Source organism: Acinetobacter sp. BWR-L5, from assembly GCF_039655985.1.
Taxonomy (GTDB): Bacteria; Pseudomonadota; Gammaproteobacteria; order Pseudomonadales; family Moraxellaceae; genus Acinetobacter; species Acinetobacter johnsonii.
In genome coordinates this window covers 1-57,671 of the sequence record NZ_JAGFEV010000009.1, presented here as the reverse complement: position 1 = coordinate 57,671, position 57,671 = coordinate 1, and the positions used below count along the sequence as shown (strand labels likewise).

60 protein-coding genes (1 of these 60 running past the window's edge) are annotated in these 57,671 nt (G+C 42.2%); 29 read left to right on the top strand and 31 right to left on the bottom strand.

Annotated features, from left to right (window positions below):
- The 5 genes from JZ787_RS15040 to secF form a co-directional block, all read left to right on the top strand.
- Window positions 1-62: the final stretch of a LemA family protein gene (locus JZ787_RS15040; RefSeq protein WP_168159464.1), read on the top strand. It extends 508 nt beyond the left edge of the window; 62 of the gene's 570 nt are visible here — the last part of the coding sequence; its start codon lies beyond the left edge, outside the window; the stop codon is at window positions 60-62.
- A gap of 296 nt (window positions 63-358) precedes the next feature.
- Complete coding sequence (tgt, locus tag JZ787_RS15035) at window positions 359-1,489, top strand: tRNA guanosine(34) transglycosylase Tgt (protein ID WP_126035309.1); 1,131 nt, start codon at window positions 359-361, stop codon at window positions 1,487-1,489.
- Window positions 1,490-1,593: 104 nt separating this feature from the next.
- On the top strand, window positions 1,594-1,923 hold the full coding sequence (yajC, locus tag JZ787_RS15030) for a preprotein translocase subunit YajC (protein WP_004697692.1): 330 nt from the start codon (window positions 1,594-1,596) through the stop codon (window positions 1,921-1,923).
- Window positions 1,924-1,978: 55 nt separating this feature from the next.
- Window positions 1,979-3,880 carry a protein translocase subunit SecD gene (secD, locus tag JZ787_RS15025; RefSeq protein WP_005401699.1) on the top strand — a complete coding sequence of 634 codons (1,902 nt, stop codon included), beginning with the start codon at window positions 1,979-1,981 and terminating at the stop codon, window positions 3,878-3,880.
- Window positions 3,881-3,888: 8 nt separating this feature from the next.
- Window positions 3,889-4,863, top strand: a complete 975-nt coding sequence (secF, locus tag JZ787_RS15020; protein WP_005401700.1) for a protein translocase subunit SecF — start codon at window positions 3,889-3,891, stop codon at window positions 4,861-4,863.
- A gap of 31 nt (window positions 4,864-4,894) precedes the next feature.
- Here the strand turns inward: secF and JZ787_RS15015 are convergent, their stop codons facing one another.
- The 20 genes from JZ787_RS15015 to JZ787_RS14920 form a co-directional block, all read right to left on the bottom strand.
- Window positions 4,895-5,569 carry a 4'-phosphopantetheinyl transferase superfamily protein gene (locus JZ787_RS15015; RefSeq protein WP_346312728.1) on the bottom strand — a complete coding sequence of 225 codons (675 nt, stop codon included), beginning with the start codon at window positions 5,567-5,569 and terminating at the stop codon, window positions 4,895-4,897.
- A 90-nt stretch (window positions 5,570-5,659) separates the two neighbouring features.
- A complete protein-coding gene (der, locus tag JZ787_RS15010; RefSeq protein WP_004697684.1) occupies window positions 5,660-7,069 on the bottom strand; it encodes a ribosome biogenesis GTPase Der in 1,410 nt (469 codons plus the stop codon).
- Window positions 7,070-7,238: 169 nt separating this feature from the next.
- Window positions 7,239-8,384 (bottom strand): outer membrane protein assembly factor BamB, encoded by a 1,146-nt coding sequence (bamB, locus tag JZ787_RS15005; RefSeq protein WP_078388498.1) that lies wholly within the window; start codon window positions 8,382-8,384, stop codon window positions 7,239-7,241.
- Window positions 8,381-9,079, bottom strand: a complete 699-nt coding sequence (locus JZ787_RS15000; protein ID WP_004983519.1) for a tetratricopeptide repeat protein — start codon at window positions 9,077-9,079, stop codon at window positions 8,381-8,383. Before JZ787_RS15000 ends, bamB begins: the two co-directional genes overlap by 4 nt.
- Window positions 9,080-9,106: 27 nt before the next feature.
- Window positions 9,107-10,402, bottom strand: coding sequence for a histidine--tRNA ligase (gene hisS / locus JZ787_RS14995; protein ID WP_062031308.1), 1,296 nt, complete (start codon window positions 10,400-10,402; stop codon window positions 9,107-9,109).
- Window positions 10,399-11,514 carry a flavodoxin-dependent (E)-4-hydroxy-3-methylbut-2-enyl-diphosphate synthase gene (gene ispG, locus JZ787_RS14990; protein WP_004697677.1) on the bottom strand — a complete coding sequence of 372 codons (1,116 nt, stop codon included), beginning with the start codon at window positions 11,512-11,514 and terminating at the stop codon, window positions 10,399-10,401. The genes hisS and ispG overlap by 4 nt, the downstream gene beginning before the upstream one ends.
- Before the next feature lie 18 nt (window positions 11,515-11,532).
- A complete protein-coding gene (locus JZ787_RS14985) occupies window positions 11,533-12,309 on the bottom strand; it encodes a RodZ domain-containing protein (RefSeq protein ID WP_346312727.1) in 777 nt (258 codons plus the stop codon).
- A complete protein-coding gene (gene pilW, locus JZ787_RS14980) occupies window positions 12,300-13,100 on the bottom strand; it encodes a type IV pilus biogenesis/stability protein PilW (protein ID WP_234951134.1) in 801 nt (266 codons plus the stop codon). The genes JZ787_RS14985 and pilW overlap by 10 nt, the downstream gene beginning before the upstream one ends.
- Before the next feature lie 16 nt (window positions 13,101-13,116).
- On the bottom strand, window positions 13,117-14,352 hold the full coding sequence (rlmN, locus tag JZ787_RS14975) for a 23S rRNA (adenine(2503)-C(2))-methyltransferase RlmN (RefSeq protein WP_004697671.1): 1,236 nt from the start codon (window positions 14,350-14,352) through the stop codon (window positions 13,117-13,119).
- 122 nt (window positions 14,353-14,474) lie between these two features.
- Complete coding sequence (gene ndk / locus JZ787_RS14970; RefSeq protein ID WP_004983508.1) at window positions 14,475-14,906, bottom strand: nucleoside-diphosphate kinase; 432 nt, start codon at window positions 14,904-14,906, stop codon at window positions 14,475-14,477.
- A gap of 110 nt (window positions 14,907-15,016) precedes the next feature.
- Window positions 15,017-15,217 carry a Fe-S cluster assembly protein IscX gene (gene iscX, locus JZ787_RS14965; RefSeq protein ID WP_004697668.1) on the bottom strand — a complete coding sequence of 67 codons (201 nt, stop codon included), beginning with the start codon at window positions 15,215-15,217 and terminating at the stop codon, window positions 15,017-15,019.
- Window positions 15,218-15,307: 90 nt separating this feature from the next.
- On the bottom strand, window positions 15,308-15,859 hold the full coding sequence (locus JZ787_RS14960; protein ID WP_346312726.1) for a phosphatase PAP2 family protein: 552 nt from the start codon (window positions 15,857-15,859) through the stop codon (window positions 15,308-15,310).
- A 192-nt stretch (window positions 15,860-16,051) separates the two neighbouring features.
- Window positions 16,052-17,332 carry a glycosyltransferase family 1 protein gene (locus JZ787_RS14955; RefSeq protein WP_178904923.1) on the bottom strand — a complete coding sequence of 427 codons (1,281 nt, stop codon included), beginning with the start codon at window positions 17,330-17,332 and terminating at the stop codon, window positions 16,052-16,054.
- A 140-nt stretch (window positions 17,333-17,472) separates the two neighbouring features.
- Complete coding sequence (locus tag JZ787_RS14950; RefSeq protein WP_218289244.1) at window positions 17,473-17,889, bottom strand: hypothetical protein; 417 nt, start codon at window positions 17,887-17,889, stop codon at window positions 17,473-17,475.
- Between the two features lie 13 nt (window positions 17,890-17,902).
- Entirely contained in the window at window positions 17,903-20,209 is a 2,307-nt protein-coding gene (locus JZ787_RS14945) for a fimbria/pilus outer membrane usher protein (protein WP_346312725.1), read from the bottom strand.
- Window positions 20,210-20,224: 15 nt separating this feature from the next.
- Entirely contained in the window at window positions 20,225-20,929 is a 705-nt protein-coding gene (locus JZ787_RS14940) for a fimbria/pilus periplasmic chaperone (protein WP_346312724.1), read from the bottom strand.
- Between the two features lie 90 nt (window positions 20,930-21,019).
- The gene (locus tag JZ787_RS14935) at window positions 21,020-21,532 is read right to left on the bottom strand and encodes a hypothetical protein (RefSeq protein ID WP_218289247.1); all 513 of its coding nucleotides are present in this window, start codon (window positions 21,530-21,532) and stop codon (window positions 21,020-21,022) included.
- 1,008 nt (window positions 21,533-22,540) lie between these two features.
- Window positions 22,541-23,557, bottom strand: coding sequence for a ketol-acid reductoisomerase (gene ilvC / locus JZ787_RS14930; protein ID WP_004983494.1), 1,017 nt, complete (start codon window positions 23,555-23,557; stop codon window positions 22,541-22,543).
- A gap of 105 nt (window positions 23,558-23,662) precedes the next feature.
- Window positions 23,663-24,154, bottom strand: a complete 492-nt coding sequence (gene ilvN / locus JZ787_RS14925) for an acetolactate synthase small subunit (RefSeq protein ID WP_004697653.1) — start codon at window positions 24,152-24,154, stop codon at window positions 23,663-23,665.
- Window positions 24,151-25,878: an acetolactate synthase 3 large subunit gene (locus JZ787_RS14920; RefSeq protein ID WP_035327125.1), complete on the bottom strand. Its 1,728-nt coding sequence runs from the start codon at window positions 25,876-25,878 to the stop codon at window positions 24,151-24,153. Before JZ787_RS14920 ends, ilvN begins: the two co-directional genes overlap by 4 nt.
- A gap of 768 nt (window positions 25,879-26,646) precedes the next feature.
- On the opposite strand from JZ787_RS14920, the gene JZ787_RS14915 reads away from it, so the two are divergent.
- From JZ787_RS14915 to JZ787_RS14885, 7 genes are all read left to right on the top strand, one after another.
- On the top strand, window positions 26,647-27,012 hold the full coding sequence (locus JZ787_RS14915; protein WP_148825478.1) for a DUF4124 domain-containing protein: 366 nt from the start codon (window positions 26,647-26,649) through the stop codon (window positions 27,010-27,012).
- Between the two features lie 134 nt (window positions 27,013-27,146).
- Window positions 27,147-29,768 (top strand): leucine--tRNA ligase, encoded by a 2,622-nt coding sequence (gene leuS, locus JZ787_RS14910; protein WP_346312723.1) that lies wholly within the window; start codon window positions 27,147-27,149, stop codon window positions 29,766-29,768.
- A 216-nt stretch (window positions 29,769-29,984) separates the two neighbouring features.
- Window positions 29,985-30,494 (top strand): LPS assembly lipoprotein LptE, encoded by a 510-nt coding sequence (lptE, locus tag JZ787_RS14905; protein ID WP_010327541.1) that lies wholly within the window; start codon window positions 29,985-29,987, stop codon window positions 30,492-30,494.
- A 9-nt stretch (window positions 30,495-30,503) separates the two neighbouring features.
- A complete protein-coding gene (holA, locus tag JZ787_RS14900; protein WP_010327542.1) occupies window positions 30,504-31,493 on the top strand; it encodes a DNA polymerase III subunit delta in 990 nt (329 codons plus the stop codon).
- 115 nt (window positions 31,494-31,608) lie between these two features.
- The gene (locus JZ787_RS14895; RefSeq protein ID WP_346312722.1) at window positions 31,609-32,943 is read left to right on the top strand and encodes a MacA family efflux pump subunit; all 1,335 of its coding nucleotides are present in this window, start codon (window positions 31,609-31,611) and stop codon (window positions 32,941-32,943) included.
- Window positions 32,944-32,945: 2 nt separating this feature from the next.
- Window positions 32,946-34,937 (top strand): MacB family efflux pump subunit, encoded by a 1,992-nt coding sequence (locus tag JZ787_RS14890; RefSeq protein WP_346312721.1) that lies wholly within the window; start codon window positions 32,946-32,948, stop codon window positions 34,935-34,937.
- Between the two features lie 9 nt (window positions 34,938-34,946).
- Window positions 34,947-36,356: an efflux transporter outer membrane subunit gene (locus JZ787_RS14885; protein WP_346312720.1), complete on the top strand. Its 1,410-nt coding sequence runs from the start codon at window positions 34,947-34,949 to the stop codon at window positions 36,354-36,356.
- 24 nt (window positions 36,357-36,380) lie between these two features.
- On the opposite strand, the gene JZ787_RS14880 is transcribed toward JZ787_RS14885, so the two are convergent.
- Window positions 36,381-36,797: a hypothetical protein gene (locus JZ787_RS14880; RefSeq protein ID WP_238953214.1), complete on the bottom strand. Its 417-nt coding sequence runs from the start codon at window positions 36,795-36,797 to the stop codon at window positions 36,381-36,383.
- Window positions 36,798-37,010: 213 nt separating this feature from the next.
- Between JZ787_RS14880 and JZ787_RS14875 the strand changes: the two genes are divergently transcribed.
- Window positions 37,011-37,604, top strand: coding sequence for a hypothetical protein (locus JZ787_RS14875; protein WP_346312719.1), 594 nt, complete (start codon window positions 37,011-37,013; stop codon window positions 37,602-37,604).
- Window positions 37,605-37,706: 102 nt separating this feature from the next.
- Here JZ787_RS14875 and JZ787_RS14870 read toward each other — a convergent pair whose 3' ends face one another.
- From JZ787_RS14870 to orn, 3 genes are all read right to left on the bottom strand, one after another.
- A complete protein-coding gene (locus JZ787_RS14870) occupies window positions 37,707-38,510 on the bottom strand; it encodes an enoyl-ACP reductase (protein ID WP_004697637.1) in 804 nt (267 codons plus the stop codon).
- A gap of 144 nt (window positions 38,511-38,654) precedes the next feature.
- Window positions 38,655-39,389 (bottom strand): Bax inhibitor-1/YccA family protein, encoded by a 735-nt coding sequence (locus tag JZ787_RS14865; RefSeq protein ID WP_004697636.1) that lies wholly within the window; start codon window positions 39,387-39,389, stop codon window positions 38,655-38,657.
- 158 nt (window positions 39,390-39,547) lie between these two features.
- A complete protein-coding gene (gene orn / locus JZ787_RS14860; protein ID WP_004697635.1) occupies window positions 39,548-40,102 on the bottom strand; it encodes an oligoribonuclease in 555 nt (184 codons plus the stop codon).
- A 124-nt stretch (window positions 40,103-40,226) separates the two neighbouring features.
- On the opposite strand from orn, the gene rsgA reads away from it, so the two are divergent.
- From rsgA to secB, 4 genes are all read left to right on the top strand, one after another.
- Window positions 40,227-41,285, top strand: coding sequence for a ribosome small subunit-dependent GTPase A (rsgA, locus tag JZ787_RS14855; RefSeq protein WP_004983468.1), 1,059 nt, complete (start codon window positions 40,227-40,229; stop codon window positions 41,283-41,285).
- A 97-nt stretch (window positions 41,286-41,382) separates the two neighbouring features.
- Window positions 41,383-41,790 (top strand): rhodanese-like domain-containing protein, encoded by a 408-nt coding sequence (locus JZ787_RS14850; RefSeq protein WP_004697633.1) that lies wholly within the window; start codon window positions 41,383-41,385, stop codon window positions 41,788-41,790.
- Window positions 41,791-41,809: 19 nt separating this feature from the next.
- Window positions 41,810-42,064, top strand: coding sequence for a glutaredoxin 3 (grxC, locus tag JZ787_RS14845; RefSeq protein WP_004697632.1), 255 nt, complete (start codon window positions 41,810-41,812; stop codon window positions 42,062-42,064).
- 27 nt (window positions 42,065-42,091) lie between these two features.
- Complete coding sequence (gene secB, locus JZ787_RS14840; protein ID WP_004697631.1) at window positions 42,092-42,541, top strand: protein-export chaperone SecB; 450 nt, start codon at window positions 42,092-42,094, stop codon at window positions 42,539-42,541.
- Window positions 42,542-42,601: 60 nt separating this feature from the next.
- Here secB and JZ787_RS14835 read toward each other — a convergent pair whose 3' ends face one another.
- Together JZ787_RS14835 and coaBC are read right to left on the bottom strand one after the other, a co-directional pair.
- On the bottom strand, window positions 42,602-42,991 hold the full coding sequence (locus JZ787_RS14835; protein ID WP_346312718.1) for a cytochrome b562: 390 nt from the start codon (window positions 42,989-42,991) through the stop codon (window positions 42,602-42,604).
- 77 nt (window positions 42,992-43,068) lie between these two features.
- Window positions 43,069-44,343 (bottom strand): bifunctional phosphopantothenoylcysteine decarboxylase/phosphopantothenate--cysteine ligase CoaBC, encoded by a 1,275-nt coding sequence (gene coaBC, locus JZ787_RS14830; RefSeq protein ID WP_346312717.1) that lies wholly within the window; start codon window positions 44,341-44,343, stop codon window positions 43,069-43,071.
- A 111-nt stretch (window positions 44,344-44,454) separates the two neighbouring features.
- On the opposite strand from coaBC, the gene radC reads away from it, so the two are divergent.
- Complete coding sequence (gene radC / locus JZ787_RS14825) at window positions 44,455-45,147, top strand: DNA repair protein RadC (protein ID WP_178928809.1); 693 nt, start codon at window positions 44,455-44,457, stop codon at window positions 45,145-45,147.
- 75 nt (window positions 45,148-45,222) lie between these two features.
- Entirely contained in the window at window positions 45,223-46,134 is a 912-nt protein-coding gene (locus JZ787_RS14820; RefSeq protein ID WP_004697627.1) for a bestrophin family protein, read from the top strand.
- Between the two features lie 67 nt (window positions 46,135-46,201).
- On the opposite strand, the gene JZ787_RS14815 is transcribed toward JZ787_RS14820, so the two are convergent.
- Window positions 46,202-47,053: a PHP domain-containing protein gene (locus JZ787_RS14815; protein WP_126035264.1), complete on the bottom strand. Its 852-nt coding sequence runs from the start codon at window positions 47,051-47,053 to the stop codon at window positions 46,202-46,204.
- A 44-nt stretch (window positions 47,054-47,097) separates the two neighbouring features.
- Between JZ787_RS14815 and JZ787_RS14810 the strand changes: the two genes are divergently transcribed.
- From JZ787_RS14810 to mnmC, 4 genes are read left to right on the top strand one after another with little or no spacing between them, the layout of a single operon-like run.
- Window positions 47,098-47,712 carry an inner membrane-spanning protein YciB gene (locus JZ787_RS14810; RefSeq protein ID WP_004983445.1) on the top strand — a complete coding sequence of 205 codons (615 nt, stop codon included), beginning with the start codon at window positions 47,098-47,100 and terminating at the stop codon, window positions 47,710-47,712.
- Between the two features lie 29 nt (window positions 47,713-47,741).
- The gene (locus JZ787_RS14805; RefSeq protein WP_094148281.1) at window positions 47,742-48,044 is read left to right on the top strand and encodes a YciI family protein; all 303 of its coding nucleotides are present in this window, start codon (window positions 47,742-47,744) and stop codon (window positions 48,042-48,044) included.
- 4 nt (window positions 48,045-48,048) lie between these two features.
- Window positions 48,049-48,552 carry a hypothetical protein gene (locus tag JZ787_RS14800; protein ID WP_346312716.1) on the top strand — a complete coding sequence of 168 codons (504 nt, stop codon included), beginning with the start codon at window positions 48,049-48,051 and terminating at the stop codon, window positions 48,550-48,552.
- A 36-nt stretch (window positions 48,553-48,588) separates the two neighbouring features.
- A complete protein-coding gene (gene mnmC, locus JZ787_RS14795; protein ID WP_346312715.1) occupies window positions 48,589-50,496 on the top strand; it encodes an FAD-dependent 5-carboxymethylaminomethyl-2-thiouridine(34) oxidoreductase MnmC in 1,908 nt (635 codons plus the stop codon).
- Window positions 50,497-50,597: 101 nt separating this feature from the next.
- Here the strand turns inward: mnmC and JZ787_RS14790 are convergent, their stop codons facing one another.
- Window positions 50,598-50,912, bottom strand: a complete 315-nt coding sequence (locus JZ787_RS14790) for a rhodanese-like domain-containing protein (protein WP_218289260.1) — start codon at window positions 50,910-50,912, stop codon at window positions 50,598-50,600.
- A 91-nt stretch (window positions 50,913-51,003) separates the two neighbouring features.
- Between JZ787_RS14790 and JZ787_RS14785 the strand changes: the two genes are divergently transcribed.
- From JZ787_RS14785 to JZ787_RS14775, 3 genes are all read left to right on the top strand, one after another.
- Complete coding sequence (locus JZ787_RS14785; protein ID WP_004697619.1) at window positions 51,004-51,492, top strand: YajQ family cyclic di-GMP-binding protein; 489 nt, start codon at window positions 51,004-51,006, stop codon at window positions 51,490-51,492.
- 28 nt (window positions 51,493-51,520) lie between these two features.
- Window positions 51,521-52,021, top strand: coding sequence for a DUF4442 domain-containing protein (locus JZ787_RS14780; protein WP_125274949.1), 501 nt, complete (start codon window positions 51,521-51,523; stop codon window positions 52,019-52,021).
- A gap of 137 nt (window positions 52,022-52,158) precedes the next feature.
- Window positions 52,159-52,656: an ester cyclase gene (locus JZ787_RS14775; RefSeq protein ID WP_346312714.1), complete on the top strand. Its 498-nt coding sequence runs from the start codon at window positions 52,159-52,161 to the stop codon at window positions 52,654-52,656.
- A 72-nt stretch (window positions 52,657-52,728) separates the two neighbouring features.
- Here the strand turns inward: JZ787_RS14775 and JZ787_RS14770 are convergent, their stop codons facing one another.
- The 3 genes from JZ787_RS14770 to JZ787_RS14760 are packed head-to-tail and all read right to left on the bottom strand — an operon-like array spanning window position 52,729 to window position 54,497.
- On the bottom strand, window positions 52,729-53,151 hold the full coding sequence (locus JZ787_RS14770) for an acyl-CoA thioesterase (protein ID WP_346312713.1): 423 nt from the start codon (window positions 53,149-53,151) through the stop codon (window positions 52,729-52,731).
- A gap of 17 nt (window positions 53,152-53,168) precedes the next feature.
- Entirely contained in the window at window positions 53,169-53,600 is a 432-nt protein-coding gene (gene trxC, locus JZ787_RS14765) for a thioredoxin TrxC (RefSeq protein WP_346312712.1), read from the bottom strand.
- Window positions 53,601-54,497, bottom strand: a complete 897-nt coding sequence (locus JZ787_RS14760) for an alpha/beta fold hydrolase (RefSeq protein ID WP_234951116.1) — start codon at window positions 54,495-54,497, stop codon at window positions 53,601-53,603.
- A gap of 124 nt (window positions 54,498-54,621) precedes the next feature.
- On the opposite strand from JZ787_RS14760, the gene JZ787_RS14755 reads away from it, so the two are divergent.
- The 3 genes from JZ787_RS14755 to JZ787_RS14745 all read left to right on the top strand — a co-directional run bounded on the left by JZ787_RS14755 (window position 54,622) and on the right by JZ787_RS14745 (window position 56,960).
- Window positions 54,622-54,957: a TIGR01244 family sulfur transferase gene (locus JZ787_RS14755; RefSeq protein WP_087014709.1), complete on the top strand. Its 336-nt coding sequence runs from the start codon at window positions 54,622-54,624 to the stop codon at window positions 54,955-54,957.
- A complete protein-coding gene (locus tag JZ787_RS14750) occupies window positions 54,950-55,375 on the top strand; it encodes a sulfur transferase domain-containing protein (RefSeq protein WP_062031268.1) in 426 nt (141 codons plus the stop codon). Before JZ787_RS14755 ends, JZ787_RS14750 begins: the two co-directional genes overlap by 8 nt.
- Window positions 55,376-55,583: 208 nt before the next feature.
- Window positions 55,584-56,960 carry a dihydrolipoyl dehydrogenase gene (locus JZ787_RS14745; RefSeq protein WP_346312760.1) on the top strand — a complete coding sequence of 459 codons (1,377 nt, stop codon included), beginning with the start codon at window positions 55,584-55,586 and terminating at the stop codon, window positions 56,958-56,960.
- The last annotated feature ends 711 nt before the right edge of the window (window positions 56,961-57,671 follow it).

Here is a 57,671-nt window from a genome sequence, read left to right as displayed (position 1 = left end):
TACGTCCTTTCCGCGACGCGACTGCACTACAAAATTTTGATTACCGTCCAAATTTCAATTAAAGCCGTAATGAGCCAAAGGTATATTTAAAGGCACTCCGATGAGTGCCTTTTTCATCTCCTGTGTTATTTTTTCCAGCAAAGCCTCCCATCACATCTAACACCACTCCACAGCATCAACACAACTTTAAACAACCGTAACCAGCTACGATTCAACTTAAAAAGCTTTGCGTTAAAAGTGTTACAACACTGGTGTTTATTTGCATAATCAAGGAAAATAGCCTCCTTTTAGCGGCGAACTGTTTTTTCGCTCTTGCACTGCAAGCAGAGCAGTGCTTTGCTCTTGTTCAGGATATTTTATGAAGTTTGAAAAATTAGGTCAGTCGGGTCGCGCCCGTCGTGGTCGTTTAACTTTAGAGCATGGTGTGGTTGAAACCCCTGTGTTCATGCCTGTCGGTACTTATGGTACGGTGAAAGGCATGCTCCCGCGTGACATTGAAGACATCAAAGCGCAAATTATTTTAGGTAACACCTTCCATCTTTACCTACGCCCTGGACTTGAAGTGATTAAAGAGCACGGCGGTCTGCATAAATTCATGAAGTGGGATAAGCCCATTCTGACCGATTCAGGCGGCTTCCAAGTCTTCAGTTTGGGCGCGATGCGTAAAATTAAAGAAGATGGCGTAACGTTCCGCTCTCCAATTGACGGTTCTAAAGTATTTTTGTCTCCTGAAATCTCAATGGACATCCAACATACATTGAACTCAGACGTCGTGATGATTTTTGACGAATGTACCCCTTACCCTGCAACGCATGAAGAAGCGCAAAAGTCGCTACAATTGTCATTGCGGTGGGCAAAGCGTTGTAAGACTCAGCATCATGATGTGCTTGAAAATAAAAATGCGCTATTCGGCATTATTCAAGGCGGTATGTATGAAGACTTACGTGATGAGTCTTTAAAAGGCTTGCTTGAAGTGGGTTTTGACGGTTATGCCATTGGTGGGCTGTCCGTCGGTGAACCGAAAGAAGAAATGATTAAAGTTCTGGATTATCTTCCAGAAAAAATGCCAGCAGACAAACCGCGCTACCTGATGGGCGTGGGTAAACCTGAAGACATCGTGGAAGGCATCCGCCGTGGCGTCGATATGTTTGACTGTGTCATGCCTACACGTAATGCCCGAAATGGACATTATTTTGTAACCGACGGTTTAGTACGTATCCGTAACAGTAAATACCGTCATGATCAAAGTCCGCTGGATCCACACTGCGACTGTTATACCTGTACCAACTTTACTCGCGCGTACTTATTCCATTTGGAAAAATGTGGTGAGATGCTGGGTTCAATGCTCGGTACTATTCACAACTTACGTTACTACCAACGCTTCACTCAAGACATTCGTGATGCATTGGATAATGATCGCTTTGATGCCTTTGTTGAAGATTTTTATGCACGTCGTGGTTTAGAAGTTCCACCTTGTCCCCAAGATTAATTGTTGTGAGCATTTGCGCTTGGTAAAAAGACAAGGTAAATTGCAGAACAAGTCTATTTATGATCAATTCGTTGGTCACCGTTTTTTTAGTTTAGGAATTTGAAATGAGCCTTTTTATTTCTACAGCTCACGCAGCGGGTGAAGCTGCACAACAACCAAGTATGGTCGCAAACTTATTGATGATTGCTGTTTTTATTGCAATCTTCTACTTCTTAATTTGGCGCCCTCAAGCAAAACGTGCCAAAGAGCACCGCTCTTTGGTTGAAAGTCTTGGCGTAGGCAGCGAAGTGGTATTTGCTGGTGGCTTAATGGGTAAAATCACTAAACTCGAAGGTGACTTTGCAGTGGTTGAACTGAGCCGCGGTGTAGACGTAAAAATTCAACGCGCAAGTGTGATTTCAGTTCTTCCTGAAGGCACATTAAATAACCTTTAATCAAAAAAATTAGTCGTGCATCCGCACGACTTTTTTCATTTTAAGAAGAAAACAAATGCGTTACCCAGCATGGAAATATCTACTGATTCTCGTGGTTTTGACGATCAGTACATTATATGCCCTGCCTAGTTTGTATCCGGATGAGCCTGCGGTTCAAATTTCTGGTGCCAAAGCTGGTACCCAAATTGACCAAAGCATCGTACAAAAAGCAGAGCAGATTTTAAAATCTGAAAGTATTTCAAGCCATGACAACAGTTTTAGCAATAATGCTGCACTGTTACGTCTTGACTCTAGCGAAGCACAATTAAAAGCCAAAGAAGCGTTACGTCGTGGCCTTGGTGATGACTATGTTGTCGCGTTGAACTTGGCGCCAACCACGCCAGAGTGGCTACAAAAAATTGGTGCAAAACCAATGAAGCTCGGTCTGGACTTACGTGGTGGTGTTCACTTCTTATTAGAAGTGGATATGGATAAAGCGATTGCTCAGCGCATGGAAACCTCTGCGACGGATTTACGTCGTCAGTTCCGTGACAACAAAATTAAATTTAACAGCCTTGCATTAAACAACAACACCATTACCGTTCAGTTCGCCAACAATGATGATCGTACTGCGGCTCAAGACTACTTACGTAGTAATGGTAATGAGTTTAATCAGCAAGCGGTCGCAACTGCGACAGGTTCAACCTTACGTTTAACCTATACCGATGTTCGCCGCCAAGAAATTCAATCTTATGCCGTGAACCAAAACTTAACCACTTTACGTAACCGTATTAACGAGTTAGGTGTGGCAGAAGCCTTGGTACAAACACAAGGTAGTAACCGCATCGTGGTTGAGCTCCCAGGTGTTCAGGACACTGCTGAAGCAAAACGTGTCTTGGGTCGTACAGCAAACCTAGAGTTCCGTTTGGTCTCTGACCAAAATGACCAAGTGATTGACCCTTATACGGGCAAGAGCAATGGTCAACCGCTTCCACCAGGAACCGAGCTTTTTGCATATCAGTCTTTAGACAGCGGACGTGAATTACTTTTAAACCGTAACCGTATTTTAACGGGTGAACGTGTTCAAAACGCATCAAGTGGCTTTAGCCAAGACACTGGTGGCGCTGAGGTAAACATTACCTTAGACACCGCAGGCGGCAAACTAATGTCAGACGCAACCCGTAATGCGGTGGGTAAGCGTATGGCTGTGTTGTTCATTGAAAATAAGCAGCGTATTAGCTATATCACCGATCCTGCGACTGGTGCGCAAACTGAAGTCCGTACACCTTATGCAGAGTCTGTAGTGATTAACGCTGCAACTATTCAAGCAGTCCTCGGCTCTCAATTCCGTATCACGGGTCTAGACTCGCCTCAAGAAGCGTCTGAACTCGCACTAATGCTACGTGCTGGTGCACTTGCTGCGCCAATGTACTTTGTTGAAGAGCGTGTTGTTGGCCCAAGCCTCGGTCAAGAAAACATTGATAAAGGTGTGCTATCGACTCAAATCGGTTTCTTACTGGTAGCAATCTGGATGGTAGTCTTCTTCCGTCTCTTTGGTTTAATTGCTAACTTTGCCTTGGTCTTCAACTTAGCCATGATTCTAACGGTCATGTCTTGGATTGGTGCTTCCCTCACCCTGCCGGGTATTGCGGGTATCGTGATTACCATTGGTATGGCGGTCGATGCCAACGTCTTGATCTGTGAGCGAATACGTGAAGAAATGAAGTGGGGAGCATCGCCCAAACAAGCCATTGTGGCGGGTTATGACCGTGCTTATAACACCATTTTCGACTCAAACTTAACCACGTTCTTGGTTGCGTTTATCCTATTTGCTATCGGTACAGGCCCAATTAAAGGCTTCGCTGTGACCTTAATGATCGGTATTATCTGCTCTATGTTTACTGCTATTACAGTAACACGTGCGATTGTACAGCTCATTTATGGCAAAAAACGTAACTTGAAAAAGTTGAGCATATAAGGAGATCGATGATGACTGATGTGACTCAACAAGATTCAAAAAAATACGGCCGTCCAGATGATGAACGTGTAATTGATTTTATGAAGATTGCGCTGCCTGCAGCCATTCTTTCTATTGTCTTAACCATTGGCAGCCTATTCTTTATTTTCACCAAGGGTCTTAACTTAGGTTTGGACTTTACTGGTGGTATTTCTGCCGAATTGAACTATAGCAAACCAGTGAAGTCGGCCGATGTCTCTGCTGCACTGACCAAAGCTGGCTTTCATGACCCTGTGGTACAAACCATTGGTTCAGATCGTGATTTGATTGTGCGTATGCCTGTACAAGAAGACACAGCCGCAGAAGACTTAACCAAAACCATTACCCAAGCTGTACAGCTACCGGGTAACTCTGCTTCAGTTAACAAAGTTGATGTGGTGGGTGGACAAGTCGGGAATGAACTCTACATTCGCTCAGCGGGTGCTGTGGCTTTAGCGTTACTGCTGATGTTGGTCTACGTAACGATTCGCTTTGAATTCAAACTGGCGATGGGTGCTGTACTGTCTTTGTTCCATGACGTGGTGGTCACCATCGGTATTTTTGCCATGATGCAGTGGCCATTTGACTTAACTGTATTGGCTGCAATTCTGGCTCTGATTGGTTTCTCATTGAATGACAACATTGTCGTTTCGGATCGTATTCGTGAAAACTTCCGTAAGATTCGTGGCGCTTCGCCTTTAGAGATCGTCAACATCGCTTTAACTGAGACCCTACGTCGTACCATTCACACCTCAATGACTTTATTGTTGGTGGTGATCTCGATGATGATCCTCGGTGGCGATGGCCTTAAATGGTTCTCCGTTGCAATGTTTGTGGGCGTCTTTGTGGGTACCTACTCTTCAATCTACATCGGTACAGCTTTTGCTTTATGGCGTGGCTTAAACCGTCAAGACTTCATTGTTCAAGTGAAGCCTGAGTTTGAAGAAGAAAATGAAATTCCATAAATGCACACCATAGTGTGAAAAAGAAAGCCTCTCAATCGAGAGGCTTTTTTATGTCGGTGAGAAGGTGTTGTACCAGCTCAATCTGAGGCAACGCATAGCCACGGCAGGACTGTTCTGCCCGCCAAGCCACGGTCAACATCACATCTCCCAACTCAAAATTTTGATAGGCAAAACTCCCAATCAGCGGATGACTACACATGCCGCCATTATGCGTTGGATGTGCTTGAGTGTTCAGTTCATTTAAGTTTAAACGAATGCCTAAACCCGAGGCTTTAAGCACCGCTTCTTTGGTGGTCCAGACTTTAAACCAGTATGCTTTGTCCTGATCATACTGTTGCCACAAGCGAAGTTCCTCTACGTGAAAAGCATGTTTGGCCAAAGCCTCAAAGCGTACTTTTCGACTCAACTCTTCCACGTCCACGCCTAGATCTTGCACTCGCTCACTCGTAGCTAAGGCATAGTAATTTTGGCTGTGACTATGATTGAAATGAAAAGAAGGCTGATCAAGCAAATAAGGTTTACCTGTCTCACTCAACGCAATGGAGTGATCATCCACAATCATCTGCCGTTGTTCGGATAAGCATTGATTGCGATATTGATAAATGGCTTGTTTTCGCTGTGCAATTTGCTCAACACGTGACAGGTTGTGATCCACCAGCACAATGTCCTCAATCTTTTTCAGCTCAACACGTATTGTCCTTGCCACTTTGCCTTCCTATCATAGTTTCATGCATCATAAAATAAAAAAGCCCAAAGATCACTTTGGGCTTTTCAGCATCAAAACCTTAATGCCTGATTAGCGTTTGAATTTCTTCTCAGCTTTCTTAAATTTCTGAACATAACGACGCTTACGCGCTGCTGTACGTTCATCCACCTGTGATTTACGCCCTTCAAATGGGTTTTCAGAGGTTTTAAACTCAATACGTACTGGCGTACCTTCAAGTTTGTACACTTTACGGAATACGTTTTCTAAATAACGACGATAATCCGCAGGCGTTTTATCAACTTTGTTACCATGCACCACAATCGTAGGTGGATTTTGTCCACCCATATGGGCATAACGCATTTTAATACGGCGACCACCGACCATTGGCGGTTGGTGCGCATCCGTAGCATCACTTAAAATTTGTGTGATTTTTGCAGGTGAAACTTTCAAATGTGACGAATCATAAGCACGGTGAATCGATGGATATAGATCCCCCACACCCGTACCATGCAATGCAGAAATCAAATGCACTTTCGCCCAAGGAATAAAGTCAAAGCGACGATCGACATCCAATTTACATTGTTTGCGATCATACTCAGACATGTTGTCCCATTTGTTAATCGCAATCACCATCGCACGGCCCGCTTCAAGCGCGTAACCAATCAAATGTAGATCTTGCTCAACCACACCTTCACGTGCATCAAGTACAACCACGATAACATGGGCATCTTTAATCGCCTGTAGCGTTTTCACAATTGAGAACTTCTCAATCATTTCATCGACTTTACCTTTACGACGCACACCTGCAGTATCGATTAAGGTGTACTGACGGCCATCACGTTCATACGGGATATAGATCGAGTCGCGAGTTGTACCCGGTTGGTCAAATGCAACTACACGCTCTTCACCCAACAAACGGTTCACTAGCGTCGATTTACCAACGTTTGGACGACCAATAATCGCTAAACGTAAGCCAGTGTTTTTGTCGTGCTCATCTGCATCTTCATCTTCAGGCACACTTGAAAGCACATCTTCAAGCATTTGCTGTACACCGCGACCATGGCTCGCAGCCACTTGCATAGGTTCGCCCATACCCAACTTGTAAAATTCAACAAGTGCAGCTTCGGCATGTACACCATCAACTTTGTTCGCCACAAGGTAAACTTTCTTACCCAGTGTACGCAGCTCACGCGCAATTTGCTCATCTGATGCGAGCAGGCCTGCGCGTGCATCGACTACGAATACAATAATATCGGCTTCATTGATGGCTGTTTTAGACTGTTCCGCCATGTAAGAGTCGATACCACCTTCATTTTCGCCAATACCACCAGTATCAACCACAATGAAAGACTTATTTTGAAATACAGCATCACCATATTTACGGTCACGAGTCAGACCGGCAAAGTCAGCAACAAGCGCATCTCGGCTTTTGGTGATCTGGTTAAATAGCGTTGATTTTCCGACGTTCGGACGACCAATGAGCGCAATTACGGGTTTCATAGATTAACCTTTATTCAAGATCAGCCAGTGAGACTGGTCTGAACATCAGAAACTGGAAGAAAAATTAGGTGAAAAACCTGAATAAAAACTCGGGGTTTTGACTAAGCAAACACCCCGAGGAATTTAAAAAAATACGAATTTCGACTAGTTTAACATAAGTCGAACAGAATTAACGATTCTGCCAAATGCTTAATGCACCCTTTCGTGTCGCAACATAGAGTTGATCATCAATCACACGTAAAGTACGCACTTCTCCAGACGTCTTCGCACGACCAATCAATTCACCTGTCGCAGGGTTCAGCATGTGCAAAACGCCATCTAGATCACCAACAATTAGGTCTTGGCCTAACATCACTGGATTACTCAATTGGCGGTTCAGCAGGCTGTCATTTTCCCAAAGCTTTTGACCCGTGCTAATTTCATAAGCCACTAACTTGCCGTCAGTTTGCGCCACGAATACACCATTACCCACCACTTCAGGGCGCTGCGTACTACTCGAATCTTCACTCCACACCACTTGCTGTGAAGCCAAATCTGTCATGGTCACTTGACCTTGATAGCTGGTGGTAATCAAGTACTGACCTGCCACTACAGGATCACCATCAACATCATTCAAACGTTGAATATCCGAACGACCATCCGACACAGCTACACGGCGCTGCATACGTGGCACGCCTGTAAGTACATCTAAAGCATAAACATAGGCATTAGCTGAAGAAATCAGCACTGTACGCGCATCAACAGGAACAGGCGCTGCATTACCACGTAAGCTAAGTTGTACATTTGGTAAGTTATAAGTCCACACTTGCTGACCTGTTGCCAAATCATGCGCAAAAACAGTGCCATCATTACTTACAGAAATGACACGACCAGCTTGAATCAACGATGGCGCAAGAAGTGCACCTGTTAATTGTGCAGTCCATTTTTGCTCGCCAGTTGCCTGATCTAAAGCAAACAATTGACCTTTGGCGTTGCCTACAATTACATGACCATCGGCAGCTTCAACGCCTGAACTCAAACCGGCTTTAGATACTTCTTTCTGCCATAGTTTTTGTTTGCCTTGATATGCCGTCACTAGACCTTTAGGGTCAAGTGCAAAAACTACACCATTGTCTGCATCTAGGCGTAAACGTAAAGGATCAGCAGTCGAAGTTGAAGACACACTTTGAGAAAATACAGGAGTCAGAGTTTTCGCCTGCGTCAGTTTTGGAAGTGGATTCGGCTTAACTTCTTCTACTTTTCCGCTACTTGCACAACCCGCAAGCGCTAAAGTTAATACGGTTAATGCGCACGAAATTTTGTATTTTCTATTCATTCAGTTTCTTCCGCTGCTGTTTCTATAAGTGGACGTTCGATTTCAGGATCATCAACTAAAATACCAACACTTTCGAGTTTAATTTGTAAAATTTGGCGTTCTTGTTTACGTTTAACCAACTGATCCCATGCACTTTGGTAGGCTTTTTTCGCATTTTCGATGTCGTTTTTAGCCACATAGACATCGCCCAAAGCTTCATCGGCTGTCGCTTTAAAAGCAGGATCTTTTACCAATGCGAGGTTTTTAATCGCATCATCAAACTTCTTTTGAGCCAATTGTGCATACGCTAAACGCAATTTCACAATTTGCACTAAGCCGTCGTCATCCACTTTCGAGTTTTCAACTTTCTTCAACGCTTTTTCAGCACTAGCATAATCCGCTTTGTCATAGGCCAATTTTGCCATCAACAATTGCGTTTGAATGGCCTGCGCTGAATCTGGTGCTTCTTTCACAATTTTGTCCGCAGTTGCAGACAAGGCTGTAAATGCATCGCCTTGCGTTGCACGTGCTTCATCCATTAATTGCTGAACTTTGGCTGTGTTCATCTGATTCTCAGCCAAAGTTTTCTTCTGCCAGTATTGCCATCCAAAAAAGGCAATCAGCGCAATTAAAATCCCACTAATAATGGCTGAACCATACTTCTTAGTGAAAGACTTTAAACTATCAAGTTGTTCTTCATCACTTAATGCGCTCATGTGACTACCCTTTCCTTATATTTTGGCTTATTTTGAAGAAAATTTTTCAATCATAAATGGCACGATGTCATCCACCGCAACCAAAGTTTGTTCAGCTGTCGCCAACTCTTTTACGGCAAACTGTGCAGCTTCCACCTCGCGCTCACCTAAAATGAGGGCAAACAATGCGCCAGACTGATCCGCTTTTTTCATTTGCGACTTCATTGAACCATGTGAACCAACTTTCAAACGAAGCGTACTTGATGCAGCATCTAACTGGTTACGAATTTGTTCTGCAAGCACCAAAGCTTTGCCTTGAGAAGCGGGATCTGCCAATAAAAACATTTCGCAGTCACGTACAGGTGTAGCGTCTTCCACTTGTTCAAGCAACAACAACAGACGTTCCATACCCATCGCAAAACCAACTGCAGGTACAGACTGATCGGCCTTGCCTTTAAGCTGACCCACTAAGCCATCATAACGACCGCCCGCACAGACTGTACCTTGTGAGCCCAAATGCGTGGTGGTCCACTCAAAAACTGTTTTGTTGTAATAATCTAAGCCACGTACCAGTTTTTGATTAATCACGAAGCTCACACCTGCATCGGTTAAATACTGCTGCAAGGTTGCAAAGTGCTGTAGTGTCTCCTCTCCCATAAAGTCATGCAACTTCGGCGCATTTTCTAAAATGGCTTGAGTTTTGGCATCTTTAGAGTCAAGGATACGTAGTGGGTTGGTGGTTAAACGACGCTGTGAATCTTCATCTAAATCATTTTTATGTGATTCTAAGAACTCCACCAATGCCGCACGATAAGCTGCACGCTCATCAGACTCACCGAGAGTATTCAACTCAAGTTGAACTTTATCTGCTACACCCATGCGTTTCCACAGACGTGCTGTCATCAAAATCAGCTCAGCATCCATATCTGGGGTTGCCACACCAAAGGTTTCCACGCCGAACTGGTGGAACTGACGGTAACGACCCTTTTGCGGCTTTTCATAACGGAACATTGGCCCGATATACCAGACACGAGGCGTCGCACCGCGAAGCAAGTTATGCTCAAGCATGGCACGTACACAGCCTGCTGTTCCTTCAGGACGCAAAGTCAAAGACTCAGGCGGATTACCTTTGTCCAAGAAGGTGTACATTTCTTTTTCAACGATATCCGTTGCATCACCAATCGAACGTTTGAACAAATTGGTTTGTTCAACAATAGGCAGGCGAATTTGCTGGTAACCATACGCATCCATCAATGATGCGAGATGCTGTTCAAGACGTCTCCACGCTGGTGTTTGCGTAGGAAGAATGTCATTAAAACCTTTGATTGCGACAATTGAACTCATGATGAACTACGGATAATCTCTTTAGATTTAGCTTCTTCAAGCTCTGAAACACGCTGACGAACCATCGTTTCGATTTCGTCAACCAACTGATTTGTGTCAATTAAATGGCTCTTTTCACCATTACGATACACCAGTGAACGTGGACTTGCACCAACTACACCAATATCGGCTTCTTTGGCTTCACCCGGACCATTCACTTTACACCCAATCACCGACACATCCATTGGGGTACGAATATCTTCTAAACGCTCTTCTAAGGCTTGCATCACTGAAATCACGTTAAACTCTTGACGTGAACAGCTTGGACAAGCAATGAAGTTAATGCCATTTGAGCGAAGACTGAGTGATTTTAAAATATCAAAACCAATCTTAATCTCTTCTTCAGGTTCCGCTGCCAAGGAAATACGCATGGTGTCACCAATGCCATCCAACAACAAACCGCCCAATGCAATCGCAGACTTCACTGAACCCGTACGGTAAATTCCAGCTTCCGTCACACCCAGGTGTAACGGATTATCAATTTGCTGTGAAAGTAGGCGATAAGCATCCATGGTTAAAAACACATTGGATGCTTTCACTGAAACTTTGAATTCGTGAAAATCTAAACGATCTAGAATATCAATATGGCGCATCGCCGACTCAAGCAAAGCCTGACCTGTTGGCTCACCATATTTCTTTTGAATATCTTTTTCCAGTGAACCTGCATTCACTCCAATACGCATAGAAATATCGTTATGGCGCGCTGCAGCCACCACTTCACGAATTTTTGCTTCAGAGCCAATGTTCCCGGGGTTAATCCGTAAACAATCCGCACCCAAGTCCGCAACACGCAGTGCAATCTTGTAATCAAAATGAATATCTGCAACCAACGGCACCGATGAACGCTTACGAATTTCACCAAAAGCCTCTGCCGCTTCCATCGTCGGTACAGACACACGCATGATGTCCGCACCTACATCTGCACAGCGCTGAATTTGCGCCAGCGTGGCTTCCACATCACAAGTTTCAGTATTGGTCATACTTTGAATGCTGATAGGCGCATCGCCACCGACATAGACTGAACCTACACGAATCTTACGAGTAGGCTTGCGTTTAATTGGATTTACAATCATTGCTTTTCCTTGATCCCATTAACGTGACAAGCGGAAATCTGCTTTTCCACCGACGGTATATGGAGACAATGAAATACTTTCATTATTTAAGCTGAGTGACACAGCAGCGGCATCATCGATACGAATCTGAAAAGGTGTCTCACCCGCAAGCTCAAGTGTAGAGGCTTGACGCCCTGTTGCCAGTACTTTCCCCGTTGAATCGACAATATGTACAGATGTCGGACGATTGAACTCAAGTTTCAACTGATCCCCTGTGGTTGCAGCAACCCCACTCATATTGATGATTTGCACATCAGATTCCGTCTGCGGAGCCGCAGTCTCATCTGTACTACCTGACCAATTCTGAATTGTGCCGAACAACGCTGCTAAAATCGCAATTACAACAATCGCAATCAGTCCACGTTTTAACCATTTACGGTTACGGTCACGGTTAGAACCAGGTAATTTACCCATGATTTTAATCGGTGAATTATTCAATGCGTGATTTGGCAATAGCCCCGTATCATTGGCATAGATGTCATCAAAACGCTGAATAATCGTAGTAGCATCCACTTTTAGGAACTTCGCATAAGTACGATAGTAACCTTTAATGAAGGTTGCTTCTGGAAGCGCCGTATATTCGTCCTGCTCAAGCGCAGTTAAGGTCTTAAGTGGAATATTCAACTCTTTGGCAACGTCGCTTAATTCACGTTTTTGTGTAATACGAATTTGACGAAGATAATCACCCGGACGTTGGATATTTCCTAAAGCATTGCTAGAACCATTCGATTGTGGTGAATTAGGATTTACTTCCATACGGCCTCAGTAGTGTACTGTAATTGCAAATAACGTTTGTATTCTTGACTGTCTGGATACAATGCACGTAGCTGATTGACCAGTACTTGCGAACCCATCGTGTCATGATTTGCCCGCGCAATTCGGATCCCAATCCAAAGCGCACGTGCATCTAAGTTTTTCTCGCCAACCGCCTGCACAAACTGCTCATAGTATTGCGTAGCTTCAGCATTTTGCTGACGTAAATATGAAATTTCCGCCATTTCGATCATGGCAAGATAGGCACCTGAGTTTACCTGTAGGGCTTGTTTAAAAGCAGCTTCTGCTTCCGCCACTCGACCTACTTGTAGATACGCACGACCTAAATTTTCCAATGCTCGATAACGTTGATCATACCCTAAAGTTGAACCGGCAACTTGAAGTTGATCAATCGCGTCATTATAACGCCCAATTTGATATAAATACGTACCGTAGTTGTTACGAGCCTGTGCATTTTTTGGCTCAGCCGCAATTGCATGCTTAAAATAACGCTCTGCCTTTTCCACATTTTGTGGACTGCCTTCACGCTGTAACAACACGCCCATCATCATATTTGCAGATGCATCACGAGAGTCGATGTCTAATGCCTGATCCAATGTACGTTTCGCAGCATCATAATCATTCGACTTAATATATTCAGCCGCCAACTGCGTTCTAACTTGTACTGCTTTACTTGGATCACCTTTCGTATTCACGGTTTGGCAACCCACCAAGTACCACACTGACACACCCAGTGTCAGCGCAAGGCAAAGTTTAGAAACGGGTTTTTTCAATTGGCATCCCCTTATATTATCCTTGTGAACGTAGAATCTCGTTTTTCTCTGCTACTTTCTTTTTCCACTGCTCAGCACGACGTGTTCGATCAGCCACTTGACCGACCAATTGTCCGCAGGCAGCATCAATATCATCACCACGCGTTTGACGAATCGTACACACAAATCCAGCATCAGACAAAGTTTTTTGGAAAGAAATAATGCGGTTGCGACTTGAACGACCATAAGGCGCATGTGGAAATGGATTAAACGGAATTAAATTAATTTTACTTGGTAAGTTCTTCAACAGTTTAATCATCTGCTGCGCATGCTCAGGATGATCATTCACCCCATCCAACATCACATATTCAATCGTGACATGCTTACGTGCACTTTCATTCCCGTCTTTAGCGATATAACGCTGACATGCTGCAATCAATTGTGCCAATGGATATTTTTTATTGATTGGAACCAACTCATTCCGTAGTTCGTCATTTGGCGCGTGTAGGGAGATTGCCAATGCAACATCAATATCTTGTGCCAATTGATCAATTTTCGGCACCACACCTGAAGTCGATAAGGTCACACGGCGCTTAGACATACCATAAGCAAAATCGTCTAGCATAATACGCATTGAGCTCAATACGGCATCATAGTTCAGTAATGGCTCGCCCATCCCCATCATTACGACGTTGGTCACCGAGCGCTCACGCTCAGCTACAGGCACATCTTCCATATAAGAATAGTTTGCGACCCACAACTGGCCAATAATTTCATCTGGGTTTAAGTCGCGCTGAAAGCCTTGTTTACCGGTTGAACAGAATGAACAATCCAGTGCACAGCCTACTTGAGATGAAATACATAAAGTACGGCGCAAACCACTGCGATGTTCAGCAGGAATCAATACGGTTTCAACCAAAGAACCTTCGCCCTCACCGACACGAAACACCCACTTACGCGTGCCATCTTTAGAATAATTTTTATGCACCACTTCTGGCGCTTTAATTTCACAGAGCTTTTCAAGTTTTTCACGTAACTTGCCTGAGATATTGGTCATCTCAGCAAAATCAGTCACAAAAAACTGGTGAATCCATTTCATCACCTGTCCTGCACGAAACTTTTTTTCTCCCATATCTTCGAAGAATTTTTCAAGCTGCGGACGTGACATGCCAAGTAAGTTCACTTTCGCAACAGAGTTTTGCTGTGCAGGAGCGGATGGAGATTGTTGCTGTTCAGCCGAAACTGTAGAGACAGCGACCACTTCAGTACTCATGTGTATTACCTAAACCATGTCTAACGATGAAAGGAGAAGCTCAATAAGTGAGCAGAAATTTATTCAGGGAATAAAAAAACCAGATAAGTATAATAACACTTATCTGGTTTGAATACTTCGAATTAACGAGTACGTGGAGCAATCTCAGTCTGAGCGAAGAAGTAGTTAACTTCACGATCAGCAGATGCTACAGAGTCTGAACCGTGAGCAGCATTTTCGTCGATGCTTACAGCGAAGTCAGCGCGGATAGTACCTGGAGCAGCTTCTTTAGGATTCGTTGCGCCAAGGATTTCGCGGTGAGCAAGAACTGCGTTTTCACCTTCAAGAACTGAAACAACAACTGGACCAGAAGTCATGAACGCAACTAGATCAGCAAAGAAACCACGTTCTTTGTGCTCTGCGTAGAAACCTTCAGCTTCAGTTTGAGTCAAGTGTTTCATTTTAGTTGCAACGATTTGAAGACCAGCTTTTTCAAAACGAGCAAAAATATCACCGATGTGGTTTTTAGCAACTGCGTCTGGTTTTACGATAGATAAAGTACGTTCAATAGCCATGATTGGCTCCTTAAGTCAATGTAGACATGAAAATTTTGGCGCATTATACCGACATAATGCACAATTTTCTGCTTTTACTCTGTAAAAAGTTGCTTTTTTCGATGCAAGGATTATCGTGCTTCGTCAATCCATGCCATTTGAATTGCTTCAAGCAAACCTTCAGTCGACTTGGTCGGATCATCACTAAAGTCTGGTAAGGCACATACCCAAGCATGTAAGTCTGTAAAGCGAATCCACTGCGGATCGACATCTGGATGAGCTTCATACAACTCAATAGCAATATCAATAGTGTCTGACCAACGTAAGCCCATGGTGGAGTCTCATCACAATGTAGAAGATGCTGTACTGTAGCAAACTCTGAAATTTAAGCGCTAGTTTGTTTGAGATAAAATTGGGCTTTTTTACAACACGATATTTAAAAATGGTGCACTACAAATTAAAGTAACAGCTACGACTGCACCTATCGCCGCTCCAACCAGCACATCACTTGGATAATGAAGCCCTAAAATCATGCGTGACGCGGCAACCAAAACAGTAAAAGGCAACATGAGCACCAATAAAATTGGCTGTACAAAGCCCAATAAAGTACTGACCATCACCGCATGTAAAGTATGACCTGAAGGAAAACTAAAATGGTCAAGCGGTCGCTCACCCATTCGAATCACTTGATGTACTTGATAAGGTCTTGGGCGAATAGTTTTGATTTTTAAAACTTTATAAATTAAAGTCCCGCACAATGAACCAAGAACCAAATACACGATTTGTAAACTGTACACCAATCCTTGCAACAACCAAGTTAAGGCCAACATCGTGTACCAAAAGATGCCATCTCCCAATCGACTGATCCGCTTAAAACAATTGGCTACGGTATGCGAATGGGAAAAATGATTGAGATAGACACAACCTTTTAAATCTAAATCTAATATTCTTATTTTTGCAGTTTTAAGATTCATACCACTTCTCCTTAACAACAATGTTGAAAGTTCAGCTGGAAAATCATTGTTATATGACGATTTAATGCATCAAAATCGCTTCTCGTTAAGCTCATATTAAAGGGTGTTTTTGACAGTTTGATGATTTAAGTTAAAACTCATCAAAATTACCCAACTCATCTTTATCACTGACGCTTTTAAAACAGCTATTGGCTAAGGTGCTGCCTTAATATTGGCCACATGATATAAGGCTTGCTCAAACTGTTTCACAGGATACTGCCAGCCTACACTTTCAATATCTTGACGTGCTTGAGTTCCCATACATCTAAGCACCTTTTGCTCTGGCAGTTGAATAATAGTCTGCATAAAATGTGCCACTTGTCCAAAAGGACTTAACCACCCTGTTATACCTTGCTTGATATAACGCTGCGGACTGGCATAGTTATAGGCCACCACGGGCAAGCCACTGGACATGGCTTCGAGTACTACATTACCAAAAGTCTCTATTTGACTGGCAAAAACAAAAACATCTGCACTGGCATAGGCTTGAGCGAGTGACTTACCTGTTAAGCTTCCCGTAAAAATCACATCTGAGCCATTTGCCATTTCAGTTAAACGCTTACGATCTGGCCCATCGCCCACAATCACCATTTTCAACTTGCGCGATTGCTGCTTCTTGATATTCAAATAGCTTTGAATGAGGACGTCGACTTCTTTTTCTGGAGATAAACGTCCCACATATAGCAACACAGAAGTATTTGCATCTGCTTGCCAGCACTGACGCAATTGTTCTGAGCGATGCTCTGGATGGAAGCGAGTTGTATCCACCCCTCGCCCAACCTCAACCAAGGGGCAAGTCACACCAAAGGCCTTAAGTTGATTTAACGTCGTTTGACTCGGCACACAGGTGAGTACCGTATGGTTATGAAACCAGCGAAGATAACTTTCAATCGGTTTGACCAGCAAAGCCAAATCAAAGAAGCGACTAAAGTCATGAAACGTTGAATGGAAACCACTAGACACTGGAATTTGATGTGCTTGAGCAGCATACAGTGCCGTCAACCCCAACGGTCCTTCCGTCACTATATGGACCACATCTGGTGCGAAGCATTCAATCGCTTTGCTGACTTTGACATACTGTGGCATACCAAACTGCATGTCGGCATATTTAGGAATGCTTTTTGCCCAAACCAAACACTCCTGTTCTGCCTGAAAGTCGGCACATATGTTTTTTTGTATTGGACGGATGAGCTGAATACGATGTCCCAGTGTCTGCAAACCTTTACACAGTTGTAACAAAGAGTTCGCCACACCATTAATTTCTGGTGACCATGTTTCCGTCACGATGGTTATTTTTAACTTGGGTTTGAGGGTTTCTTCAAGGATAGAGAGTTCTTGCTGAATATTATGCCGATGTTGTTGTTTGAGGTAAAACCGCTGTGTTTCTGGAAAATTGTGCTGTTTGAATAATTTTGTTGTCATTGAACCGATCATGCTATTCCAAACTTTTCTTATTTTCCCTCAAGTTTAGTTAAACTATTTGACAGTTTGATGATAACCATCATCTAAATAAAAAAGATACCTAATTTTTATAGGTATCTTCTTATCAGCCAAATGCATATAGAACCCTCATATTAGAACATCAAGTTAATATACAAATTGTCTCTATACTCCCCTGCGGGTGTATAAGCACTAGGAGGATCAACCAACTGAACTAAAACAACAAACTTATTTCGTTCAGTCGCTGGTTGGAAAATTGGAGCATTCCAGCGAGAAGCTGTTGCCCCTGAAATATTCATTTGAGTTCTTAATCTATTGTTTCTCTCATTGATCAAGAAGCTACTCCCCGAAGCACTTGTCAAATTACGTGTATTAAATTTGATTGCGTAATTACTATCACATGCTACTGAAAACGAGGTGGCTGCTTGACTCAAATAAGAAGCATTCAAGTTGAGTTGTGTTGCTACTAAATTCTCGATTTGACATTGTTTTGCATACAAAAAGTTGCTTGTCGACAATAACATGATAGCCAGCATAATGACTTTTTTCATATTATTTCTCCTCTCATTGGCATTCGAAGATGATTGTGCGAACATCTTCACTCGTTTGCGCTTCTGTCACAACCAACTCAGCATTACATGTTTTAGAATCTGCTGTCTTGATTTGTAACGTATACGTTTTTGGCACTAGACCATACAAAGTAATTGTTCCATCCGAACCAACTGGATAAAGCTCTCCCTCCTCATTATTAATATATAACTCCGAACCCGCTAAAAATACTTGATTTGATTGACCTACAAGTGGACGAATCGTCACTTGTTTTGCATGATAAATTGGAAAATCAATGGTATATCCCCGCTGATTTAATGTAGCAATTTGTTTAGATGAATACGGTATCTTGTCTTCAATAGGCAACTGATCCACATCAAATGAAATATCATATTTCACATAAGGAATAATCTCATGCACAAATGCATAACCTTTGCTATTCGTTTTATTTGCATAAGTTAAAGAACGCAAAACATCAATATCTTTATAATCACCTACTTTCACCAAAGCAAAAGCATTATCCACACGCTTAGTTAAGCTAAACTTCCCATCCAAAAAGACCATTGCGCCTTTATAATTAACTTGAGAGTCACTCGAGTGCTCACCTTGAATATGATATAGATTAAGGTCACCGATATTGGTTTTCACAGTAGCATTGGCATTTAATACAGTTTCACTATCACGATAATCTGCCCCAAAATTGTAATCCACACCTACCTGACTCGAATCATTTTTAACAAATTGTAAGTTCGCACTTTTATCCGCAGAAGCACTAAAGTAGACCGACTTATCATCAAAGTTATAACTAAGAGACAAAATCCCACCTGAATCCTTATTATCCCCAAAATTATTAAAATAGCTTAAACCAAATGTAAACCCATTCCTAAAACTTCTATTAAAACCAACGGTAATTAACTTTTGATCTGCTGAATTATTCTGGGTATTTTTATAGTGGCGCTGCTCCGCATAGTTAATATTAAAATTACCAATATAAGGCAAATTACTAATTCCAACATATGCCAAATTTTCAAACTTTGGGTAAGTAAAAGTAGATTCGAGCTCATCGCCAAGAAAAATAAAATCTTGGTCATTATATTTTGTACTTAACCCCAGAGATACTCTACCAAAATCTTTACTGGCTGAAAGTCCATAGGAATAGTTCATATCATGAGTAGCATCATGTGAAGCTAAAATCACACTATCTAACACTAGATAATTAGACACCCCTTGTGTCCAAGTAAATCCTACATTTTGAATATCTTGACTATAAGATAAATTTGTACCAAGCGTAGTGGAATTTGAAAGACCTCTTCGATAATAAGTATTTGCAAAGAAATCGCGATAATCTCCACTATCTGTAGAATAATTATATCTTAACTTACCTAAAGCAACATTATACTCACTTAAACCAGAACGAAGTAAACGATTCGTCACCATAATGGGAAAGTTCTGTACACTTCGATTTCCTAACACATCCTCTACCACAATTTGGGCATTGCCTGCTTGCTGAATCTGGGCACCTGTTTGCAATGCATAGTCACCCGGACTAACTCTCTCACTATAGATTTTTGTTCCGTTAATATATAAATCAACTGTTGATGGTATTCGCGCACTTCCCTGTAATACAGGCAAATTCCAATAGATAAAGTCTGGTCGTTCTGTATAGTTCGTTCCCCAGCTTAGTCCTGCAAAACGAAGTGAGTTGATTAATGGATTAGATGCTGTTGTTGTATCCCCCAAGGTAAGGCGTGTCATTTTTTCTGGAAAATCAATATCTAAACTACTACTTAATCGTACAACTCCATCCTCCTCTGAAGAGTTTCTATGAATCAAAGAGTTTTTTAATATCCAATAATCTTTAAAAACCCCTAAATCAACTAAGCTATTAAATCCATCATCATGATCACTATTTGTGGTATATAAGAAATCATAATTAATAAAACCACCAAAACTTGCTTTCTCTGGTGTTAAGCTGTTATTAATTCCACCTGCATTTTGTGCAAAATATTTTGTCGGAATATCTATTTTTATAGATTGTGAAGCTTCATCAAATACTGAATTTACCTCACCACCAGAAACCAAACAGTAGTTATCTTTATTAGTCAGTTTTACAAATCCAATAACATCAATATTTCTTTCTTTTAAAATATTACAGTCAATATAATACTGATCATCCTTTTGTATGAGGTCCACATCAATGGCATGATCAAGCCCATTAATCCATAAATTTGCAATTCTTTCTTCAGATTTAATTTCAACAGCTGTAACATTTAATGAAATAAAAAAATTAATCAACAAGAGTACTTTAGTATTAGTTCTCATAAAAATTCCCCTTATCTAATTTGAGAATTTCAACTCCACCACATCATCATTTTTATCTGAATTAAATTGAATAATATAATTTGTAGATTTTTTCAGTTGAACATCCTTTAAAGCATAAGAGGTACTCTTTTTAGCCAACAAATACTTCATTTGCTCACTTTTATAAATGACTCTTTTATTCGTATCTAAGACTTTCAAGTTGCTTATTCTAATGTGTGAGTTTGCATCATTTTTTACAATTAAGTGATCAGAATTGGTACTAAAATTTAACTTTATATTTTCTTGCAGCCCTACAAATAATGGCATATTAAAACTAACTAAGAAGTTAACCGTTGACCCTTTAGTCGCTTGCTGCATTTCATTAATTATAATTCGCCATGTACCTTCCTGTCCTTGCGATAAAACTGAGTCAATTGGTCGATTAAAGCCTACTCTTATCACTTGCTTTGCATTTGGTTGCAAAATAAAATTTTTGGGGTTAATTAATAACGAACTATCCGCCTCATAAAGATCTTCCCCCTTATCATTTTGAGTCCACTTCACTGCATTCACTTCAAAAACTTTTTTTTCTGCTTCATCTTTTGATTCCAACGTGACAGTAGTCGTTCTTTTTTGATCTTTTCCAGAAATGTAAAGCTGAACTGGATCTATCGAAACGCCCGCATGTATTTGTGAAGTACAAAACATAAAAAAACAGCAAAAACCCATGATTTTATTCATATTTTATCTTCCTCATTATTTTTATGCTAAATAACCCAATCCAATGTTTCCATCAGATCAGGTTATTTTATATACTATTACAAAATTAGTTTAATAAAAAACTTTAATTTTATAAGTATCAGTATAATCACCAGCACGTTGACTTGCGCTTACTGCAGGATTGTTCACGATAACATTATAGCTATCAGTTGAAACACCATCATGATTTGTGTTCCCCCAAGGTATAGCACCAGGTGAACCCACTTTATTCGTTGTAATAGAAGTGAACACTTTATAAGTTGTACTATCTGCCATCAACTTAACGTAAGTTGTAGGGTTAGTACCTGCATTCTCAGTTTCTAAATTGAGTACATATGGAGTATTTGTAGTAATTGTATAGCCAGAGCTTTTATTTCCGCCCTCATGGCTCAGTACAATTGGACTTCCTCCTTTAATCTCACATTTTTTTGGTACGTTAAGTTTAATTGGAATATCTTTTTGACAACCAAGAGAAGTACAATTAGACCATTTATCGCCGCCTCGATCTGCATCTTCTGCCAAAACTGCCGTAGACGCAGCACCTAATAGTGTTGCAACTAGCGATGCTTGTAGTAATTTATTCATAGCTATTCTCCGAGATTTTTCTTCTAAACCAAATTAATTGTTATGGTGTTTACCCTTAATCAAACTGGGCCTTGCATGGCTACCAAGCTTTTCTTAAGTGTGTGTTTATTCTAATTGTTCTGTACAAAAAACCACCTATGCACCCTTTTTCACTCAAATAGAGGACCAACTTTAAAACTCCAAAAAAATAAAATTAAAATAATGTTTTTATTTCTATTTTATTTATTAATTAACTTTATAAATCCCTAAAAATAGTTACACCACTTTCAGTGATGCACAATTTTAGTGCTTTTTTATATTTTAAATAGATCTCTGTTTTATTTTAGAAATTCACTTTTACATTTCATTACATCTTCAGTTGGATAATTTCTTAAATCGCTAAAAAATTCATTTTTCATCTTTTTTTTACTTTATATTTCCATTAATTCTTTAATTCAGGCCGATCATCTAGCTAAAATCCAAAGTTTATTCACATGCTATTTACCCAATTCCAGTGATTGAACAACATAACTAAAATCACATAATCAAGTCTTAAATTTACATGACCCACTATTTTAGAAATCTAAATCTCACACTAAAAACCCAAACGTAAGCATAAGTACACTTTGTTGAGAGTTTCATTTATTGCAATAAAGCCCATAGATACGTTATTAGTCCAATAGTTTATTAAAATAAATGCTGCCTATTTATCTAGCCCCAAAATGGAATGATCGTTGACTCTATTTAATGCTTTTGAATACGGGTTATATCAACTTATATCTGTGTAGCAATATCCATATCAGCATCCCATTTGTACTCACAGCTTTTTAGTCAATAACTTTGCCCTACTTAACAAATTAGTAGCAGATCAATAAAAAAACCCTGCCGAAGCAGGGTTTTATTACTTAAAATCAGCTAGATCAGAACCTTAGTTCTTCTCTTTATCTACGATCTTGTTCGCTTGAATCTAAGGTACGAAAAAAAAGGGAAAGCATTGCTTTCCCTTTTTTAAAGGCACGTAACGTAACCTTAGTTCTTTTCTTTATCTACGATCTTGTTTGCTTGAATCCAAGGCATCATCGCGCGTAACTTACCACCTGTTACTTCAATACCATGCGCTGCGTTTTGACGACGACGCGCAGTCATTGATGGGTAGTTCAACGCACCTTCGTTGATGAACATCTTCGCATATTCACCAGATTGAATACGTTTAAGTGCATTACGCATCGCTTCACGAGACTGTTCGTTGATGACTTCAACGCCAGTTACGTATTCACCATATTCAGCGTTGTTAGACACTGAGTAGTTCATGTCCGCAATACCACCTTCAAACATTAAGTCAACGATTAACTTAAGTTCGTGCAAGCATTCGAAGTAAGCCATTTCTGGTGCATAACCCGCTTCAACCAAAGTTTCGAAGCCCATTTTCACCAATTCAACTGCGCCACCACAAAGAACTGCTTGCTCACCGAACAAGTCAGTTTCAGTTTCTTCACGGAATGAAGTTTCGATGATACCTGTACGACCACCACCTACACCAGAAGCATAAGAAAGTGCTAGGTTACGTGCATTACCAGACGCATCTTGATGAATCGCGATTAAGTCAGGAACACCCGAACCACGTTGGTATTCAGAACGTACTGTATGACCTGGTGCTTTGGGTGCAACCATGATTACGTCAAGGTCAGCACGTGGAACAACTTGGTTATAAAGAACAGAGAAACCGTGAGCAAATGCTAACGTTGCACCTTCTTTGATGTTTGGCTCAATCACGTCACGGTAAAGTTGTGATTGAAACTCATCTGGAGTCAAGATCATGACAACGTCAGCTTGAGCAACTGCAGCAGGAACTTCAGCAACTTTAAGACCTGAATTTTCAGCTTTTTTCCAAGAAGTAGAACCAGCGCGTAAACCTACAGTTACGTCTACACCAGAATCTTTAAGGTTAAGCGCGTGTGCGTGACCTTGTGAACCGTAACCAATGATCGCTACTTTCTTAGATTGAATGATAGATAAGTCGCAGTCTTTATCGTAAAAAATTTGCATTGCTGTCTCCGCTAAAATGCTTGGTATTCTGTAATTCCATCAAGGGGTTTATTGTTTGATGAAATCCTCCTCTTTCTCAAAAGGAGGTTGAATCGTGTTAATTAATTAAATGGTTAAAACTTTTTCGCCACGCGCGATGCCTGAAACACCTGAGCGTACAACTTCTAGGATGGTGTTTTCTGCTAACGCATCAATAAAACCATCAATTTTTTCAGTCGTACCCGCGATTTGAATGGTGTAGGTCGTTGGGGTGACATCAACAATTTGCGCACGGAAAATGTCCGCAGTTCGTTTGATTTCAGCACGTGCTGAGCCAAGTGATTTAACTTTAATCAACATCAGCTCACGTTCAATGTGCGCACCTTCAGACAGATCAACCACTTTCACCACTTCAACCAATTTGTTGAGCTGTTTGGTGATTTGTTCAATTTTATGGTCATCGCCATAAGTCGTTAATGTCAAACGAGATAAAGTCGGATCTTCGGTTGGTGCAACATTTAAAGTCTCAATGTTATAACCACGTTGAGAAAATAAACCCACCAAACGAGAAAGCGCACCAGCTTCGTTTTCTACAAGTACAGAGATAATGTGTCTCATGACGTGCGCTCCCCTTTACCTAACCACATATCTTGCATTGACTGACCTGCAATAAGCATTGGATAAACATGCTCTGTACGGTCAACCATCACATTAATAAATACGCATTTATCGTTGATCGCCATTGCTTCAGCAAGCTTCGACTCTAGCTCATCCGCATGGTCAATTTGGATGCCAACATGACCATAGGCTTCCATTAATTTAGGGAAGTCAGGCAATGAATCAATATAAGAACTTGAGTGACGTCCTTCATAGTTCATATCTTGCCACTGCTTCACCATTCCTAGAGCTTGGTTATTCAAGCAGAGGATTTTTACGTTTAGGCCATATTGCTTACACGTCGAAAGCTCTTGGATGCACATCTGAATCGATGCTTCACCTGTGATACACACTACTTGCTGATCGGGGAAAGCCAATTTCGCCGCCATCGCATAGGGTAAACCAACACCCATGGTACCTAGGCCACCTGAGTTAATCCATTGGCGTGGACGTTTATACTTGTAATAGTTCGCACCAAACATTTGATGCTGACCTACATCAGAAGTAATGATCGCATCACCATTGGTGATTTTATCCAACGCTTCCACTACTTGTTGTGGTTTCATTACGCCGTTTGCACCAGACTCATAACGCATGCCATGAACTTTACGCCATTCATTGATTTGCGCCCACCAAGCAGCGATATCTTCAGGATTTGGTTTAGACACATTCATTTGTTTCAACTGTGTCAACATTTCTTGAAGGACAGGTTCTACCGCACCCACGATCGGGATATGCGCCATGATGGTTTTTGAAATCGTCGCAGGGTCGATATCAATATGAATCACTTTGGCATTTGGACAGAATTTTGCTGGATTATTGGTTACACGGTCATCGAAACGCGCGCCGATACACAAAATCACATCAGCATTGTGCATGGTCATATTGGCTTCATAAGTACCATGCATACCCAACATGCCAATAAACTGCGGATCATTGCCAGGAAAGGCACCAAGCCCCATCAAGGTATTGGTGACTGGGAAGCCCAAAATATGTGCCAATTCAGTTAACTGTGCAGAAGCATTGCCTTGTACCACGCCACCGCCAGTATAAATCACAGGACGTTTAGCGTGAATCAACTCTTCAATCGCTTTACGAATTTGACCTGAGTGACCACGATGCGGCGGTTGATACGAACGCATCTTCACTTTTTCTGGGTATTCGTAAGCAAATTTCTCAGCAGGATTGGTTGCATCTTTTGGAATATCGACCACAACTGGACCCGGACGACCAGAAGCTGCAATATAAAATGCCTTCTTAATAATCGAAGGAATTTCGCTGGCATGGCGCACTTGGAAACTATGTTTTACGATCGGACGAGAAATACCGACCATATCTGTTTCTTGGAATGCATCTTCACCAATTAAATGTGACGCAACCTGACCTGACAAAATCACCATTGGGATTGAGTCCATATAAGCCGTTGCAATTGGAGTCACAGTATTGGTTGCACCCGGACCTGAAGTCACGAGGACCACACCCGTCTTACCTGTTACGCGTGAGTAAGCATCTGCCATATGACCAGCAGCTTGTTCATGGCGCACGAGGTAATGATTGATTTTGTCTTGTTGAAAGAACGCGTCGTAGATATGTAAAACTGCGCCGCCTGGGTATCCAAATACATGTTCAACGCCTTCGTCCGCCAATGCGCGAACGAGCATTTCACCACCAGATAAAAGTTCCAACGTGATTCACCCTAATCTTTATCACTGCAATGGTGGAAGGCACCAGCAGTGTTTCATTCATTGATTGTCTGCACTGTTATAGCACACATATTTCTTAGTTTTCATAGCAATAGGAAAAAATTCTGATCTGTATGCTGTTTGAGCAATATGAGATCTAAAACGTGTTGGGATAAACACATTTTTTTACTTTGTTCACGGTCTCGGCTAGAAAGCGTGTCCATTGCATGAAATGACACTTTATCGAAGGGTGATCGAGTAAAGGCATATAAAACTAAAGACAGCATTTTTAGGAGTTTCGTGACTAAAGTCAAGTTTAAAAATTAGCTTTTTTTTGTTTATTTACAGAGCGTTTATTTTTTATTCATCACGGACAAACAAAACTGAGCTGCTTTTTCTTGGTTTTTAGTGCAAAAACAAATAGATTTCTATTTCACTGAATTTATTAATAAAAAAACATAATAAAACCCATAAATAAGTTTAATAAGATATTCACCCAAATTTAAATCCAACATCTATCTCAGGTTTTTTCATTTTTAAGTGTAGATCAGCATTTGTACATCAGGTTTTAGCACAACCTTCTTATTTTCATACTGTGTCATAACGCATATTTCACACTTTAAACTGAGGATTTGACCTGCAAAATATTTCAAAAAACTCAGATGAAAAACGCATCAAACACTGCTTATTGCTCTAAAATTGGCATAAAATAACGACAACGATAAACCCGATAAAATCCAATGACTACGGATATAAAAAGGACAATGGTAGATGAGTATTCAGTTTGCAAGAATGGCAGCATGTTTGGTGGGGATGGGGCTTGCAATGGGCAGTACACAAAGCTTTGCCAAGACGTATTATAAGTGGGTTGATAGCCAAGGCTCGACACATTACACCACAACACCTCCACCCAAAACAGCAAAGAAAAAGGGTAAAGTCGATACCTATGGTTGGAAAAATTCGCCACAAGCTGCTTCACCGGAAGCACCCCCACCTGCCAATATGCCAAATACCGTACCAGCTCCCCCCAATGCTGTACCAAGCGCAGCCCCAGCACCAGCGGTTGATTTAGAAAATCAACGACGTGAAGCGAATGAAGCACTTCAACAAGGCCAACAAGTCCGCCCTGCGGTTTAATCATTCCGTACGGTTCCAGATTTATTTTCAGCTTGTTTAATTTCCTGCACAAAACATAGCGCAAAATTCACTTTTAGGTGCATTTTGCGCTATGCTGTGCAACAAACTTTTTAACCATTGTTCTACATACGTATATGACTACTCACATTGACCCTGAATATCAAGCGAGCGCGATTGAACCTACCGTCCAACAAGACTGGGAAGCTCGTAAAGCCTTTAAAGTTGCCGACTCTGTAGAAGGTCCACGTCGTTATATCCTCTCGATGTTCCCTTATCCAAGTGGCAAACTGCATATGGGTCATGTGCGTAACTACACTATTGGTGATGTCATCAGCCGTTTCCACCGCCTCAAAGGGGAAACTGTCCTGCAACCTATGGGTTGGGATGCTTTTGGTTTACCTGCTGAAAATGCGGCAATTGCACACCAAGTTGCACCTGCAAAATGGACCTTTGAAAACATCGCATATATGCGTGACCAATTAAAAAAACTAGGTCTATCAGTCGATTGGGATCGTGAATTTGCAACGTGTACCCCTGAATACTACCGCTGGGAACAGTGGTTATTTGTACAACTTTATAAAAAAGGCCTTATTTACCGTAAATTATCTACCGTAAACTGGGATCCTGTGGATCAGACGGTACTGGCCAATGAACAAGTTGAAAATGGTCGTGGCTGGCGTTCAGGTGCATTGGTTGAAAAACGTGATATTCCAATGTATTACTTCCGCATTACCGACTATGCGCAAGAATTATTAGACGATTTAGATACCTTAAAAGATGGTTGGCCACAACAAGTCTTGACCATGCAACGCAACTGGATTGGTCGCTCACAAGGGATGGATATCACCTTCCCTTCAGCGAATCCTGACGTATATGCAGATGGCTTAACAGTATTTACGACACGTGCTGACACCTTAATGGGTGTGACTTATGTTGCAGTTGCAGCAGAACATCCAATGGCGCTGAAAGCTGCGGAAAATAATGCTGAACTTAAAGCATTTATTGAAGAATGCCGTATGGGTTCTGTGGCTGAAGCTGACCTTGCCACTGCTGAAAAGAAAGGCATGGCAACAGGTCTGGCGGTGAAGCATCCTGTCACTGGCGAAGAAATTCCTGTTTGGATTGCCAACTACGTGTTGATGTCTTATGGCTCTGGCGCAGTGATGGCTGTACCTGCACACGACGAACGTGATTTTGAATTTGCCAATAAATACGGCTTAACCATTAAACAAGTGATTGATGCTAAAGGCGCAAACGATGCAGACTTTGATGCGGCACAATGGCAAGAATGGTACGGCTCTAAAGAAGGTAAATTAGTCAATTCAGCAGAATTTGACGGTTTAGACTTTCAAGCTGCTTATGATGCGTTCCTTGCAAAATTAGAACCAACAACTCTTGCAAGCACCAAAGTTCAGTTCCGTTTACGTGACTGGGGTGTATCGCGTCAGCGTTATTGGGGTTGCCCAATTCCAATGATCAACTGTGAAAAATGTGGTCAGGTTCCTGTACCTGAAGAGCAACTTCCAGTGGTCTTACCAACTGATGTCGTACCTGATGGCTCGGGTAACCCATTGAACAAGATGCCTGAGTTTTATCAAACCTCTTGCCCAAGCTGTGGTGGCGAAGCACGTCGTGAAACTGATACTTTAGATACCTTTGTAGAATCATCTTGGTACTATGCACGTTATGCATCTCCTGATTTTACTGATGGTTTAGTTAAACCTGAAGCTGCTCAAACATGGCTTCCAGTAAATCAATACATCGGTGGTGTTGAACACGCGATTCTGCACTTACTTTATGCACGCTTCTTCCACAAATTGATGCGTGATGAAGGTGTAGTACAAGGCAATGAACCATTTACCAACCTGTTAACTCAAGGTATGGTCTTGGCAGACACTTATTACCGTGAAGCTGAATCAGGCAAGAAAACTTGGTTTAACCCTGCGGATATCGACCTCGAACGTGATGAAAAAGGTCGTATTCTATCTGCGAAATACCAAGGCGATGGTCAAGACGTGGTTGTTGGCGGCCAAGAGAAAATGTCGAAATCGAAAAATAACGGTATCGACCCACAAGCCATTATTGATCAGTACGGTGCAGATACAGCACGTGTATTCATGATGTTTGCAGCGCCACCAGATCAATCACTTGAATGGTCTGATGCAGGTGTGGAAGGCGCAAACCGTTTCTTGAAACGTGTATGGCGTTTGGTTGCCAGCTTCCTTGAAAAAGGCAATGCAGCATTTGCAATTGATACTGCTCAACTGTCTACAGAAGCACAAGACTTACGTCGTAAAACGCATGAAACCATTCAAAAAGTGGGTGATGACATCGAACGCCGCCATGCCTTTAACACGGCTATTGCAGCAATGATGGAACTGTTAAATGCGAACAATAAGTTTGAAGCGAAAAATGATAATGATGTTGCGGTTGCTCGTGAATCGATTACGACGCTTTTAACTTTACTTGCGCCATTTGCACCACATTTAAGCCAGACTTTATTGGCTGAATTTGGACTGGACTTAACCAGCGTGTTGTTCCCGACTGTAGACGAATCTGCACTCACACGTAATACGCAAACGATTGTTGTTCAAGTGAATGGTAAACTGCGTGGCAAATTAGAAGTGTCTGTCGATACATCGAAAGATGAATTGCTTGCACTGGCTAAAGCATTGCCAGAAGTTCAACAATTCTTGACAGGTCCAACCAAGAAAGAAATTGTGGTGCCAAATAAATTAGTGAATTTGGTGGTTTAAGGCCTTTGAACCTCCCTTTTATAAAGGGAGGTTTGGTGGGATTTTATTAGAAAATCTCCCTTGCGAAGCATTGCTTCTCACCTCTTTCAAAAAGAGAAGGAACTGAAAACGATAAACAAAACCCAAACAAAGCCCGTTGCCAGTCAACGGGCTTTGCACATACAATCACGACATATTATTTTTCTTTTATCAAAAAGAGCAAACAGAGGACAACACATGCATTTAGGCAAACGTTTGGCAGCTATTGTTTTAACTTGTGGCCTAAGTGCTGGCTTGGTCGGGTGTGGCTTTCATTTAAAAGGCACCAATCCAAGCGCAACACCGATTGCTTATTCAAAAATGAATTTGGTGCTTCCGAAGAACTCCGATGAATTGCATGAAAAATTGGCCATTTATTTAGGTGCGTCGGGTGTACAGCTGAGCAGTGGTTCAGATGCCTATGTGCTTCGCGTGCTAGATTATAAACCGCAGCGTTTAGAGTTGAACGGCAAACTGATTGAAGTGTTATTGCGCCTCAATGTCACCTTCCGTATTGAAGATGCCCAAGGCCGTCCAATCACTGAACCACGAACCGTAGTTGCAACGCGTAGTTATCAATACAACGTTGAAACCGTCAACACCGATGACCAAGAGAAATACTACTTGAATCAAGTCATCGTAGATGATGTCGCTCAGCAAATTGTGCGTCAGATTTCTTCGAACCGCCTACCACCAGCACAGCAGTAAGGTTTAACAATGAAACTTGACTATTTGCAGGCCCTAAAACGTGTCGATGAAGCTCGCGGCGCGTGGATTATGCAAGGTCAAGAACCATTGCTTGAGCAAAATTTACTGGATGCCTTTCGAGCAAGTTGGCAAAAGCAAGAGATTGAACGACAACGGCATGACATCAACAATGTCAATGACTGGAAAAATGTCTTTAATGCACTCAACAGCTTGTCCTTATTTTCAAGTCAGCTTGCCATTGAAGTTCATGGCAATATTAAGCCCGATGCTAACGCTTTAAAGTTGCTAAAAAGCTATATCCAAAGCAATGAACAGAACTTGCTTTTGGTGGTGATGCCAAAACAGGACAGCGCCAGCCTAAAAACGGGCTTTTTTCAAACGGTTGAAGCCAATGGAGTGCATGTTGCCCTGACCGCGAATTATCCGCGTGACCGTCAGCAGATTTTAAGCATTGAAGCAGATAAGCTTGGGGTTAAACTGAGTCAGGATGCATGGCAGTGGTTAGAACAACACCATGAACACAACTTACTCGCAGCTAAAAATAGCTTAATGCGTGTCAGCGACACCTTTGCCGAGGTTGAGCTGATTCAGATTGATCATTTACATGCCTGCTTACAAGATCAGTCCCGCTATAGTACGTTCGATTTAAGTGATGCTCTGCTCGAAGGCAATCTGGCGCAATCGATTAAAATTTACCAATACCTGATTGCCTCAGGTGAACCCCTCAGTTTGATTTTGTGGAGCATCAGTAAAGAAATGCGTTTACTCATGCAACTGTTTGAGCAACCGCAAAATGCACTGCAACTGGGGATTTGGAAGAATAAAGTCAGCGTCTATCAACACGCCTTACGTCGGCTGAATCCGCAGTGCTTTTTAACGTGGCCCAGTCTCCTGCTTCGCATCGATGCTTCGATCAAAGGTTTGGGGCATGAAAATGCGGAACATATCGTGATGCAAGCCATTGCAACGCTGTGTGGAAAGTCACTCTTTCCCGCTTAAATTACCGCAACGAGTCTTTTTAAAATAATAATCATTTCTATTTGTTCAAAAAATTCACGATTTATCCGTATTTCGCTTTTATACTATCTGCAATTCTGTTTACTCCCTGATTCCAATGCAAAAAATAAAAGCTGTCAAAATGGTTATCGCGGTACTGTGTGTTGCCGTACTTGCTTATGTCGCGTGGACATATTTCAAACCAAAACAAGAACAACCACAGTATATTAGCGAATCCGTCACTCGTGGTGATCTTGAAAATACGGTATTGGCGACAGGTACTTTAGATGCAACCAAACTGGTGAGTGTCGGCGCACAGGTCTCAGGTCAAGTACAGAAAATGTATGTGCAACTGGGCGATGAAGTTAAACAAGGTCAATTGATTGCACAGATTGATTCAACCACCCAAGAAAACAGCTTTAAAACAGCAGAAGCCAATATTAAAAATTTGCAGGCGCAGCGTCTACAACAAGAAGCCAGTCTTAATGAGGCGCAACTGGCATATAAGCGTCAACAACAAATGTATGCACAAGATGCTACATCAAAAGCAGAATTAGAATCGGCTGAGGCCAGCTATAAAACAGCACAAGCACAGATTAAAGCCATTGATGCACAGATTGAATCTGCAAAAGTAACCAAGTCGACCGCACAAACCAATATCGGTTATACCCGCATTGTGGCACCTACTGATGGTACTGTGGTGGCGATCGTGACTGAGGAAGGTCAAACTGTAAACGCCAATCAAAGTGCGCCGACTATTGTTAAAATTGCAAAATTGCAAAACATGACCATTAAGGCGCAGGTCAGTGAAGCGGACATCATGAAAGTTGAAAAAGGCCAACAGGTTTATTTCACCACTTTAGGCGATGACAGCAAGCGTTATGCTAGCCTACGTCAAGTTGAACCTGCACCAGACTCGATTACCGATGAAAGTACCACCAGCACATCAACCAGTACAGCCATTTACTATAATGCTCTGTTTGATGTACCCAACCATGATGGCAAACTGCGTATTGATATGACGGCACAAGTCTATATCGTGCTTGATTCTGCACAAAATGCGTTATTAGTGCCCTCTTCTGCGATTTCAACTCGTCCTGCAAATGCAAAGCGTAACAGCAGTTCAAATACGCAAGCTGCGTCATCGACACAAAGCAAATCGGACTCAGACCGACCTCAAGGTCCACGTCTTGAACGTCTGAATTTAAATGCAGCACAACAACAATTGGTTAAAGAAGGCAAAGCTACGCTGAGCGTAGTTCGTGTCTTACAAGCGGACGGCTCAGCTCAACCCAAACAAATTTTGGTGGGTATCAATAACCGCGTCAATGCACAAGTGCTTGCAGGCTTAAAAGAAGGCGATCAAGTGGTGATTGCAGACAGTTCGGAGAACTCTGCGGCTTCTGCCAATAGCAGCAACCGCCGTCGTAACAGTCCACCAATGGGAATGTAAGCATGACCAAAAAAGCCTTGCTTGAAGTCAGCAATTTGGTGCGAGAGTTTCCAGCTGGCGAAAGTACTGTCCAAATTCTCAAAGGCATTGACCTAACCATTTACGAAGGTGAATTGGTTGCCATTGTCGGTCAGTCGGGTTCAGGTAAATCGACCCTGATGAATATTTTAGGCTGTCTCGACCGCCCGACCTCAGGGAGTTATCAGGTCAATGGTCGCGAAACTGGCAAACTCGAACCGGATCAGTTGGCCGAATTACGTCGTGAGTATTTTGGTTTTATTTTCCAGCGTTACCACCTTTTAGGCGACTTAACCGCAGAAGGTAATGTTGAAGTCCCTGCGGTTTATGCAGGGGCAACACCATATGCGCGTAAACAACGTGCCACTGCTTTACTGACAGAATTAGGACTGGGTAATAAAACTCAAAACCGACCAAGTCAACTTTCTGGGGGACAGCAACAACGCGTCTCCATTGCACGTGCGTTGATGAATGGCGGTGATGTCATTCTCGCTGACGAACCGACAGGTGCCCTAGACTCGCATAGTGGCGTGGAGGTGATGCGGATTTTGCGTGAGTTAAATGCCGCAGGCCATACCATTATTTTGGTCACCCACGATATGCAAGTGGCAAAAAATGCCTCGCGGATTATCGAGATCAGCGATGGGCAAATCATTGCAGACCGTGTCAATCAACCTGAGCACGACACTGAACTACACAGTGACCCTGATGCTGAAACGGCGATTTCTGCCCAGCAAGAAAAAAATAAAAGTGTCTCTGCATGGCGTTCTCTGCTTGATCGCCTAGGTGAAGCCTTCCGTATGGCACTTTTGTCGATGAATGCACACCGCATGCGAACCTTTTTGACCATGCTCGGCATTATTATCGGGATTGCCTCCGTCGTGACAGTGGTGGCTTTAGGAAATGGGTCACAACAGCAGATTTTAAGTAACATCAGTAGCTTAGGTACCAATACCATTACGGTGTTCCAAGGTCGCAGTTTTGGTGACAACTCCAAAACGGCCAACTTTAAAACTCTTGTTCCTGCCGATGCTGAAGCGCTCGCCACCCAACCGTATGTGAGTGCGGTTAGTCCAATGGTGAGTTCATCCAAAACCATTCGCTATCAACAAAGTGAAGCCAATGCCACCATTAATGGTGTCGGCGGTGATTATTTCACAGTGAAAGGCCTGACCTTCAAAAATGGACAAACCTTTGACCAGCGGAGTGTCCGTGACCGTACCCAAGACGTGGTCATTGATACCAATACACAAAAACAGTTTTTTAGTGATGGTAGCAGTCCGATTGGGCAGGTCGTACTTTTGGGCAGTGTCCCTGCACGAATTATTGGTGTAGTCGAACCACAAACCAGTGCTATGGGTTCCGATGATACGTTGAATGTCTATATGCCCTACACCACGGTCATGAGTCGTATGCTCGGTCAAAGTAATGTGCGTAATATCGTGGTGCAAATCAACGATAAGTACTCCACCAGCGCGGCTGAAAACGCAATTGTGAACTTACTCACCTTGCGTCATGGCCAACAAGATGTGTTCACCATGAACAGTGACAGTATTCGCCAAACCATTGAAAAGACCACCAGTACCATGACTCTGCTGGTTTCCGCAATTGCCGTGATTTCTTTGGTGGTGGGCGGTATTGGTGTAATGAATATTATGTTGGTTTCAGTGACCGAACGGACGCAAGAAATTGGGGTTCGGATGGCAGTGGGTGCGCGTCAAAGTGATATTTTGCAGCAGTTCCTGATTGAAGCCATTTTAGTCTGCCTGATTGGTGGGGTTTTAGGCGTGTTGCTCTCGCTGGGTCTAGGACAAATCATTCAAAAATTTGCTGGGGGCAATTTTGGGGTTGCTTACTCAACCACGTCTATTATCGCCGCATTTGTATGCTCGACTTTAATTGGTGTGGTGTTTGGTTTCTTGCCTGCAAAAAATGCAGCCAAACTCGACCCTGTTGCAGCACTTGCCAGAGAATAAGGAAAAAATATGCCTTTTTTATTAACGCGCCTTTGTACCGCGATGCTGCTTGGCAGCACGTTGGTTGGCTGTGCAGCTGTGGTTAAAACACCCTATCAAGCACCAGCAGTACAGACGCCGACTCAGTTTCAGTACGACAAAGTCACCACACAAAAACGTCAACAAGCCCTGTATGCCGATCAATGGTGGGCGTTATTTGGTGATGCACAGCTCAATCAACTGGTCGATGCTGTGCTCGCAAAAAATGCCGATTTGGCCGTTGCAGGGATGACTTTAAAGCAAGCGCGCTTACAAGCAGAACTGGCTGAGAATCAGCAAAAGCCACGAGTGAACTCTACGGTGTCTACAGGTCATCAGTTCGACTTGAACTCAGGCAATGACAGCTCAAGTGGTCTGTCTTTGGGTGCTGGCTTAAGTTATGAAGTCGATTTATTTGGTAAATTGGCTCGTCAAACGGAAGCAAAGAGATGGGAAGCTCTTGCCACTGAGCAAGATTTGCAAGCCACTGCTCAAAGCTTAATTGGCACCACGGCGAAGTTATATTGGCAGTTGGCCTATTATAATGAAAGCCGTACAACTGCCGAGCAAAGCCTTGCAACCTCACAAAAACTCTATGACTTGGTTAAAGTTCAGTATCAAGCTGGTGCTGTATCAGGATTGGACTTAACTCAAGCTGAACAGTCAGTACAAAGTCAAAAAGCCAGTCTGAGTCAAATTCAGCAAAGTTTGGTCGAGACCCGTACCGCAATTGCCGTGTTACTGCATATGCCTGTACAGCAGTTGAGTATTGATGAACCTCAGCGTTTACCACAACTGGCTTTACCAACCATTGCTGCGGGCTTACCTGCCGACATTTTGTCGCGCCGTCCAGACTTAAAAGCGGCTGAGCTACGTTTACGAGAGAGTTTAGCCACCAAAGATGCCACCACGGCGAGCTATTATCCTTCGATCAGTTTGACTGGAAATCTTGGTTCAAGCAGTACCTCGCTCACGCAACTGCTCAAGAACCCAGCCCTAACCTTAGGCGCAAGTTTAAGTCTGCCGTTCTTGCAATATAACGACATGAAACGTGACCTTGCGATTAGTCAATTGGACTATGAAAAAGCCATCGTGCAATATCGTCAAACCTTGTACCAAGCCTTTGCCGATGTGGAAAATGCATTGTCTGCACGTACTGAAATCAGTCAACAAGTGCAATTGCAACAGCGGAATTTGGAACTTGCTGAGAAAGTAGAACGTTTGACCCAAGTGCGTTATCGCTATGGTGCCGTGGCTTTAAAAACCTTATTGGATCAACAAGAAACCACGCGTACTGCGCGCTTAACATTGGTCAATACCAAGCAAAGCCAATACAACGCCTATGTGACGTTGATGCAAGCACTCGGTGGTAGCCCTATAAAAGAACTACCAAAACAATAGTCCTAGCGCTATTGTTTTGTTCTCTTATTCTTTCACCATATCTGGATTATTCTGGATCTGGTGAATACGTTTAACATTGTCTTGGTCATCAAAAACAACTTCATACGAAAGTTGCTGACCATCGAAATACATCTCGGCTGGAGAGCCAATCACTTCCCATAGACCAATCGAGGCAATATCCGCAGTCGTGTGCCATAACGTACGACTGATTCTGGCTGCTTTTGAGTAGCCCTGTTTGAAAGTATAAATCTCTTTACGCTCTCCATTAACGGTTTCTGAGGTGACTGGCGCACCCAATTCAGAAATCACATAATTACGATGTTTTCCAACCTCTAAAACCGTCAGATTCTTTTTATGCGGCTGGTTACTCGCCATCACCGCGGCACAACCTTGAAGTGAAAGAAGAGTGACTAATCCTAAAACAACAGTTATTTTTTTCACGCTTGAATGACCTACCCCGAAAGCTAAAAATTATATTTTTATCGACATTATCTTTAGAATTTTAATTCAATAAAAACTAGGATTTATTAGCATATAAAATATTCGATGGCAAATGATTAGTTATATCCGTCAGTTGATTTTTAATATATTTCTAATAGTGATAGAAATATATCATATGTATAACAGTAATAAATTTCTTTATAGAGATCGAATATGGATGAAAAAGTTAAGGCGTCTTGGGAACGAGCACTTCATCCCAAAACACTTAAAACTAATATTATTACTGCATCAATATTTTCAATGGCTTTCGAAATGCTCAAAAGCAGTATTATCGAAAAAATTGAGAGCTTCTTTACAAATGGATTCAATGAAAATGGAATGATTATTGATCCAGAATATAAAGAAAAGGTACTTTCACTCAATAGAAGTCCTCTCTATGCATCATTAAAATGGTTGCAAGATATGGATGCCATTAACGATAATGACTTAGAGAGATTCGAGCATATTAAAAGATGCCGTAATACCTTAGCTCACGAAATGCTTACCTTTGCCTCATCAGGTGTCGACTTTGATGTAACGGAGGCATTCAATGAGATGATCGGACTACTACATAAAATCGAAATTTGGTGGTTTGAAAACTTAGAAATGGCAATCACCCCAGAAGCTTACCCTGAAGATCTTGACTTAGATCAGGTGACACCAGGTCCAGTATGGGCTCTTCAAATGCTTATTGATGTAGCACTTGGTCCAGAGGAAGTGGCGAGAAAATATTATGACTACTTTTTCGAAAATGCAGATAAAACTTAACAATCGGCTGCTATCAGACAAACTTTCTCTACATAATTAAGTTTTTTCTAAAAACAAAGCCGCTATAAAAGCGGCTTTATCATATAACTTGAATCAATCTAATTAGTCGTCGAGCATCAAGTCTGGACTCATACCCACAGTATTGAAACCTGCATCGACATACATGATTTCACCCGTAATACCATTTGCCCAAGGTGAGCAAAGGAATAATGCAGCATTACCGACATCTTCAATGGTCACATTACGTTTAAGTGGTGAAATTTTTTCGTTTACATCTAACATTTTGCGGAATGACTTAATCCCTGATGCCGCCAAAGTACGGATTGGGCCTGCTGAAATTGCGTTAACGCGAATACCTTCTGCACCTAAGCTTGACGCCAAATAACGTACGCCTGCTTCTAATGATGCCTTTGCCATACCCATCACGTTGTAGTTTGGCATCACACGCTCAGAACCTTGGTAAGTCAAGGTCAATAAGCAACCTTGACGAACTAAAAGTAATGGCTTCGCAGCACGCGCCATCGCAATAAAGCTATATGCACTGATGTCATGTGCCACTTTAAAACCATCACGATCCGTTACATCGGTAAAATCACCATCCAAGGTATGCGCAGGCGCAAAACCAATCGAATGTACTACACCGTCTAAACCATCCCAATGTTTTGCCAATTCAACAAAAGTTTGTTCAATTTCAGCATCGACAGCCACATCACATGGTAGAACAATCGTTGAGCCAAATTGTGCTGCAAATTCATCTACACGTTTTTTCAGTTTTTCATTTGGATAGGTAAACGCAAGTTCCGCACCTTCACGGTGAAGTGCTTGAGCAATACCAAATGCGATTGATAATTTACTTGCAATACCCGCTACTAAAAAACGCTTTCCAGCCAATAGTCCTTGTGCCATGTGACTCTCACTCAAAATAATTTATCTGCATAATGCCAAGTTTAAGTTGAAACCGAAATTGCATAATGCGCCTTTTTTCAATTCATCAACATTCAATAACAAATACGCCCCAATGAAGGGGCGTATTTGTTAAAACTAACGAGATTAGTCGTCGCCACGCAGCATACTGAGTAGACGCAGGAATGAATAATACATCCACACCAGAGTCGCTAGTAGTGCAATACCACACAGCCACTCCATCGCTTTCGGAGCGTGTTGTGCCGCAGCACTTTCAATCAAATCAAAATCTAGAATTAGGTTAAGTGATGCAATCACTGCAACAAAAGCGGCAAAACCTAGACCTAATAAGTTGTTTTCAAATAAAAATGGAATGCTTGAACCAAAAGCCAAACGCATAACCATCTGCACCACAAACACAATCGCGATGGCAATCGATGCTGACATCACTACCGATTTGAATTTTTCAGTGGCACGAATAATTTGAAAACGATACAAACCAAACATCACTAAAGTGGTGACAAAAGTTGCCAAGAGCGCTTGTAAAGGTACACCCGGATATTTCAATTGGAAAATAACCGAGACCCCACCTAAAAAAGCACCTTCAAACAAGGCATATGGAATGGCAAGGGTACGTGCGGTATTTGGTTTAAAAGTTGCAATCAGGCCTAAAATTAGACCACCAATCGCACCGACTAAGGTTGCAGCATAGGCCAGCGAAATATTTAAGGTCATGAAACAGTATAAAAACAGTGCCATACCGACCACAGCTGCAATCACTGTAAGTAATACAGACTTCTGAATAGCACCTTGAACAGTCATTGGTTGACTATAGTCCGCATGTGTTTCCACGCGGTTCAAAATAGGGTTATTACTTTGCATAACTCAACTCTTTGTTATAATTTAATTAATTTACTTTATCATAAAGCTTGTTTTAAACTTGTATAGCAAAAAAGTGTTTCTTTTTTCCACACAAACACCCTCAGCTCTATTCTATTCGATTTCAATAAAAAAGAGGCTAGCGCCTCTTTCTTTACTACTTATTTATTCATAATAAAAAAGTATTCACGATAATACTTCAGTTCCGCAATCGAATCACGAATGTCATCCATCGCTAAATGTGAAGCATTCTTTTTCAAGCCACTCATAATTTCTGGACGCCAGCGTTTAGCCAACTCTTTTACCGAAGACACGTCTAAATTACGGTAGTGGAAATACTGTTCCATTTCAGGCATTAAACGGTGTAAAAAACGGCGGTCTTGGCAGATTGAATTGCCACACATTGGTGAGCTTTTTGGATTGACCCATTTCTTTAGAAATTCTAAAGTTTGCTGCTCAGCATCTTGCGCAGTCAATTTACTGCGACGTACACGTTCAATTAAGCCTGATTGACCATGTTGGCGAGTGTTCCACTCATCCATTGCATTTAGCACACGGTCTGGCTGATGAACAGCAAGCACAGGCCCTTCAGCTAAAATATTTAAGTTATCATCCGTCACAATTGTAGCAACTTCAATAATTTGGTCATTATCAGTATCGAGACCTGTCATTTCAAGGTCAATCCAAATCAAACGCGTATCAGCGGTGCTGCTCATAAATGTGCAATCTTATTCGGCTTAAAAACGATGATAGTAGCAAATTAATTGCTTCGATGCTGTAACTGATACCCTGCTTCGTGCTATTTTTGCCATCTTGAATTCATGGTTTTTTAGGATATGAATGGCTTTAATTCGTAAACGTCGTTTAACTGAACAGCAACAACGTCGCATTCAGAAACAACAGCAAACACGTCAAGAAGATATCGACACTTCAAATGATTTAGAAGGCTTGGTGGTACAACACTACGGCCGTCAGCTTGAAGTGCAAGCCCTTACGACTCCAGATCCACATCCCATCAAACCGACGGTACAAGCAGGTGAACCTGAACCGTTTTGGAAACCAATTGAACTCGGCAGCATTTGGCGCTGTCATACACGCACCAACCTCGAACTACTGGTCACAGGTGATCGTGTCAAATGGCAAGCCGACCCAAATACGGGGCTCGGGATCATCAATGCCATACAGCCACGTCAGTCACTACTGACTCGTCCAGACCGTTATCATAAAGTAAAACCTGTCGCTGCCAATATCAGCCTGATTGTGATTGTATTTGCGCCACTGCCTGAGCCAGCACCAGGTCTGATTGACCGTTATTTGGTGGCCTGTGCCGATGCCAACATTCCAGCACTTTTAGTGCTGAACAAAACCGATTTGCTCAAAGACAATGACCCGATTTTAGCGTTGATTGCGGAATATCAAGCCTTAGGCTATGAAGTGATGCAAACACAAGCCGATGGCGATTTAACCGCACTGACTCAGCGTTTAAAAAATGAAACTGTGGCTTTTGTTGGCCAGTCTGGTGTTGGTAAAAGCACTTTAATTAATGCCATCGTGCCTGATGCTGCGCAGAAAACCAATGTGATTTCTGAAAACTCAGCCTTAGGGCAGCACACCACGACCTCTACCCGTTTGATTGGCTTTGGCGAAGGCGCCTCGCTGATTGACTCACCGGGAATTCGTGAGTTTGGTTTATGGCACTTAGATGCGGACAAAGTGCAACGCGGCTTTCCTGAAATTGAAAACTTGCTGGGCTACTGTCAGTTCCGTAACTGCACCCATAAACATGAAAAACAATGCGCTTTACGCTTAGCTGCGGCAAATGGTGAAATTTTAACGCGCCGTTTAGACAGCTATTTACGTCTGATTGATGAAATTGCTGAAGCTCAGCAAAAAAATTAATTTTTATTCAACCTTAGCCCTTGAAGCGGTGATTTTGATCACCATATTTTATGAGCTATACTCTCTAGCAATTTTTGAATTGTAATTTAGGTGACTTGTGGAACGTTGGTTCGAGTTTATGGGGAATCACCCCTTCTTATTTGGAACACTTGCGGTATTGGTTGTTTTGTTTTTCGTACTAGAAGGACAACGCAATGGTCGCAAAATTTCACCACAATCTTTAGGTATTTTAGTGAAAGCTAAAAATGCCATGTTGATTGACTTACGTGATGCCAAAGATTTCCGTGAAGGTCATATCAGTGGAAGTCGCAACATTCCCTACAGCCAAATTACAAAGCATGCTGAAGAGTTAAAAGCTGCAGATCGTCCACTCGTGTTCATCTGTAACTTAGGCCAAGTGGCAGGTACCGCTTTACAACAAGTTGCACATACTGACAGCTATCGTTTAGATGGCGGGATTAGCAACTGGAAGGCTCAAGGCTTACCACTGGTTAAAGCTAAATAATTCGCACAAGGAGAAACTCATGGCTCAAGTCACTATTTACTCAACGACTGTATGTCCATATTGCGTTCGCGCAAAGCAGCTCCTTGAGCGTAAAGGCGTCGAATATAAAGAAATTAATTTATCTAAAGAAGCGCCAGAAGTCCGCATTGAATTGATGCAACGCACCAATCACCGTACGGTTCCACAAATTTTTATTGATGACCAATTTATTGGTGGTTTTGATCAGCTTTATGCTTTAGAGCGTGAAGGTAAACTCGACCAACTATTGGCATAATTAGCTCAGCATATTAAGGATTAGAAAATGAGTGAAGCTCAACCACAACTTGCTTTAGAACGTATTTACACAAAAGATATTTCTTTTGAAGTCCCTGGGGCGCAAGTTTTTACCAAAGAATGGCAACCAGAGTTAAACATTAACTTGTCATCTTCTGCTGAAAAAGTTGATCCAACTCACTACGAAGTTTCACTTAAAGTGGTTGTACAAGCAAACAATGCAGGCGACACGGCGTTTATTGTCGATGTTACTCAAGCGGGTATTTTCCTTGTAGATGGTGTTGAAGAAGAACGTCTTCCGTACATCTTAGGTGCATATTGCCCGAACATTTTGTTCCCGTTCCTTCGTGAAGCGGTGAATGATATGGTAACTAAAGGTAGTTTCCCACAATTGTTACTTACACCAATTAACTTTGATGCTGAGTTCGAAGCAAATATGCAGCGTGCTCAAGCAGCTGCTGTTGAAGGTCAAGCTTAAAACTTTAAGCCCTTCAAACATAAAAAAGACCGCTTTTGCGGTCTTTTTTATTGTACTGAATTATTTAAATGCTTTATGGCCTTGCTGCTTAATGGCCTCAAACTTGGCTGAACTTTGTTTGGCTTCCGCAAGTTTCCCTGCCTGTACCAAATGTTGAGCATGTTCAATTTCTTGGTTTAATGCATCAAACTTTTGTTCATATTGTTTCACTTTAACACTGTCTTTTGGTTGTTTCACCAAACTGTCAGGCTTGTTTTGCTTGGCAGTTGCCGCGGCTTTTTGCATTTCAGCTAATGCGGTATTCGCCTCTGTGGCAGTCTTGGCTTGAGTAAAAGCTTTTGAGTTTTTCGCCAAAGATTTCATCGCACCTTCTAGCACTTCCGATGCTTGTGCAAGTCCTGCCAAACATAAACCACTGCTCAACAGCACAACCTTTAATAATCTTTTCATTCTTATTCCTATGAGTTTGCAAAAAAAATGCAGCCTAAGGCTGCATTGAATATCGCAAAAATGAAGACCGATGTAAATTAAAAATCATCATCACTTTCAGGGTCTCGATGTAAAGCATCATGAATCGCTTCAACCAACTGCAAAGCAATTTCTTGTTTCGACGCTTTTTCTAGATCGCGCTTTTCCATTTTATAACTTTCTGCAAAAAAGACCGTCATCGCATTTTCATCAGATGCAAAACCAATATCAGGGCGTGACACATCATTACAGGCAATCATATCGAGCTTTTTCGCGACCAATTTACCTGCGGCATATTCCTCGACATTGCGTGTTTCCGCTGCAAAACCCACCATGAATGGGCGTTTATCTTGCTGTGCAATGGTCGCCACAATATCAGGGTTTTTGATTAAGGAAACGTTGAGCTCGTCCCCAGCTTTCTTAATCTTATGCTCTGCGACTTCTGCGACACGATAGTCCGCAACAGCGGCAGTCGCGATAAACACATCACAGCCTTCATCTAACATTTGCATGCTGGTATCCAACATTTTCATGGCAGATGAAACATTGATTCGGCGTACACCGTTCGGTGTGTCTAAGCTGACAGGACCTGCAATTAAAGTCACTTTGGCTCCTGCCGCATAACAGGCAGCAGCAATGGCAAAGCCCATTTTTCCGGTACTGTGGTTGGAAATATAACGCACAGGATCAATCGCTTCACGCGTTGGCCCAGCAGTAATGGTGACTTTTTTACCCGCTAACATCCCAAATTTTTCAGCCATGGCACGCTGCGCTTTATGGAAGTATTCTGTCACTTGATGTGCCAAATCCTCAGGCTCAGGCATACGGCCTAAACCGACATCACCACAAGCTTGCGCACCCGCATCTGGCATGATCACATGCACACCATCTTCCACCAAAGTCGCTAAATTACGCTGTGTCGCTTTTGCTGCCCACATTTGTTGGTTCATGGCTGGTGCGACCCACACAGGGGCTTTGGTGGCTAAATATAAAGTAGAAAGCAGGTCATCGGCTAAACCCGCAGCAAACTTTGCAATGGTGTTGCAACTAGCAGGCGCAACCAAAAGCAGGTCTGCCCAACGTGCCAGCTCAATATGCCCCATGCCCGCTTCGGCTTCAGGGTCGAGAAGTTCTGTATGTACGGGGTTGCCCGACAAAGCTTGAAAAGTTAGCGGCGTAATAAAAGCCTGCGCACCTTCGGTCATCACCACACGGACTTGAAAACCCGCATCGTTTAAACGGCGAACCAAAATGGCACTTTTATAGGCAGCAATACCGCCCGTAACAGCTAAAAGGATATTTTTATTTGGAATTACACTGAGATCAAAGCTCACGAACAGGCTACCTTTCTGTTGCAGTGGCGCTCACAATAGCATTAAATAGTCTCGTACCCAATCATCGATTGGGCCCTGTTTCTCAGATTAAGAATAAAAAAGTATAAAATAATGCACTTATCCATAAAAAAATGGCCTGAACAAGAACGACCACGTGAACGCTTATTACAACAAGGGCCAGCCAGCCTCTCCGATGCAGAACTGTTGGCCATTTTCATCCGTTCGGGTTCAACGCAACATTCTGCGGTCGAATTGGCACGTCTTTTGTTGCAACATTTTGGTAGTCTGAATGCGGTTTTCGATGCTGAACTGCCCGAGCTCAGCCAATTTCACGGCATTGGCCCGACCAAGTATTCACAATTAATGGCCGTCAAAGAACTGGGGCGACGCTACAGTAGCCAGCAGCTCAAGCAACACAAGTTGGAGCTCAATCATTCAGCTCAACTGCTCAATTTTTTACAGTATGAGTTTTCAGGCGAAAACCAAGAGGTCTTTGCAGTGCTTTGCTTGGATGCACATTTAAGAAAAATAAACTTTAAAAAATTGTTCTTTGGTGCAGTCAATTCTTGTGAAATATCGATCAATCTATTGCTCCGTTACTGTATTGCTCAACACGCCACTTTCATGGTGATTGCCCATAATCATCCACTTGGGAAAGCTCAGCCCTCCGCGGCGGACATCGAACTGACAGAGCGTATTCTTCAAGCCAGTCAGCTCGTGGATATTCAACTGATTGATCATTTCATCTTATCGCCCGAAGGTGCTTTTTCTTTTGCTGAACACGGCCTGATCCAATCCGTTTAAATATGCAGACAAATGATTGACAAATACCGCGACAAATATGAAGATCAAGCAAAATTTTAAAAGAATTCTAATCACATGATTGTGCGTGATCAGCCCAGTATTTTTAAGGTGCTTTTTTCATGGCGTGGCACCATTCTTCCCAAAGTTTTACCACCTTTGGGTGTGGTCATGTTGGTCTCTGCCATTATTGGCATTTTGTCCTATGTCGGCTATTTCCACTTCCCTGAACTGCCTTTGGTCGGCTTCACCCTCATTGGGGTGGTGCTTTCCATTTTCCTCGGCTTTAAAAATAGTGCCTGCTATGACCGTTGGTGGGAAGCGCGGAAGTTATGGGGCATTTTAATTGCCAACTCACGTCACTTTGACCGTGACTGTCGTATCTTGACCCAAGGTCGTCGTGAACGTGTAATTCAACATGTGATTGTCTTTGCCAATGTCTTACGTGACCGTTTACGCCATCAAACAGCCAATCCAACAGAATTGGTGCAGACCAGTGGCTTAAGTCAAAATGCACTGACTCAGCTGTATCAACAAGCCAATGCCCCACAGTATACACTCAGTCTGATTCAGTGGGAGTTGATGCAGGCATTAAAAGAAGGTGAAATTAGTGACATTGTCTATGCGCAGCTGAATCAGCACGTTGCTGACTTGAGTGTGGTGCAAACTGGTTGTGACCGTATTGCGACAACGCCGCTACCTTTTGCCTACTCAGTACTACTCAATCGTACGGTGTATTTTTTCTGTCTCATTTTACCGTTTAGCTTAGGTTCAACCTTGGGTATTTTTACCCCACTCTTGGTTGGTGTATTGGCCTATACTTTCTTAGGACTCGATGCTTTGAGTTCGGAAATTGAAGAGCCTTTCGGAACGCAAAGTAATGACTTGCCACTGGACTCGATGGTACGTACTATCGAAATTGAACTGCTTGGGACTTTAGGTAAACCGACTCCCCCCCCCATTCAAGCACAAGACAATAACTTACTCTAATCGAGCGCATGCTTACCTTCTCTTAGGCTACATAGCTCATGGAGAAGGTGGGAATGACCTGTACTCTTTAGATAAAACTTTCCCAAATCCCCACTTGCCCGTCTTTGACTCTGGGAATATTGCCCAACTTAATCCACGGCATATTGTCACCATGAAAGTCACTCCCGACCGATACTTTTAAACCATGCTCAGCAATCATCCGATCCACCATTTGACGGGTAGATGTCGGTTCGACATTCGGCGGCAACTCAACTGCATCTCCACCAAACTGTGCAAATATTTCAATCAGATAACGAATGTTCGTAGCAGATAAGTCATACCGTGTCGGATGCGCCAACACGGCAAAACCGCCACTGGCATGAATCACTTGAATGGTTTCTTCTAAGCCCAGCCCATCAAATTTTACATAGGCTTTCTTACCTTCCTTAATATATTTATCAAACGCTTGTTGCGCACGACTCACATACTTTTTTTCAACCAAGGTCTTGGCAATATGGGTTCGAGTCACACGATCAGGCATCTGTTCAACTTTCGCTAAAACATCGAGATAAATATCTTCACCAATCAGTGGGATCAACAAATCACAGATTTGTTTAGCACGTCGTGCACGGATTTGTTTTTGCTGTTCAAGGCATTTTTGCAGTGGTTCTAAGTCTTGCATATTCAATGCAACCACATGCACGCCATAGTTTTTCTGGGTTGAGGGTCTCGACCATTGACTCGAAATTTCTACCCCCGAAATAATACGCATCGCATGCGACTTTGCAGCCAACTCTGCCAACGCAAGACCATCCATGGTGTCATGGTCTGTCAAAGCCAAGGTATGAATGCCTTTTTCCGCGGCAGCATCAACCAATTGCTTCGGTGTGAAAGTACCATCAGAAATATTGCTGTGAGTATGTAAATCTACGCCTTCCATCACTTATACTAGCTATTTATTTGAACAGATTTAGATACTCTAACATGAAAGCACTTTTAGACTTTGTGCCGCTGATAATTTTCTTTTATTTATATAAAACTGTAGATCCTAAAAATACTGATCACCCATTGCTCCAATTGATTGGTTCTGCTGGGGGTGTCGATAACAATAATATTCTTGTAGCGACCACAGGTTTGATTATTTCGATGCTAGTAGTTTACGGCGCACTGTTCTTCATGCAAAAGTTCCGTTTAGACAAACAACAGTGGATTGTGTTGTTTATGACGGTTATTTTCGGCGGTGTCACCTTAATGCTGTCGGATGATTTTTATATCAAACTCAAAGCGGCCTTACTGAATATTATCTTCTCAGGCGCTTTCTTACTTTCTCCTTATTTTGGCAAAGAACGCAAACCGCTAATCAAACGCTTGTTCGGCCCAATCTTCAATTTAACCGACGCAGGTTGGAAAAATTTAAACTTTGCATGGGCTGCTATGTTTGCCCTAATGTCTTTTTTACACGTATTTTTCGCATTTTTATTTATGGACGGAAAATATTGGGGAGAATTCACGGCTTTTGGTGACATGATCGTGATGTTTTCCTTTATCATTATTCAGTTTATTGTATTGCGTAAATACTTTAAATCTTCTGAAGAGTAATTTAGCCAGAACATACATCGAGAACTCTTATGCCGCTATTCGTCGTCACATGTACCGATCAAGAAGGTACAGTCGAAAAACGTCTTGCTACACGTCCAGAACATCTTGCTCGTTTACAAAAGCTCAATGATGAAGGTCGTTTAATTGTTGCAGGAGCGATGCCAAAAGATCCAAGCAATCCGCAAGCAGGCTTTTACGGCAGTACAATCATTGTTGACTTTGAATCACGTGAAGCACTCGATGTCTGGTTACAGGAAGAGCCATTCTTAAAAGCAGGGGTTTATCGTCAGATTGATGTTAAACCATTTAATAAAGCATTCCCTCAAGGATAAGGTCATGCGCGTTGTTGTCACAAGCTTATTGGGCTTATCTCTTCTTTCTTCTATGGCGTGGGCCGTTGAAACCGCTCCTGCCCCGAGTGTAGCCCCTGCTGTACCAGCAACGACTGCCACACCTGTTCAAGTGCAAGGCAGTGCAACTCAGCCGAAAATCATTCCTGCGGTGGCCATAGTTAGCCCAACAGGCCAACCGCAAGAAGCCAAACCACTCACCGCTGAACAACTTGCCAAAAACAAAGCATTGCAAGATGCCAAAGTCAAAGCACTGGTCAAAGACCAAGCTTCACGTCTTGCCCAATTGGAAAAAGCCAATCTCGATGCTTTGGCGCAAAACCAAGAGCTACAACTCAAAAATGATAGCCTCGGTGTACAAGTACAAGTCTTACAAAGCGAACGCAGTGCGCAAATGTTCCTCTACGGCGCGGCGACCATCGCTGTTGGCGTATTACTGGGTTTCTTAATTGCCAGTTACGTTTATACCAAACGTCGTCGTCAGTGGTAAGCTAAGCCCTATTGAAAACAATAGAGTGCTGTGGTTGTGTCGCGTGCAATTCAAACTGCCGATTTAGAATGGCAACAGATTGATGGCATAGATGTGCCAGTCTCAAAACAATTTGGCGATGTCTATTTTTCCAAGGACAATGGTCTACTCGAAACTCGCCATGTGTTTTTAAATGGTAATGATTTATCTGAGCGTCTGTCCAATCTTCAGCCCTTTGAATATTTTAGTGTTGGTGAAACAGGTTTTGGCACAGGGCTCAACATCTTGGCGCTTTGGCAACTTTGGCAACAGGTTCGCCCAAATAACCACAGCCACCTTCATGCCATTTCAGTTGAAAAATTTCCGCTGTCTAAAACTGATCTGATACGTGCACTCAATGTCTGGCCTGAACTCAAATCGATCGCCGATCAACTGATTGCACAGTATCCGCATCTGATTGCGGGTTGTCATCGCCTGAGCTTCCCTGAGGAACGTTTCAGCCTTGACCTTTGGTTAGGCGATGCTCACGATGTTTTTCCCAGTATGGCAAAAACCAGTCGCGTTAACGCATGGTTCCTCGATGGTTTTGCACCTGCCTGTAACCCAGACATATGGGAAGAGCAAGTACTGAATCACATCGTTCGCCTATCTGGTATTGGAACGACATTTTCTTCATTTAGTGTCGCAGGCGTGCTCAAACGTGGTTTAACACAGCATGGTATTTCTATTTCACGTCCGCGTGGCTATAAGCATAAACGCGAAATGCTCAAAGCCATCTGGTTACCTGCTGAGCCTGAAAACACATCAGACGCTGTAGATACCCAATCAGTATTGAATCAAAATCAACCTGATCAAGTACTACACGCTTTTAAACAACGCCAAATTGCTATCATTGGCGCAGGGATTGCAGGTTTAAGTAGTGCATGGGCCTTTGCTGAGCGCGGGCATGAAGTCACGCTCTACGACCAATCTGAGCCACTTGCAGGAGGTTCAGGCAATCCACTGGCCTTACTCAACCCCAAACTTTGTCCGATTGAACAAAGTCCTGAACATTTAATGACCTTGGCTTGGCAACATGCTTTACAGCACTATCCCAAGTTTCAGGCTTTTCGCCCCATTCAAGTACATCAACTGGCGCTGAAAAAAGCCGAAGACTTACTCGATCTCGAACAACAATACCCTGCGGATCTTTTGACAGCCGAAACCGCTGCTGATTCTGCGTTAATCACCGAATATCCCAGTCTGAATCTAACTGAAGCCGGCGCTGTCTCACCACATCAACTCAAAGATCAAATCTTAGCGCATCCGCTCATTCAGTTCGTACAAGCCAACATTACTCAAATCCACCCAGAGCACAATGAACTTTTCAATGAACAAGCCCAATCTTTAGGTCAGTTTGATCACGTGATTGTCTGTTGTGCACGCCACACGGCTGCTTTCTTTGAGCAGTACCCTGTGCTGAAGCCCATTCGCGGACAAGTCAGTTGGGTGGAGAACACCGCACAACCTTTAGCCCTCAATCAAGCTTATAGCTATGGCGGCTATTGTATGCAGCTTGATACTCAACAACTCATCTTAGGTGCATCCTTCTATCCCAATCGGGACGACAGCGATGTTTTACTTGAAGACCATGTGCATAACTACGAGCTTATCCACAGTGTCTTTCCAGATTATGCACAATCGCTTCCTGATGTGACGACTTGGCAAGGCCGTGCATCTGTTCGCGCGCAAAGTTTGGACTATTTTCCAGTCCTTGGAAAAATGTCTGAACAGACTGAAATTTATAGCTTTGCTGGCTTGGGTTCTAAAGGCTTTTTGTTTGCCCCTTTATGTAGTGAAATTTTAGCGGCGCAGATACTGAAAGAGGCCTGTCCCGTTCCTGAGTCACTGCTACAAAAGCTCAGTCCGACCCGATTCCATAAAAAGCTCAAAGCCAAAAAGCCTTATTTTAAAGCGCAGTCTTAGTTCTGCTTATGACTCAAGTACAGCATATGGCGCTATAAATAGAGAAATGTAAATTTCTAAGACATTAAAAAAGCGCCTTACGGCGCTTTTTTTGCTTCTGCTTAATTACTTTGTTCTAAGACTAAACCAGCAGCACGAGCAGCACGGGTACCACCCATTAAAATCACATACTCACGCTCACTGTCAAAACCTTCGAGTAACTCTGCAGCACGTGGCGCTTTACTACCGCCACCACATAAAATGTAAATCGGTTGATCCGTCGACACTTGAGTAAGGCTCTGTGCTGAAAGTTCTGTGATTGGCTGATTAATCGCCCCTTTCACGTGTGCTTCAGCATAAGCACTTGAATCGCGTACATCCCAGATGATCGCATCCTCTGGGAACTCAAATGTTGTAATTTCTTGTTTACGGATCATTGCGCACTCCTTTGATGTAAACAACACTTGGCAAATGAAGAAAACATCCCTAGCATCTCAGATATTCTTTCCATTTGTAAAGGTTTAATCCATGCCATCTTTTGATATTGTTTCAGAATTAGAAATTTTTGAAGTAAATCATGCCGTTCAGAACACCCAAAAGGAAATCGCAACTCGTTTCGACTTCCGTGGTCAGGACGTTTCAATTGAACTCAATGAAAAAAACAAAGAAATCAAAATCTCAACTGAAAGTGATTTCCAGTGTGAACAAGTTTATACCATGTTAGAGAACCATTTCTTTAAGCGTAAAGTCGATATTCAAGCGCTTGATCCACAAAAAATGACTGCTTCAGGTAAAAATGTACTTCAAGTGGTGAAATTAAAAGACGGACTTGACTCAGATACCGCAAAAAAAATTAACAAGGCCATTAAAGAAAGCGGTATTAAAGTGCAATCTTCAATTCAAGGCGACAAAATTCGTGTGACTGATAAAAAGCGCGATACATTACAGCAAGTAATGACCTTTTTAAAAGAACAACAATTTGGTCTGCCTTTACAATTCAATAACTTTAAAGACTAATACTCTTGTTTGATCATTTGAGGTAACTATGCCAAAGGCCAATCGCTTATCAAAACTTGTAAAAACCACGTCACGCTTGCCGAAAGCGTTGCGTACGCGATTATGGAGTCAAGCTTTTGGTCGCATAGTTCCCATGGTCGGCAGTGCCAATATTCGTTATTTGCAAGTCAGTCACAGCGAAGTCGTAGTCAAAATCGAAAATCACCGTGCCATGCAAAACCATATTGGTCAGCTGCATGCCTGTGCCATGGCCTTAATTGCCGAAACGGCAACAGGTTTTGTAACAGGGATGAATGTGCCTGATCATTGCATCGTTCTGATTAAAAGCATGCACGTTGACTTTAAACGTCCGAGTAAAGGTGCCATGACAGCCACAGCCACCTTAACACCAGAACAACAGCAACTGATGCAAACCACCGCCAAAGGTGAAACTTTAGTTTCTGTGACAGTGCTGGATGAGTCTGGTGAAGCACCTGTTCAATGTGAAATGTTATGGGCATGGCTCGACAAAGCATCATTAAAAAAGTAAGAATGTAAATATAACTTACTGTTTAGTAAGTATAAAATTTACAACATTACACTAAAGATGCGACTAAAACTTACTATATCTGTACTTCGACTCGGCTCAAAATCATGCTACATAACATGAATATTTGAGCTGACTTGATGAAAAAAAGACTAATTTTAGCGACTGCCTTATTTTCTTTAGGGCTGGTGGCCTGCCAACAGCACAATCCCGCCAATACATCGGTTTCAACAACGCCGAATGACCATTCTGCCTCTGCCCTGACCGAACAAAATAAAAAACTTGTAGTGGACTTTTATGAAGGGGTTTTTAGCAAACATCAGGTTCAAACCTATTCTGACCGCTATATTGGTACACAATACATTCAACATAATCCCTATGTGTCAGACGGAAAAGCGCCTTTTGTAAACTACTTCACCCAGTATTTTAAAGAACATCCAGATGCAAAAAACACCATCAAACGTGTCGTAGCCGAAGGTGATTTGGTGGTGCTCCATGTACATTCCACTCAAAATGCACAAGATCATGGTGAAGCCGTTGTCGATATTTTCCGCGTCGAACAAGGCAAAATTGTAGAACATTGGGATGTGATACAAAGCATTCCCGCGGAGTCCGCCAACCGCAATAGTATGTTTTAATCCATCGGACTGTATGGAATAACAATAAAAAAGCCAGTGATTACACTGGCTTTTTGCAGACTGACTCAAACCTTAGTTGGATTGGCTCGCAAGAAACTTGTCTTTAACATCCGCAGGAATCTGACGTTTATTGCCTTTGACATCAACCGCAACAAAAGTAAATACACCTTCAGTCACACGTACAGGCGGACGTGAACTGTCATGACTATCCCATACTTCAATTTCCATCTGAATAGACGTATTGCCCACTTTTAACAGTTTAGTATAACAACTAATGACATCGCCGACTTTCACTGGAACTAAGAACGTCATCTGATTAATTGAAATCGTTGCACAGCGTCCCTTACTAAAACGCTCTGCGTGAATTGCACCCGCCAAATCCATTTGTGACACAATCCAACCACCAAAAACATCTCCACTCCAGTTGGTATCGGCTGGCATTGCAATTGTCTGAAGAGACAACATCCCTTCTGGTTTCACATGAATCTCTGACACGTTGACTCCAATTTTCGTTATGACTGGGCTTGCAACTGTTGATCTAACCATTGTTGCAATTGTGGCGCACGAAGCGCACCGCTTATTCTAGCAATTTCGGTGGTTTTATTCATTAAAACTAGGGTCGGAATGCTGCGTACGTTAAACGCACTGCTCAATCGCGGAGATTCTTCGGTATTAATTTTGGCAAAAATAACCTGTGGATTTTGCTTAGCCACTTCAGCAAAGTGCGGAGCCATCATTTTACATGGACCACACCACTCTGCCCATAAATCAATAAACACTGGCAAATCACTATGGCTAATGAACTGGCTAAAATTATGCTCATTCAATTCAATCGGTGCCGCAGGTAAAAGCGCTGCGTGGCATTGACCACAGCTCGGATTGGCACTTAATTTCTCTTCAGGCACACGATTTTTGGCCAAACAAGTAGGACAGACGATAATCATTTAGTTGACTCCAATATGTTGATGTAAGAATTCTAATTGGGTCGAAATGGCTTTTTCAAACCAACTGGCATGATAAATATCAAAATGCTGCATTTCCCATTCATGATATTGAACAAAAGGGGCAATATTGGTCGCGGCTTCACGACTGGATTCAATCGGAATTAAACTATCATGCTTGGCGGCAATGAAAAGTACAGGAATATTAATTTGTCTGACATTTTGAATCGGACGATAACGAATTAAATTAAAAAATAATCGGGCAGGTATCTCACCACTCCAATAATAATCAGGATTAAGAATCGAACGATACCCCAAATAGGCATCTTGCGTTGGCAAAAAACATAATTCTCGCGGATCAACCACAGGTAAAGTGGTCGGGGACATGCCCACTTTTCCACCCATATAATCTTGGCTAGATAGTTTTAAAGCTTTAGGGAACTGTTGCAAAGGATATAACTTAGCACTTGCTGCCCCGTCTACAAAGGGCACTTGTGCTATCACGGCCTGTACATTCTTGAACTCTGCTGCGATATCGAGCACATAACCGCCACTGAGTGCCGTCCCCCACAGCACGATCCGTCGACTATCGATCGACTTACGTTCTTTGAGGTGGTTAATCATGGTCCGCCAATCTTCAAGCTGCTTCTTAATCGAGACCAACTCTCGTGGACGTCCAGTACTCCCGCCCCAATAACGGTAGTCAAATAATACGACTGCATAACCAGCTTGTGCAAAACGTTGTGCAAATTGGATCAGTTTGAATTGGCGAAGCCCAGCCAAACCATGGGCCATCACAATCACTGCTGGTTTCTCTTCAGTTTTCGGACGATAGAAATCCGCAGCAATGACCTCTTGGCCACTTTTGACATATAGCGGTTCAACGGTATAGGCGTGCATACCTGCTCCATTGCGTTATTTTATGGTTGTAATCGCTTATAAATATTTCAACAGCATAGGCTGAACTTTCAGCTTAATGCTATCATAAAGCATATCTTGATTAGTTTAATTTTGGAGTGACAGCATGAGCGAAAATGTAGGCTTTGCAGGTCAAATTGGCCCAGAACATTTGGTTCAAGTGGTTGAAAAAGGGTTTAAATCTGTGATCAATAACCGCCCAGATATGGAAGGTGGTCCAGAACAACCAACTAGCGCTCAAATTGAAGAAGCAGCTCGTGTTGCAGGTCTAGATTATGTCTATCAACCTGTAGTTGCAGGACAAATCACAGAAGTTGATGTACGCACTTTTGCTAATCATTTCAATGAGCTACCAAAACCTGTTTTAATGTTCTGCCGTACCGGTAATCGCTCAAACAACTTATATCAACTTGCGAAACAAATGGACCTGTTAGATGACTAAACGGTTGTTTAAAAGTGTCATCTGCACTGCTCTGATTTTAACGAGCAGCGCATTGTGGGCGGCAACGAATAACCTGAGTCAAGCACTCAGCCCGCAGCTCAGCGTTTCAGGGGAAATGACCCAAGACAAGTTTCAACAGTTGATAAAACAAGGTTTTAAGTCGGTCATTGTCAACCGACCAGATCAAGAACAAGGCAATACCGTTCGCGTTGATCAACTGCGTAATATTGCGGAACAGTCCAAAGTCAGCGTAATTTACCAACCGGTTACCAGCAGTAAAATTTCTGAAACAGACGTGGTCGAATTTGCTAAATATTATAATGAATTGCCCAAGCCTATTTTAATGGTCTGTAAGAGTGGTGCTCGCTCTAGTCTGCTGTTCAATCAGGCAAAACAACGAGGATTACTCCATGAATAAACTGTTGCTGCTTTTACTCTGCTGTACCTTAATGACAGCATGTAGTTCAATGAATGTACGTCCTACCGTTGGGGTAAGCGTTGGTACTGGCTTATAAGTCAAATGAAAGTAAAGACGGCATCTAGTGCCGTTTTTTACAAAATATAATCATCTACAGCCCTGAATATGTTAACTATAGAGTATGTCTCGCTTAGATAAACGTTTGCTTATGTATGATCTGATTATTATTGGGGCTGGAACTGCGGGTATCGCAGCCTACCAACAAGCCGTGAAGTCCACACAAAATCTATTAATCATTAATGATGGGCCATGGGACACCACTTGTGCGCGTGTCGGCTGCATGCCGTCAAAAGTGCTGATTTCTACAGCAAATCGCATGCATGATATTCAACATGCGGATCGTGTCGGATTGCAAGTACAGTCAAAAATAGACCGCAGTCAGGTCATGCAACACGTACAAAAACTCCGTGATCGCTTTACTCATAGCACCCTTAAAACCGTAGAGAGCTGGCCTGAGTCTCATAAAATTCAGGGCCGTGCTCGCTTTGTCGATTCAAAAACAGTTGAAGTTAATGGGCAACACTACCAAGCCAAAAGCTTTATTTTAGCTGTAGGCTCCACACCTAGCTTTGCCCCAGCATGGAAGAATGAACTCGGTGATCGGCTCATCACCTCCGATCAAATTTTTGAACTCAATACTTTACCCAAATCTTTAGCAGTGATTGGGAGCGGAGTCATCGCGATTGAACTTGCGCAAGCCATGCAACGACTTGGCGTCAATACCACAGTCTTTGCACGTAGTCGTAAAGTCGGCGTTCTGACCAGTCCAAAATTACAGCAGTTGGCACAAACAGAAATTAGCGCTGAACTTGAGATCAAGTTCGAAGTTTTACCCACTAAAGTTAAGTATATAAACGATCAAGTTGAAATTAGTTTTATTGAAAATGGTCAGCCTAAAACACTCAACGTTGATTACTTACTGGTTGCCACAGGACGAAGTAGTCTTTTAAATACTCTTCAACTCGAAAATATCGACACCTCATTCACAGACTTAAAACATTTACCTGTTGATCCTGAAACCAAACAACTCGCCGATTACCCAATTTTTATCATTGGCGATGCACATACTGATACTCCATTACAACATGAAGCCGCTCACGAAGGTAAAGTTTCGGTCAAAAATGCATTAAATTTCCCTACTATAGAATCATGCAAAACCCTAACGCCTTTAGGTATCGTGTTTAGCAACCCAGAAATGGCAATGGTTGGACAAAACTTTAAGCAACTACAAAGTGCACCTATCGCTTTTGTCATCGGCGAAGTCTCTTATGTCAAACAAGGACGTGCATTGGTTTTGGGTAAGAACCATGGAGCCATTGAGGTCTATGTGGATAAAACCAGCCAAAAACTACTTGGTGCTGAATTACTCACAGAGTCTACTGAACATTTGGCTCATTTACTGGCATGGATGATTTCAGAACAGCTGACCGTCGATGAAATTTTGGAAAAACCATTTTATCACCCAACTCTTGAAGAAGGTTTAAGAACAGCATTAAAGCATGCACGCCGACAGCTAGACACCTAAACTACGAAATTCATGATTCATGTTCTTTTAATAAAGTTTTCTGTGTGCAATTAAACGATTTCATCAACGCTGTGCAGCAAGCTATAAACTATTCGCTGCATGCGTTGATTTAATTACAAGACACACGCCTTATTAGATTAGCGGTAAAGTTCTTATTTTAGTGCGTAACTTAACTGATCTAAAACACATTAATACCCGTAATAAACCATGTGTTGTAATACATAAGTCAGTCATTCCTGATCCATTTTCGCTTCAGAAATAGCTATTCTCTTCAAATAATTGTTTTATTGGCGAATAACTCCACCATATTCTTGCTTTTGTTTCGAGAATAAATTTATTACCACTATAGAAAGCATGCCAACAAAACAGGTTAAAGCACATCAAGAAAACTTAAAAGATGCTCTATAACCTCTTGTAAATAAGACATAAAAGCCAGCAAATGCTGGCTCTTTTACCATTTAGGCCCTTATAGATAGCTTATTTTTGGCTCTTTTCATCTGATTACTTCTTCTTATTTTTCCCTATCAAATTTTAAAAGCTGTCTTTTAGCCAATCTTCTTCTTGTCTCTCATTTTTATTATTTTAATCTTTTCAGCATAAAAAAATCCCCCTAACCGTTAAGTTAGGGGGATTTAGAATTAATGAGCTGGCGATGACTTACTCTCACATGGATAACTCCACACTACCATCAGCGCTAAGAGGTTTCACTTC

Coding starts and splice junctions, on each gene's coding strand:
- tgt (WP_126035309.1), top strand. CDS start 359: ATGAAGTTTGAAAAATTAGGTCAGTCGGGTCGCGCCCGTCGTGGTCGT.
- yajC (WP_004697692.1), top strand. CDS start 1,594: ATGAGCCTTTTTATTTCTACAGCTCACGCAGCGGGTGAAGCTGCACAA.
- secD (WP_005401699.1), top strand. CDS start 1,979: ATGCGTTACCCAGCATGGAAATATCTACTGATTCTCGTGGTTTTGACG.
- secF (WP_005401700.1), top strand. CDS start 3,889: ATGATGACTGATGTGACTCAACAAGATTCAAAAAAATACGGCCGTCCA.
- der (WP_004697684.1), bottom strand. CDS start 7,069: ATGAAACCCGTAATTGCGCTCATTGGTCGTCCGAACGTCGGAAAATCA.
- bamB (WP_078388498.1), bottom strand. CDS start 8,384: ATGAATAGAAAATACAAAATTTCGTGCGCATTAACCGTATTAACTTTA.
- JZ787_RS15000 (WP_004983519.1), bottom strand. CDS start 9,079: ATGAGCGCATTAAGTGATGAAGAACAACTTGATAGTTTAAAGTCTTTC.
- hisS (WP_062031308.1), bottom strand. CDS start 10,402: ATGAGTTCAATTGTCGCAATCAAAGGTTTTAATGACATTCTTCCTACG.
- ispG (WP_004697677.1), bottom strand. CDS start 11,514: ATGATTGTAAATCCAATTAAACGCAAGCCTACTCGTAAGATTCGTGTA.
- JZ787_RS14985 (WP_346312727.1), bottom strand. CDS start 12,309: ATGGAAGTAAATCCTAATTCACCACAATCGAATGGTTCTAGCAATGCT.
- rlmN (WP_004697671.1), bottom strand. CDS start 14,352: ATGAGTACTGAAGTGGTCGCTGTCTCTACAGTTTCGGCTGAACAGCAA.
- ndk (WP_004983508.1), bottom strand. CDS start 14,906: ATGGCTATTGAACGTACTTTATCTATCGTAAAACCAGACGCAGTTGCT.
- iscX (WP_004697668.1), bottom strand. CDS start 15,217: ATGGGCTTACGTTGGTCAGACACTATTGATATTGCTATTGAGTTGTAT.
- JZ787_RS14960 (WP_346312726.1), bottom strand. CDS start 15,859: ATGAATCTTAAAACTGCAAAAATAAGAATATTAGATTTAGATTTAAAA.
- JZ787_RS14955 (WP_178904923.1), bottom strand. CDS start 17,332: ATGATCGGTTCAATGACAACAAAATTATTCAAACAGCACAATTTTCCA.
- JZ787_RS14950 (WP_218289244.1), bottom strand. CDS start 17,889: ATGAAAAAAGTCATTATGCTGGCTATCATGTTATTGTCGACAAGCAAC.
- JZ787_RS14945 (WP_346312725.1), bottom strand. CDS start 20,209: ATGAGAACTAATACTAAAGTACTCTTGTTGATTAATTTTTTTATTTCA.
- JZ787_RS14940 (WP_346312724.1), bottom strand. CDS start 20,929: ATGAATAAAATCATGGGTTTTTGCTGTTTTTTTATGTTTTGTACTTCA.
- JZ787_RS14935 (WP_218289247.1), bottom strand. CDS start 21,532: ATGAATAAATTACTACAAGCATCGCTAGTTGCAACACTATTAGGTGCT.
- ilvC (WP_004983494.1), bottom strand. CDS start 23,557: ATGCAAATTTTTTACGATAAAGACTGCGACTTATCTATCATTCAATCT.
- ilvN (WP_004697653.1), bottom strand. CDS start 24,154: ATGAGACACATTATCTCTGTACTTGTAGAAAACGAAGCTGGTGCGCTT.
- JZ787_RS14915 (WP_148825478.1), top strand. CDS start 26,647: ATGAGTATTCAGTTTGCAAGAATGGCAGCATGTTTGGTGGGGATGGGG.
- leuS (WP_346312723.1), top strand. CDS start 27,147: ATGACTACTCACATTGACCCTGAATATCAAGCGAGCGCGATTGAACCT.
- lptE (WP_010327541.1), top strand. CDS start 29,985: ATGCATTTAGGCAAACGTTTGGCAGCTATTGTTTTAACTTGTGGCCTA.
- holA (WP_010327542.1), top strand. CDS start 30,504: ATGAAACTTGACTATTTGCAGGCCCTAAAACGTGTCGATGAAGCTCGC.
- JZ787_RS14895 (WP_346312722.1), top strand. CDS start 31,609: ATGCAAAAAATAAAAGCTGTCAAAATGGTTATCGCGGTACTGTGTGTT.
- JZ787_RS14890 (WP_346312721.1), top strand. CDS start 32,946: ATGACCAAAAAAGCCTTGCTTGAAGTCAGCAATTTGGTGCGAGAGTTT.
- JZ787_RS14885 (WP_346312720.1), top strand. CDS start 34,947: ATGCCTTTTTTATTAACGCGCCTTTGTACCGCGATGCTGCTTGGCAGC.
- JZ787_RS14875 (WP_346312719.1), top strand. CDS start 37,011: ATGGATGAAAAAGTTAAGGCGTCTTGGGAACGAGCACTTCATCCCAAA.
- JZ787_RS14870 (WP_004697637.1), bottom strand. CDS start 38,510: ATGGCACAAGGACTATTGGCTGGAAAGCGTTTTTTAGTAGCGGGTATT.
- JZ787_RS14865 (WP_004697636.1), bottom strand. CDS start 39,389: ATGCAAAGTAATAACCCTATTTTGAACCGCGTGGAAACACATGCGGAC.
- orn (WP_004697635.1), bottom strand. CDS start 40,102: ATGAGCAGCACCGCTGATACGCGTTTGATTTGGATTGACCTTGAAATG.
- rsgA (WP_004983468.1), top strand. CDS start 40,227: ATGGCTTTAATTCGTAAACGTCGTTTAACTGAACAGCAACAACGTCGC.
- grxC (WP_004697632.1), top strand. CDS start 41,810: ATGGCTCAAGTCACTATTTACTCAACGACTGTATGTCCATATTGCGTT.
- secB (WP_004697631.1), top strand. CDS start 42,092: ATGAGTGAAGCTCAACCACAACTTGCTTTAGAACGTATTTACACAAAA.
- JZ787_RS14835 (WP_346312718.1), bottom strand. CDS start 42,991: ATGAAAAGATTATTAAAGGTTGTGCTGTTGAGCAGTGGTTTATGTTTG.
- radC (WP_178928809.1), top strand. CDS start 44,455: ATGCACTTATCCATAAAAAAATGGCCTGAACAAGAACGACCACGTGAA.
- JZ787_RS14820 (WP_004697627.1), top strand. CDS start 45,223: ATGATTGTGCGTGATCAGCCCAGTATTTTTAAGGTGCTTTTTTCATGG.
- JZ787_RS14815 (WP_126035264.1), bottom strand. CDS start 47,053: ATGGAAGGCGTAGATTTACATACTCACAGCAATATTTCTGATGGTACT.
- JZ787_RS14810 (WP_004983445.1), top strand. CDS start 47,098: ATGAAAGCACTTTTAGACTTTGTGCCGCTGATAATTTTCTTTTATTTA.
- JZ787_RS14805 (WP_094148281.1), top strand. CDS start 47,742: ATGCCGCTATTCGTCGTCACATGTACCGATCAAGAAGGTACAGTCGAA.
- JZ787_RS14800 (WP_346312716.1), top strand. CDS start 48,049: ATGCGCGTTGTTGTCACAAGCTTATTGGGCTTATCTCTTCTTTCTTCT.
- JZ787_RS14790 (WP_218289260.1), bottom strand. CDS start 50,912: ATGATCCGTAAACAAGAAATTACAACATTTGAGTTCCCAGAGGATGCG.
- JZ787_RS14785 (WP_004697619.1), top strand. CDS start 51,004: ATGCCATCTTTTGATATTGTTTCAGAATTAGAAATTTTTGAAGTAAAT.
- JZ787_RS14780 (WP_125274949.1), top strand. CDS start 51,521: ATGCCAAAGGCCAATCGCTTATCAAAACTTGTAAAAACCACGTCACGC.
- JZ787_RS14775 (WP_346312714.1), top strand. CDS start 52,159: ATGAAAAAAAGACTAATTTTAGCGACTGCCTTATTTTCTTTAGGGCTG.
- trxC (WP_346312712.1), bottom strand. CDS start 53,600: ATGATTATCGTCTGTCCTACTTGTTTGGCCAAAAATCGTGTGCCTGAA.
- JZ787_RS14760 (WP_234951116.1), bottom strand. CDS start 54,497: ATGCACGCCTATACCGTTGAACCGCTATATGTCAAAAGTGGCCAAGAG.
- JZ787_RS14755 (WP_087014709.1), top strand. CDS start 54,622: ATGAGCGAAAATGTAGGCTTTGCAGGTCAAATTGGCCCAGAACATTTG.
- JZ787_RS14750 (WP_062031268.1), top strand. CDS start 54,950: ATGACTAAACGGTTGTTTAAAAGTGTCATCTGCACTGCTCTGATTTTA.
- JZ787_RS14745 (WP_346312760.1), top strand. CDS start 55,584: ATGTATGATCTGATTATTATTGGGGCTGGAACTGCGGGTATCGCAGCC.